This window comes from Agarivorans sp. 2_MG-2023 (assembly GCF_030548085.1).
Lineage (GTDB): Bacteria > Pseudomonadota > Gammaproteobacteria > Enterobacterales > Celerinatantimonadaceae > Agarivorans.
On sequence record NZ_JAUORQ010000004.1, the window covers coordinates 114208 to 171755 of the forward strand.

The 57548-nt window shown below is 42.8% G+C and carries 56 protein-coding genes (2 of these 56 only partly in view); 33 read left to right on the forward strand and 23 right to left on the reverse strand.

Annotation, left to right across the window (positions count from 1 at the left end):
• Window positions 1-376: the 5' end (the start) of a SulP family inorganic anion transporter gene (locus Q4549_RS07575; protein ID WP_303551294.1), read on the reverse strand. 1286 nt of this gene lie to the left of the window's left edge; 376 of the gene's 1662 nt are visible here — the first part of the coding sequence; its start codon is at window positions 374-376; its stop codon lies beyond the left edge, outside the window.
• 484 nt (window positions 377-860) lie between these two features.
• Between Q4549_RS07575 and Q4549_RS07580 the strand changes: the two genes are divergently transcribed.
• Complete coding sequence (locus Q4549_RS07580) at window positions 861-1202, forward strand: zinc ribbon domain-containing protein YjdM (RefSeq protein ID WP_137674616.1); 342 nt, start codon at window positions 861-863, stop codon at window positions 1200-1202.
• 104 nt (window positions 1203-1306) lie between these two features.
• Window positions 1307-1930 (forward strand): GDSL-type esterase/lipase family protein, encoded by a 624-nt coding sequence (locus Q4549_RS07585; protein ID WP_303550955.1) that lies wholly within the window; start codon window positions 1307-1309, stop codon window positions 1928-1930.
• A gap of 36 nt (window positions 1931-1966) precedes the next feature.
• On the opposite strand, the gene Q4549_RS07590 is transcribed toward Q4549_RS07585, so the two are convergent.
• Both Q4549_RS07590 and Q4549_RS07595 read right to left on the reverse strand, forming a co-directional pair.
• On the reverse strand, window positions 1967-3217 hold the full coding sequence (locus Q4549_RS07590; RefSeq protein ID WP_303550952.1) for a glycoside hydrolase family 88 protein: 1251 nt from the start codon (window positions 3215-3217) through the stop codon (window positions 1967-1969).
• Between the two features lie 113 nt (window positions 3218-3330).
• Window positions 3331-4191: a polysaccharide lyase family 7 protein gene (locus Q4549_RS07595; protein WP_303550948.1), complete on the reverse strand. Its 861-nt coding sequence runs from the start codon at window positions 4189-4191 to the stop codon at window positions 3331-3333.
• A 291-nt stretch (window positions 4192-4482) separates the two neighbouring features.
• Here Q4549_RS07595 and yfcE point away from each other — a divergent pair, with 291 nt between their 5' ends.
• From yfcE to Q4549_RS07610, 3 genes are all read left to right on the forward strand, one after another.
• The gene (gene yfcE, locus Q4549_RS07600) at window positions 4483-5028 is read left to right on the forward strand and encodes a phosphodiesterase (RefSeq protein ID WP_303550945.1); all 546 of its coding nucleotides are present in this window, start codon (window positions 4483-4485) and stop codon (window positions 5026-5028) included.
• 261 nt (window positions 5029-5289) lie between these two features.
• Window positions 5290-5631, forward strand: coding sequence for a PBPRA1643 family SWIM/SEC-C metal-binding motif protein (locus Q4549_RS07605; protein ID WP_303550942.1), 342 nt, complete (start codon window positions 5290-5292; stop codon window positions 5629-5631).
• Between the two features lie 674 nt (window positions 5632-6305).
• Complete coding sequence (locus tag Q4549_RS07610; RefSeq protein ID WP_303550939.1) at window positions 6306-7346, forward strand: polysaccharide lyase family 7 protein; 1041 nt, start codon at window positions 6306-6308, stop codon at window positions 7344-7346.
• Window positions 7347-7549: 203 nt separating this feature from the next.
• On the opposite strand, the gene Q4549_RS07615 is transcribed toward Q4549_RS07610, so the two are convergent.
• Window positions 7550-7984: a universal stress protein gene (locus Q4549_RS07615; protein WP_303550936.1), complete on the reverse strand. Its 435-nt coding sequence runs from the start codon at window positions 7982-7984 to the stop codon at window positions 7550-7552.
• A gap of 547 nt (window positions 7985-8531) precedes the next feature.
• Between Q4549_RS07615 and Q4549_RS07620 the strand changes: the two genes are divergently transcribed.
• Window positions 8532-9947, forward strand: a complete 1416-nt coding sequence (locus Q4549_RS07620; RefSeq protein WP_303550934.1) for a cellulase family glycosylhydrolase — start codon at window positions 8532-8534, stop codon at window positions 9945-9947.
• 130 nt (window positions 9948-10077) lie between these two features.
• The gene (locus Q4549_RS07625) at window positions 10078-10359 is read left to right on the forward strand and encodes a hypothetical protein (RefSeq protein WP_303551291.1); all 282 of its coding nucleotides are present in this window, start codon (window positions 10078-10080) and stop codon (window positions 10357-10359) included.
• Here the strand turns inward: Q4549_RS07625 and Q4549_RS07630 are convergent.
• A complete protein-coding gene (locus tag Q4549_RS07630; RefSeq protein ID WP_303550931.1) occupies window positions 10356-10907 on the reverse strand; it encodes an outer membrane beta-barrel protein in 552 nt (183 codons plus the stop codon). The genes Q4549_RS07625 and Q4549_RS07630 overlap by 4 nt on opposite strands.
• A 291-nt stretch (window positions 10908-11198) precedes the next feature.
• On the opposite strand from Q4549_RS07630, the gene Q4549_RS07635 reads away from it, so the two are divergent.
• The 3 genes from Q4549_RS07635 to Q4549_RS07645 all read left to right on the forward strand — a co-directional run bounded on the left by Q4549_RS07635 (window position 11199) and on the right by Q4549_RS07645 (window position 13356).
• Window positions 11199-12188 (forward strand): DUF2333 family protein, encoded by a 990-nt coding sequence (locus Q4549_RS07635; RefSeq protein WP_303550928.1) that lies wholly within the window; start codon window positions 11199-11201, stop codon window positions 12186-12188.
• Window positions 12189-12274: 86 nt separating this feature from the next.
• Window positions 12275-12571, forward strand: coding sequence for a DUF1244 domain-containing protein (locus tag Q4549_RS07640; RefSeq protein WP_303550925.1), 297 nt, complete (start codon window positions 12275-12277; stop codon window positions 12569-12571).
• A gap of 101 nt (window positions 12572-12672) precedes the next feature.
• Window positions 12673-13356, forward strand: coding sequence for a DUF2982 domain-containing protein (locus Q4549_RS07645; protein ID WP_303550923.1), 684 nt, complete (start codon window positions 12673-12675; stop codon window positions 13354-13356).
• Between the two features lie 15 nt (window positions 13357-13371).
• Here Q4549_RS07645 and lpxM read toward each other — a convergent pair whose 3' ends face one another.
• The 3 genes from lpxM to Q4549_RS07660 form a co-directional block, all read right to left on the reverse strand.
• Entirely contained in the window at window positions 13372-14319 is a 948-nt protein-coding gene (gene lpxM, locus Q4549_RS07650; protein WP_303550920.1) for a lauroyl-Kdo(2)-lipid IV(A) myristoyltransferase, read from the reverse strand.
• 87 nt (window positions 14320-14406) lie between these two features.
• Window positions 14407-14736: an antibiotic biosynthesis monooxygenase gene (locus tag Q4549_RS07655; protein ID WP_137674628.1), complete on the reverse strand. Its 330-nt coding sequence runs from the start codon at window positions 14734-14736 to the stop codon at window positions 14407-14409.
• Between the two features lie 64 nt (window positions 14737-14800).
• Window positions 14801-15820 carry an adenosine deaminase gene (locus tag Q4549_RS07660; protein ID WP_303550917.1) on the reverse strand — a complete coding sequence of 340 codons (1020 nt, stop codon included), beginning with the start codon at window positions 15818-15820 and terminating at the stop codon, window positions 14801-14803.
• Between the two features lie 135 nt (window positions 15821-15955).
• Between Q4549_RS07660 and Q4549_RS07665 the strand changes: the two genes are divergently transcribed.
• From Q4549_RS07665 to asnB, 3 genes are all read left to right on the forward strand, one after another.
• Window positions 15956-16705 carry an HAD-IIA family hydrolase gene (locus Q4549_RS07665; protein ID WP_137674630.1) on the forward strand — a complete coding sequence of 250 codons (750 nt, stop codon included), beginning with the start codon at window positions 15956-15958 and terminating at the stop codon, window positions 16703-16705.
• Window positions 16706-16725: 20 nt separating this feature from the next.
• Window positions 16726-18318: a cation:proton antiporter family protein gene (locus Q4549_RS07670; RefSeq protein ID WP_303550915.1), complete on the forward strand. Its 1593-nt coding sequence runs from the start codon at window positions 16726-16728 to the stop codon at window positions 18316-18318.
• 194 nt (window positions 18319-18512) lie between these two features.
• Complete coding sequence (asnB, locus tag Q4549_RS07675; RefSeq protein ID WP_137674632.1) at window positions 18513-20177, forward strand: asparagine synthase B; 1665 nt, start codon at window positions 18513-18515, stop codon at window positions 20175-20177.
• An 81-nt stretch (window positions 20178-20258) separates the two neighbouring features.
• On the opposite strand, the gene Q4549_RS07680 is transcribed toward asnB, so the two are convergent.
• The 4 genes from Q4549_RS07680 to apt all read right to left on the reverse strand — a co-directional run bounded on the left by Q4549_RS07680 (window position 20259) and on the right by apt (window position 24092).
• Window positions 20259-20684 (reverse strand): DUF3010 family protein, encoded by a 426-nt coding sequence (locus tag Q4549_RS07680; RefSeq protein WP_303550913.1) that lies wholly within the window; start codon window positions 20682-20684, stop codon window positions 20259-20261.
• 92 nt (window positions 20685-20776) lie between these two features.
• Window positions 20777-21103, reverse strand: a complete 327-nt coding sequence (locus Q4549_RS07685; protein ID WP_137674634.1) for a YbaB/EbfC family nucleoid-associated protein — start codon at window positions 21101-21103, stop codon at window positions 20777-20779.
• A gap of 71 nt (window positions 21104-21174) precedes the next feature.
• Window positions 21175-23532, reverse strand: a complete 2358-nt coding sequence (gene dnaX, locus Q4549_RS07690) for a DNA polymerase III subunit gamma/tau (protein WP_303550910.1) — start codon at window positions 23530-23532, stop codon at window positions 21175-21177.
• Between the two features lie 14 nt (window positions 23533-23546).
• Window positions 23547-24092 carry an adenine phosphoribosyltransferase gene (gene apt, locus Q4549_RS07695; protein WP_137674636.1) on the reverse strand — a complete coding sequence of 182 codons (546 nt, stop codon included), beginning with the start codon at window positions 24090-24092 and terminating at the stop codon, window positions 23547-23549.
• Between the two features lie 431 nt (window positions 24093-24523).
• Between apt and Q4549_RS07700 the strand changes: the two genes are divergently transcribed.
• Together Q4549_RS07700 and Q4549_RS07705 are read left to right on the forward strand one after the other, a co-directional pair.
• Window positions 24524-25462, forward strand: coding sequence for a tRNA-dihydrouridine synthase (locus Q4549_RS07700; RefSeq protein ID WP_303550906.1), 939 nt, complete (start codon window positions 24524-24526; stop codon window positions 25460-25462).
• Window positions 25463-25643: 181 nt separating this feature from the next.
• Window positions 25644-26018 carry a TraR/DksA C4-type zinc finger protein gene (locus Q4549_RS07705; protein WP_137674638.1) on the forward strand — a complete coding sequence of 125 codons (375 nt, stop codon included), beginning with the start codon at window positions 25644-25646 and terminating at the stop codon, window positions 26016-26018.
• Between the two features lie 70 nt (window positions 26019-26088).
• On the opposite strand, the gene Q4549_RS07710 is transcribed toward Q4549_RS07705, so the two are convergent.
• Window positions 26089-27123, reverse strand: a complete 1035-nt coding sequence (locus Q4549_RS07710; RefSeq protein ID WP_303550905.1) for a porin — start codon at window positions 27121-27123, stop codon at window positions 26089-26091.
• A 373-nt stretch (window positions 27124-27496) separates the two neighbouring features.
• Entirely contained in the window at window positions 27497-28546 is a 1050-nt protein-coding gene (locus Q4549_RS07715) for a porin (RefSeq protein WP_303550903.1), read from the reverse strand.
• 348 nt (window positions 28547-28894) lie between these two features.
• Here Q4549_RS07715 and dinG point away from each other — a divergent pair, with 348 nt between their 5' ends.
• From dinG to Q4549_RS07745, 6 genes are all read left to right on the forward strand, one after another.
• On the forward strand, window positions 28895-30919 hold the full coding sequence (gene dinG, locus Q4549_RS07720; protein ID WP_303550901.1) for an ATP-dependent DNA helicase DinG: 2025 nt from the start codon (window positions 28895-28897) through the stop codon (window positions 30917-30919).
• Complete coding sequence (locus tag Q4549_RS07725; RefSeq protein WP_137674642.1) at window positions 30919-31698, forward strand: TSUP family transporter; 780 nt, start codon at window positions 30919-30921, stop codon at window positions 31696-31698. The genes dinG and Q4549_RS07725 overlap by 1 nt, the downstream gene beginning before the upstream one ends.
• Window positions 31686-32294: a primosomal replication protein PriC gene (gene priC / locus Q4549_RS07730; protein ID WP_303551288.1), complete on the forward strand. Its 609-nt coding sequence runs from the start codon at window positions 31686-31688 to the stop codon at window positions 32292-32294. Before Q4549_RS07725 ends, priC begins: the two co-directional genes overlap by 13 nt.
• Before the next feature lie 3 nt (window positions 32295-32297).
• The gene (locus Q4549_RS07735) at window positions 32298-33065 is read left to right on the forward strand and encodes a DUF2057 domain-containing protein (protein ID WP_303550899.1); all 768 of its coding nucleotides are present in this window, start codon (window positions 32298-32300) and stop codon (window positions 33063-33065) included.
• A gap of 76 nt (window positions 33066-33141) precedes the next feature.
• Window positions 33142-33303 (forward strand): pleiotropic regulatory protein RsmS, encoded by a 162-nt coding sequence (gene rsmS, locus Q4549_RS07740; RefSeq protein ID WP_303550896.1) that lies wholly within the window; start codon window positions 33142-33144, stop codon window positions 33301-33303.
• A 292-nt stretch (window positions 33304-33595) separates the two neighbouring features.
• Window positions 33596-34432 (forward strand): outer membrane protein OmpK, encoded by an 837-nt coding sequence (locus Q4549_RS07745; protein ID WP_303512889.1) that lies wholly within the window; start codon window positions 33596-33598, stop codon window positions 34430-34432.
• Between the two features lie 67 nt (window positions 34433-34499).
• Here Q4549_RS07745 and Q4549_RS07750 read toward each other — a convergent pair whose 3' ends face one another.
• Both Q4549_RS07750 and Q4549_RS07755 read right to left on the reverse strand, forming a co-directional pair.
• A complete protein-coding gene (locus Q4549_RS07750; RefSeq protein ID WP_303550894.1) occupies window positions 34500-37562 on the reverse strand; it encodes an SMC family ATPase in 3063 nt (1020 codons plus the stop codon).
• Entirely contained in the window at window positions 37562-38695 is a 1134-nt protein-coding gene (locus Q4549_RS07755) for an exonuclease SbcCD subunit D (RefSeq protein ID WP_303550891.1), read from the reverse strand. Before Q4549_RS07755 ends, Q4549_RS07750 begins: the two co-directional genes overlap by 1 nt.
• 213 nt (window positions 38696-38908) lie before the next feature.
• Here Q4549_RS07755 and Q4549_RS07760 point away from each other — a divergent pair, with 213 nt between their 5' ends.
• The 6 genes from Q4549_RS07760 to Q4549_RS07785 all read left to right on the forward strand — a co-directional run bounded on the left by Q4549_RS07760 (window position 38909) and on the right by Q4549_RS07785 (window position 44879).
• Entirely contained in the window at window positions 38909-39139 is a 231-nt protein-coding gene (locus Q4549_RS07760; RefSeq protein WP_137674649.1) for a hypothetical protein, read from the forward strand.
• Window positions 39136-39768 (forward strand): DUF2959 domain-containing protein, encoded by a 633-nt coding sequence (locus Q4549_RS07765; RefSeq protein ID WP_303550888.1) that lies wholly within the window; start codon window positions 39136-39138, stop codon window positions 39766-39768. Before Q4549_RS07760 ends, Q4549_RS07765 begins: the two co-directional genes overlap by 4 nt.
• A 194-nt stretch (window positions 39769-39962) precedes the next feature.
• Window positions 39963-41546: an EAL domain-containing protein gene (locus Q4549_RS07770; protein ID WP_303550885.1), complete on the forward strand. Its 1584-nt coding sequence runs from the start codon at window positions 39963-39965 to the stop codon at window positions 41544-41546.
• Between the two features lie 109 nt (window positions 41547-41655).
• On the forward strand, window positions 41656-42093 hold the full coding sequence (locus Q4549_RS07775; protein WP_137674652.1) for a dCMP deaminase family protein: 438 nt from the start codon (window positions 41656-41658) through the stop codon (window positions 42091-42093).
• Between the two features lie 707 nt (window positions 42094-42800).
• Entirely contained in the window at window positions 42801-44051 is a 1251-nt protein-coding gene (locus Q4549_RS07780) for an alginate lyase family protein (RefSeq protein WP_303550882.1), read from the forward strand.
• Window positions 44052-44123: 72 nt separating this feature from the next.
• On the forward strand, window positions 44124-44879 hold the full coding sequence (locus tag Q4549_RS07785; RefSeq protein WP_303512872.1) for an oligogalacturonate-specific porin KdgM family protein: 756 nt from the start codon (window positions 44124-44126) through the stop codon (window positions 44877-44879).
• 59 nt (window positions 44880-44938) lie between these two features.
• Here the strand turns inward: Q4549_RS07785 and Q4549_RS07790 are convergent, their stop codons facing one another.
• Entirely contained in the window at window positions 44939-45373 is a 435-nt protein-coding gene (locus Q4549_RS07790; protein ID WP_303550880.1) for a DUF4174 domain-containing protein, read from the reverse strand.
• 357 nt (window positions 45374-45730) lie between these two features.
• Between Q4549_RS07790 and Q4549_RS07795 the strand changes: the two genes are divergently transcribed.
• Window positions 45731-46525, forward strand: coding sequence for a PEP-CTERM sorting domain-containing protein (locus Q4549_RS07795; protein ID WP_303550878.1), 795 nt, complete (start codon window positions 45731-45733; stop codon window positions 46523-46525).
• A gap of 64 nt (window positions 46526-46589) precedes the next feature.
• Here the strand turns inward: Q4549_RS07795 and Q4549_RS07800 are convergent, their stop codons facing one another.
• Entirely contained in the window at window positions 46590-48731 is a 2142-nt protein-coding gene (locus tag Q4549_RS07800; RefSeq protein WP_303550876.1) for an alpha-amylase, read from the reverse strand.
• A gap of 385 nt (window positions 48732-49116) precedes the next feature.
• Between Q4549_RS07800 and leuC the strand changes: the two genes are divergently transcribed.
• From leuC to Q4549_RS07815, 3 genes are all read left to right on the forward strand, one after another.
• Window positions 49117-50520, forward strand: a complete 1404-nt coding sequence (gene leuC / locus Q4549_RS07805; RefSeq protein ID WP_137674657.1) for a 3-isopropylmalate dehydratase large subunit — start codon at window positions 49117-49119, stop codon at window positions 50518-50520.
• Between the two features lie 49 nt (window positions 50521-50569).
• Window positions 50570-51187, forward strand: coding sequence for a 3-isopropylmalate dehydratase small subunit (gene leuD, locus Q4549_RS07810; RefSeq protein WP_303513049.1), 618 nt, complete (start codon window positions 50570-50572; stop codon window positions 51185-51187).
• 93 nt (window positions 51188-51280) lie between these two features.
• Window positions 51281-52789, forward strand: a complete 1509-nt coding sequence (locus Q4549_RS07815) for an alpha-isopropylmalate synthase regulatory domain-containing protein (RefSeq protein WP_303550873.1) — start codon at window positions 51281-51283, stop codon at window positions 52787-52789.
• A 74-nt stretch (window positions 52790-52863) separates the two neighbouring features.
• Here Q4549_RS07815 and Q4549_RS07820 read toward each other — a convergent pair whose 3' ends face one another.
• Window positions 52864-53109: a Rho-binding antiterminator gene (locus Q4549_RS07820; RefSeq protein ID WP_303550871.1), complete on the reverse strand. Its 246-nt coding sequence runs from the start codon at window positions 53107-53109 to the stop codon at window positions 52864-52866.
• Between the two features lie 154 nt (window positions 53110-53263).
• On the opposite strand from Q4549_RS07820, the gene Q4549_RS07825 reads away from it, so the two are divergent.
• Window positions 53264-54478 (forward strand): DEAD/DEAH box helicase, encoded by a 1215-nt coding sequence (locus tag Q4549_RS07825; RefSeq protein ID WP_303550868.1) that lies wholly within the window; start codon window positions 53264-53266, stop codon window positions 54476-54478.
• Window positions 54479-54561: 83 nt separating this feature from the next.
• On the opposite strand, the gene Q4549_RS07830 is transcribed toward Q4549_RS07825, so the two are convergent.
• Window positions 54562-54705 carry a hypothetical protein gene (locus Q4549_RS07830; RefSeq protein WP_303512853.1) on the reverse strand — a complete coding sequence of 48 codons (144 nt, stop codon included), beginning with the start codon at window positions 54703-54705 and terminating at the stop codon, window positions 54562-54564.
• Window positions 54706-54712: 7 nt separating this feature from the next.
• Complete coding sequence (locus tag Q4549_RS07835; RefSeq protein ID WP_303550865.1) at window positions 54713-56017, reverse strand: hypothetical protein; 1305 nt, start codon at window positions 56015-56017, stop codon at window positions 54713-54715.
• 195 nt (window positions 56018-56212) lie between these two features.
• Between Q4549_RS07835 and Q4549_RS07840 the strand changes: the two genes are divergently transcribed.
• On the forward strand, window positions 56213-56677 hold the full coding sequence (locus Q4549_RS07840; protein ID WP_303512851.1) for a hypothetical protein: 465 nt from the start codon (window positions 56213-56215) through the stop codon (window positions 56675-56677).
• 194 nt (window positions 56678-56871) lie between these two features.
• Here Q4549_RS07840 and Q4549_RS07845 read toward each other — a convergent pair whose 3' ends face one another.
• Both Q4549_RS07845 and Q4549_RS07850 read right to left on the reverse strand, forming a co-directional pair.
• Window positions 56872-57444 (reverse strand): DUF6151 family protein, encoded by a 573-nt coding sequence (locus tag Q4549_RS07845; protein ID WP_303550863.1) that lies wholly within the window; start codon window positions 57442-57444, stop codon window positions 56872-56874.
• 18 nt (window positions 57445-57462) lie between these two features.
• A protein-coding gene (locus Q4549_RS07850; RefSeq protein ID WP_303550860.1) for a GNAT family N-acetyltransferase crosses the window boundary here: on the reverse strand, window positions 57463-57548 show its 3' portion. It continues 1057 nt past the right edge of the window; the window shows 86 of its 1143 coding nt (coding positions 1058-1143); the start codon falls outside the window, past its right edge; its stop codon occupies window positions 57463-57465.

Consider the following 57548-nt stretch of genomic DNA (forward strand, 5'->3'; position numbering starts at 1 on the left):
CACCCACCCCAGACATAAAGCCTGAGATAACACTATAAGGCATCAAGGTGATGTATTTGCCTAGCTTGAGCGCGCCGAGGGCGATTTGAAATACTCCAGCCATCATCACCACGGTAAACGCCATGGCAGGCCCATTTTCTGGGTGTTTGGCTATCATGGTGGTCAGCACAGCCGCCATTACTACCGTCATCGGGCCGGTTGGCTCTGAAATTAAAGTGCGCGAACCACCAAATAAAGCGGCAAACAAACCTACTAAAATAGCGCCCCACAGACCCGCTTGAGGCCCCGCTCCCGATGCAACACCAAATGCCAAGGCCATTGGTAGTGAGACGATCGCTGTGGTAACACCACCAAACAAATCGCCCTTTATGTTCATTGCGTCAAACTTACCCTTAACCAAACCGCTACTCCTTTTGCTTGGACGCCTCAATTGTATTGAATTCTTTTAGAATTAAAACACTGAATGTAGTGCGGTTATTAGTTATTTTTAGTTAAGCATTCACACGAAAGCTAGCCAAATACAACTTCAAGCAGCTTAGGCAGCCATTTGAATGGCTAAATGCACTGCATAGTTAGGCTTAGCATACTCCATGTGCGTCATTCATTACTGGCTTAACTAGCCAACAATATTGGTGAAAGTACCTAAGTGATTTTGCCATTCACTTATTTTGACTTAATACTGAAAGTCGCTCATTTAGTCAGTTAAAACCAACATCAATCTTGGTTAAGCCCTAGCTGGCAGAGTTATTCTTCCTTATAATAGCGCTACAAAAAGTAGGTGTTATGCACCTAGTGTTACTTTGGCTCAATGAACACATTCGCTGAGCCACCATAAATTTAAAGATTAAAGAGAAATTACCATGAGCGATCTCCCTCCATGCCCTAACTGTGAATCAGCCTATGTTTATGAAGACGGTTCACTACTTATTTGCCCTGAATGCGCTCATGAGTGGAATCCAAACGAAGTGGTTGTAGACCCAGATGCAATTGTATTAAAAGACGCGGTTGGCAACTTATTAGCTGAAGATGACAAAGTCACCTTGATTAAAGATTTGAAAGTGAAAGGGTCTTCTTTAGTGCTAAAAGTAGGCACCAAAGCGGTGATTAAACGTTTTGTTGATTCTGACCACGACATTGACTGTAAAGTTGATGGCCACGGTCACATGATGCTTAAATCTAAGTTTGTTAGAAAACAAAGCTAATTGAACTAAGCACTATCGCTAAAATAGAAACCTGCACCTGCAGGTTTTTTTATCCCCTTTAACCATACAGCTAGCCACATAACATTAAGGAACACCCGATAGCGATGAGTAAAGTACTGTGTTTTGGTGACTCTAATACTTGGGGTTACTCTCCTACTACTGGACAACGTATGCCTGCCGACTCTCGTTGGCCACGGGTGATGGCGAGTTTGCTTGGAGAGGCTTACCAAATCATTGAAGCCGGACAACCAGGCAGAACCACCTATCCCAATTCACCAGACTTTGGTTTAAGCAGAGGTATAGAAGCTTTATTACAGGAGGCCAGTAAACACCAGCCAGAGTGGTTGCTGTTGATGTTAGGCACCAATGATTTATACCCGGCTTTTCACCTATCTGCAGAGCAAATAAGTAACAACCTTGAGCAAATGATTGTTGAGCTAGGCCAACACTGTGTAAGCCAAGGAATAACAAGCCCACAAGTATTGTTACTTGCCCCACCAGCTATAGACGAAACAGGCCATTTCGGTCAGCACTTTACGGGCTCACAAGCTAAGTCTCAGCAACTAGCTGGCTTACTCGAAGCCAAAGTAAATAAACTTAGCTGTGCGTTTTTTGATGTAAACAGCATTATTAACCTTAATCAGCAAGACGGCGTTCATTTAAGCCCTGAGCAACATAAACAACTTGCTGAAACTCTTGCGCTAAAACTGGCGTTTATTTGCCAGTAAACTTAGTTAAAAGCCTCATGCAGAGGCTTTTAGTCATTACAAACCAAAATGCTTCGGCAGCTTGTGTGGTGCCCATTGTTGCCAACGATACAAAGCCTCTATAAAAAAGTAATCGCCAAAAATAGTACCTACCTCTGGCTCGCCCCATTTTTCCGAACCTTTCAACAAAATACTTTGATAGTTATTGTCCATCGCTAAGTATTTCGGAGTAGAAAGTGACGCTAGCATTTGCTGCGCGTCGATTAAGTACTTTTCTTGTTGGGTAATCTTATAAAGCTCTATTAGTGCTGAGGCCACAATCGCGGTAGCCGAACTATCTCGAGGGTTATCATCATCTATTGGTGCGTCAAAGTCTGAATACGGCACCCAGTCTTGAGTTTGCTGTTTGGTGCTTTCAATATAATATTCATAAGACTTGATTGAGCGCTCTAGCATCCTTTCTAAACCGGTGTAACGATAATACATAGCATAAGCATAAACCGACCAAGCTTGGCCTCTTGACCAAGTTGATTCCGTTTTCCAGCCTTGATGGGTTCGTTTCTTAACTACTTCTCCACTGGGGCTATAACTCACTACATGGTAAGTGCTGCCATTTCCTCTTACGCCGTGCTCCCAGGTTTTATCTGCATGAGAGATCGCCATATTGGTGAACTCGGGCTTGTTGGCATGTTTGCCTACCCAAAGCACCAATTCCATATTCATCAACTGATCAATATTGACTTCAAAAGGCAGCCGAGTGGGATTACTGATCCCTTGCCGCCAAGACCGAAATGCGCCGATATCTTTGTTGTAGCGCTGTTTCACTAAGGTAGAGGCACCATCTATCAATACTTGCTTGTAATCTTCGCTAGGCTTTTCACCAATGGTGTAGCCTAAACCAAAACTGTTAAAAATTTGAAAGCCAGTGTCATTATCAGTGGCATAAGCGCGTGACCTTACCCCTTCTGTCCAATGTTCAGCATACTGCTGCCATTGGCCATTATCACTTAGTGCATTTAGATACCAAAAGATGCCCGGTATAAATCCGCTACACCAGTTTTTAGAATACTCATGCTGCCATTTTCCCGCTTCATTGGTATAGGCTGTAAACCAATGTTGGTTACTGTTTAATGCCTCGGAGGCAAGCAGTTCAGATTTGCTTTCTATAAGCGCCATAACGCTTTGCGGGGGCGCTTGGCTGGTTACCGCCTGTGCGTTTACAGACAACATGCTCACTGCTAAGCCAGCGACAACCGTTTTTTTAAGATTGGTCAGTTCAAAATAAGATTCAGAATAAGAAAGGCGCATTGTAACCTCATGGTTTTGGAGCGATGGTGAAGCGAAGATACTCAAGCAAAATGCTGGTAGCAGGCTTAGGGCTCTCACGTATTAGCAACGCGAGAGTTAACGAGGTGCCGGCTTTATTTTGGCTCAGTCGCTGAATACTCAAGCTTGTAAAAATGCGCTTCACTCATGCCATGTGTAAATTGGTTGTATACACCGGCCTTAAAGTAACTTAACAGGTGACGCCAGTAGTCAATGTCATGCTTAACAAGGTTGGTGCCATCTACGTCAAGCGATAGGGTTTTATTGCCCACGGTAATATCAAAAGCAGTAGTTTTGCCTGTCGGCGCTTTACCTAAGTCAATGTGGCTATAGGCCACGTCTGGCTTACACATATTTTTGTCTTTGTTTTTCTTGCCAAAGCTGCCCTTACAAATTACTGCATTATTTTTGATGATTGCCCAAAAATGACCTTTCACACCATCGGCATCACGCTTCCATACCACCCTCAATAAGGGGTGTGGCACATTGTGTGTGCCTTCATCATCTAGGCCTTTGTTATGCACTTGTAGGAAGGTAATCTCATCTTGCTTTGAATCTGAGTTTTTCATTGACGCTTCGGGGTCGATCATCTCTACATCTGCGCGTAATGTGTAAAAGTGATCGGGTAAATCAGTACGGAAGTTTTTATGTACGCGAACTTCATTTCGTAAGTGGTCGTTCTTCATTTTGAAGACCAGCGCTTCGCTAGTTTTATCTACATAAAAGTAAGGATTTACGATGCCACTAAAATCTCCGTCTAGCGCAAAGTACTCCTTATTGCCTTTCTTACCTTCCGCATCTGAAATTTGCAGCTCAGATTCGCTTAATACATGTTGAAACTGAGGGTAATTAATCGGTTCGCCCAAGCTACCGTTGTTATCAGAAAACTGAACATTGGCTGAGGCCAATGTGGAAACAGCAAGTAAAGCCGATAAAGCAAGTAGATGGTTTTTCATAATTCCTCAAATTTGTATTATAATAACTCTAATAATTTTTAGCACATTCGAAGAACAATAAAAGCCACTTAACACGATAGTGTGCACCAAGGCTCAAAAGTGATTCGGTAGATGTAATTCGATGAGTAATTAGCAAGATAAAGGCTTAATTGGTATTGAAGAGAACTTTAGGTTTGGTGCTGAACATTCTCGATATTATTTTCATGTGTTTAGTTTTTGACATTAAACGTTAGAATAAACTCTTAAGCGGCAAGCCACCCTTTTCTCTCAGCCTCTCCGATAGGACAACTTATGCTGTTTGTATGCTCCGATATTCATGGCGATTTTAACGCTTTGCAACTCACCCTTTCAGCTTTTAAGCGCAGCGGTGCCTCGCACTTTATTTGCTTAGGCGATGTGCTTAATCATGGGCCTCGTAATCCAGTACCTAAACACTATGCACCTTTAAAAGTGGCTGAAGCGCTAAATACGATAGCTGAAAGAACTATTGCCGTAAGGGGAAATTGCGACAGCGAGGTTGACCAAGCCTTATGTAAGTTTCCAATAATGGCTGAATACAATCAGTTGCTGCTCGATTCGCGGAAAGTGTTCTTATGCCACGGCCATACCTTTGGGCCAAGTCATCTTCCGCCATTGGCTGCAGGTGACATATTGGTGAGCGGCCATAGCCACATTCCTCAGGCACATTTAGAAAGCCAGCATTATCTGCTTAACCCCGGCTCAGTGGCTATTCCTCGCCAAGATTGGCCTGCCAGCTACGCACTAATTACCGAACAGCAATTACAAGTACTTAAATTAGACGATCACTCCCCGTTAGTGAGCTGCAGCTTAGAATAACCAAGACTTAGCCTATGTTCTGTTGTGCCATCGCCATTGTTCACTCGTAACAACGCTGTGTATTTTCAGATTTGTAATTCACCCGTGTTTATTTTGCTAAGTTTACGATAATGGTAATTGGGGGGGGCGATAGTTACTTTAGCTTGCGTCTGTTTTTGCTTGTTAAAGGTTTAACCAGTAAAGCATGCTAAACTCGCGCATCTTTTGCTGTCGCCATGCATTCTGGTTTACAGCTTATCTCTACAGTATTTGGATTAAGTCATGTCTGATAAGTTCTTTTTTAAAGGTCGCCAAGACGCCCGCCAAAGCCACATAAAATATGGTTACGAAACTAAAGCCCGACCAATAGCTGGCAGCAAAAAACACCCATTAACCTTAGTGGTTACCAGTGAAGCACGTAAGCAAGAAGTCGCACTATTGGTGGCAGACGCTGAACTATTTGCCAACATTACTGTTGATACTAGCGAAGGAGCCGTAGAGTCGATTACTGAGCTAAACGCAATCATGAGCAAAACAGCCCCAGTAACCATTGAAAAAGTGCCTGCGCGTAACGAACCTTGCCCCTGTGGCAGCACTAAAAAATACAAAAAGTGTTGTGGATAGCTACAGCTTATCAACGTGGATATTTCGGTGCTGAGCTTAAGCTCATAGCACCGTGTTCACCAAGCTCTGCCACTCATGTCACGAACATTACCCCACTAAACACCTGACGTTCTCATTAAACTTCCGGTTTATAAACCATTCTTTGGCTGTATTTTCTACCTGCACACCACTGTGTCTCAGCGAACGCTTTAGCCTAAACACCAACAAAAGTCATACAATTAATGTATTGCTTAAACCTATAAAGCCAGATTCGAAGGCCAAGCTCGCCCCAGACACTTCGAATAAATGGCGCTGCAATAGTTACCCGTTATTAACGGTTTCGCTTAGTTAGGTGCTTAATTAAAACTTTTGTTAAAAACTAACATTCGCATTTAGATAGAGAAATTAACTCGCGCTTAATGCCTGTTGATTAATCCTAGTACTCCATAGGTTCTTTCTGCTGAACTTCCTAATCCATCAATTACCTTTATCAGCTAAGTGTCATGGCATGTCTTAAGCAGTCACACCTTAAAGTGTGAAATACAGCAAGGATTAAAAATGAAATAGTAAAAATCAGCCTGGTAATGTTAATAATTGCCAACACCGTCAATAAAAATAATACAATAATATATTAACTTCCTACCTGTTCACGAAAACTCCGCCTAAGAGTTACATTTAACTAACAGGGAACTATCATGAAAAAAATTTACATCGCTGGTGCTATTGCCACCTTATTTGCAGGTACCGCCAGCGCAGCAGTTGCGCCTACAGACTATCAATTAGAATTAATGTCTAAATTGGATGCTTCTAAAGCGCCCGCGCAAAACTTTGAAATGAGAAAGTGGAAAATTAACCTACCTTACCCAGACACTAAGCCTGAGCGTGAAGGTAAAACCATGGAAGTGTATGCAGCTCAATTAGCTGATGCGGAAAACCCGTTTTCACATCCTGAATGGTTCTATACCAATGCCGACACTGGCGCAATGGTATTTAAAGTGCCTAACGAAGCAGTCACCACACCAAATAGTAAAAATGCGCGTAGCGAATTACGGGCTATGTTAAATGTTAACCTACCTACCGGTTACAAAGACCCAAGCACCAACTTTGTAGTGGCCGCTCACGATAATGCTGCTGCATATGGTTCTATTGGTGGGCGCATGAGCGCAGCCTTAAGCGTTGACCATGTAAGTTTAAGTGGTAACGACGCCAAAATGGGTGCTCACTCGGTGGTAATTGGTCAAATTCACGGCTCTAAAAACGAGCCTTTGAAAATCTTCTTTCGCAAAATGCCAAATCACGAACATGGTTCGTTATTTTGGAACTACGAAATTAACCCGAAAGATAAAAAAGACCGTTTCGATATCCCTCACAACATCTTCGGTCAATACAATTTAACCAAAGCTGATAAAGACCCAGTTGGCGGCATTAAGCTTGGTGAATTGTTTGCTTACAATGTCGACATTGTGGATAACATAATGAACCTTACTTTCACCAAAAATCCAGGTGAACTCAATGAGCAAGTAGTGACGTACAAAGTAAACCTTGCACAACCAAATTCAGCCTCGGAACTTGATACTAGCTACGCACAAGATTGGATGTACTTTAAAGCGGGTGCTTACAACCAATGTAATGTTAAACCTAAAACCAATACTTGGAGCTCGGGCTGCAGTAACAATGGCTTAGATGCGGGTGATTACACACAAGTAAGCTTCTACAAACTTAACCTTATTCAATAGGACTAAGTAACAAGATTATTCAATAGATAAACTGAAGCCCTTAGCATGAAAGTGCCAAGGGCTTTTTTGATCACAAATAAAAACTACAACACTTAAACCTTCATCAATAATCGATCCACAAAAAAACTTAGTTTAGATGTCCCTTTAACAAAGTAATACTAATCGGACTCTCGCTACGCCCGATTAGTATTATGCTTAGCAGCTCACTGATCGATGGGAATAACCAGCAGATCTATCGATACGTTGTTTACCAGCTCATGATGTTTTGAGGCTAAGCGATGCCAGAACCCATTATCATGACCACAAACGATTAAGTCTGCCCCTACCTCTGCCACTGTTTCATCTAAACTAGCACTTAAATCACCTTGCATAACAAACTGATTCTCGATGGGATAATTGGTATCCACCACCAAGGCGTTAAGCTTGTTCGCAAACTCTTTTAGGCTAGGATGCATCGGTTCAATAGCGGCTAGATCAAGATCGATTAGCCCACTGAATGCTGAATCGTTGGCGCTTTCATCAACAAAAATCAGTGACACTTTAGCATCGAGTGGTTTTGCTAGGAGGGTAACTTTGTCGATTATTCGTCTGCTGTTTCCAGAGAGGTCGACGGCGACTAAAATGTGACGATAGCTCATGACGTGCTCCTCGTAATTTATTTAATCACTTTAAGTTTAGCAGCAGAAATACGCCCTAGACGGACTTGGCGCACATGCCAAGGGATTATTTAAAGCTAACTTGCGCTTGGTCATTATTTCGGCTTAATAGTCTTCTTATCCGCATATATTTGACCGACTACGAGTAACCTTTTCACGACTAACCGTTCATGTCGTTAAATTTTTTAGCCTCCATCAAAAAACAAAAAAGCCAGCGTAATGCTGGCTTTGGCTTATGTCGTTATGGAACATTTAGAGCGCTAAATACAAGTTCAAAAATAGTGGCAACCTAAAAAAGTGTCGGTTCTAGCGAATCAAAAATCACAATGGCCATCCCTTTTTCGGGCGCTAGCTTTGCCCCTAAACTGTGAGATAGCTTTAAATATCTTGATGAAAAGTCGATAGTTTCAAAGTTATTTCAGGGCTTTTCTTGAAGGTGCTTACTTACATAAAATCTGGCTTGCTGTAGCATTTTAACTTTACCAGTTACTCCTCGTTTCATTGATGAATTACCAAGAGAGCTATATTAATGACCAAGCCAAGGACGTCTAGATTACTCGTTGCCCAACTGTTACTGGTGGCTGTTGCCACGCCTTATGCGCAAGCGTCTAACTGTGAGTACACAGTGATAAAAGAATGGAATAATGGCTTTCAAGCTGAGGTTACAATAAGCAATACCAGCCAATCTGCTATAAATGGTTGGGTGGTGAACTGGCAATATGAGAGCTCTACGGTTACTTCTAGCTGGAACACCAATTTAAGCGGCGCAAAACCTTACACAGCTTCTAGCCTTTCTTGGAATGGCGATATTGCACCAGGGCAGTCGGTAACTTTTGGCCTTCAAGGCAGCACTAGCGGAAACAAAGCGGAACAAGCTCTCATTAGCGGTGAGGTATGTAATGCTCAAGCTGGCGTCGGCACCGAACCAGCCATTACAGCAATAGATGCCGCTGCGGCCATGGGGACCGGTTTTAATCTTGGCCAAATGTTTGATAACCAGCAACACCCCGCGACTTTCGCTGAAGCTTCGAGAAAAATTGATGCCTACTATCAGCAAGGTTTTAGAAACGTCCGCATTCCGATTAGCTGGACTATAGACATTAATGGTTCAAGCATCGCAGATAACAATGGCAACATCGACCTCAACAACAGTCGCCTTAAAGAGATCGTTAAAACCGTAGACCACGCGTTGTCATACGGTGATATGTACGTGGTGATTAATGCTCACCATGAAGCAATAATTAAAGACAATAACAACTATCAAATGCTTGAAACGCTGTGGCAAGACATTAGTCAGCTGTTTCAAAACCGCAGCAACCGCCTGGTGTTTCAAGTTCTTAACGAACCACATTTCACCAATGGAAACCCCATGCTGCCCTCTAACCTTCGCCATATGACGGGGCTAGCTTACAATAAGATTCGCCAAGTAAATCCGAATCGCATTGTAGTGATAGGCGGTAACCAATGGTTCGCGGCCAATGAAATGGCTCGCACATGGCCAAACCTAGACCAAGTAGGCGGTGGTAACGATCCATACGTAATGGCAGCTTTCCACCATTACAACCCCTGGTCATTTCATGGCGAAGGTAACTTAAAAACCAACTGGTCAGAAAGCGATATTAAAGCGCCGATTGATACGATGAAAAGCTGGGCAAATGGCGTTGGGCAAGGTATGCCGATTTACATTAGCGAATGGGGTACCAATTGGAACAAGTTTAAAAACCAAATGGATTGCAACAATATCCGTGCTTGGTATGAGGCCCTTGATTACAAGTACGCTCGCGCTGAAGGCATTCCTACATCGGTGTGGGATGATGGCGGTTGGTTTAAAATTTATGATCACCATACCAACAGCTACAACAATAACCTTTATCAATGCATCATCAATGGCTCTTGCGAGTACAGTCTGCAAGACAGTAGTCGCTTTAACTCGGCCTGCCAATAAGCCATTAGCCCCAACACAAGCTTGTTTTGGGGCTAAAACCTTGCCTTATAAATCATACAAATTACCTCTTTAGCTCAATTCACAAACTACTTTGGCAAAGTACAATAAGCGTTTTGCAATGGCCAGTTTGATGCACGCAAAACCAGATCGTATTACCGCGATGAAGAATATTATTGTTCAGGTAAAAAGAGAGTTTCCTCTCTATGAAGAAGACACTTTTATATGTGCCACGGCCAATAACTGCATTGGTTGCCCTAAAAAGCTCTTAGAGCTGGTTGACTCTGAACTCAGTTATTGGGAGCACGCCATGAAGCGTGGTGTTCAGCCAAAATTTGATGAAATCCGGCGCTTCGGCAAACTATGTAAAAATGTAAAACGAGGCTTGGTACGTAACCAAATTATATCGGCTTAACCGCGATAGCCTATACTGAATACCCCACCTTCAGTGGTAGAGTTATAACCTACGCCCAGCACAAAGTGGCGAGTTAAGGCATAACGAAAGCCCACTTCTCCGCCCCAGTTTTTATCGGTATCGGTATGCCATTCAGGCTCGCAATCGGTGCAATATTGAGTGATACCATCGGTGTATTCAGTGGTATTTTCTAGCAGTACCCCACCACCATATAAACTCAAATCATTGGTGAGGCTATAGCTAACACCCAAACGCAGCATGGTGAGTTCGCGGTTCCCCTCAGCGGGAGCAGCTAAACCAAGATCATCTTCTTTAGACTTAGCAACACCGAGGTAGTATCCCCAGCGAGGATATTGTTTATCGTAGTGATTTACCGCCACAGTAAGGCCAATCATTGGCTGAACAGCGTCTTGATAATCTAAAAAAGCGGCAGCCCAAGGGTAATTAGCTGGGTTTTCTTGGTTATTCTCTACTGCAATCGCTGCACTAGTGGAGCAAGCCGATACTAGAGCAACAAGCTTGAGGGTTAAAGCTCTGGAGATAAGCACTACAATCATTACCTTTTAAAATCATTACCTCCATGTAAGCGTTATATTTCAGCATATACTCTCAGGATAGCCACCATATTGGAACTGCTAAATCTATCAACTAGCCATTCTTTAGATTATCTTGCTAGCAAGTTCACCTTTTAATGAGCTAATCCAGTGATAAGCGTTTAAACATCAAGCAGAAAACTAAAAATTTTGAACGATTTTTTGTTAATTAGTTTTAGCATAAGCTATTGATTAAATTGCTTACTTGACTATGCTGAGAACATAAATCTTCTCGAGGGCGTGTTTATGTTCCAGCTTACTGGCCGCAAGGTTATTATTTTCTTTTTAGTCTTCTTTGTTATCAATTACATCATCGCGGTTATTTGGAGCAGCGAGCCTGAGCGAGTAAATGTAAAAGAATATGTGCAGGAGCAGGCCTTAGCGAATGGTGAGGAAGTAGTAACAGGTTACGCCACCACCACCGCACTAATGTTTGTAGCTGAAACCCTACTCAATAAACCTGGTGGTTATTTAAGTAACGACAAAATGCTACCCAGTGTATTAATGGATAACATGCCAAGTTGGGAATTAGGTGCGTTAAACCAAGTACGAGATCTATCGCTAATTATGCGTAAAGACTTCAGCCGCTCTCAAGCGCAATCAGTTGAACACGCACAGCTTAAAATAGCCCAACCCAAATTTAATATTGACCATACTAGCTGGCAATTACCCAGTGCCGAGCGGGAATACCAAGATGCAATAGACGCCCTATTGATTTATCGCACGCAGTTGGCCGACCCCACTGACCCTAATGCCCAGTTTTACGCCCGTGCCGACAACTTAGTGACGTGGTTAGGCGAAGTGCAATCTCGCCTTGGTAGTATGTCGCAAAAGCTTTCTGCGTCGGTTGGCCGAGAGCGAATCAATACTAGCCTAGTGGGCTCTGAAGGCGCTGCTCAGTCTACCTTTACACCAACAGAATCGATGGTGAAAACATCGTGGTGGAAAATAGATGATGTGTTTTATGAAGCACGCGGCGAAGCATGGGCGTTATTACATTTTTTCCAAGCCGTGGAAGTAGACTTTAAAGGCGTATTAGAAAAGAAAAATGCCACGGTTGCGGTTCGCCAAATCGTTCGCGAATTGGAAGCCACTCAAGAAACCGTATGGAGCCCAATGATTCTAAACGGTACCGGTTTTGGCTTAATGGCTAATCACTCTTTGGTTATGGCAAATTATGTGTCTCGTGCCAACGCAGCGATTATTAACCTGAACAATCTACTCACCAAAGGTTAAGCCCTCCTCAATACCCACATAAAAGCAGCGTTGATTCGCTGCTTTTGTCCATTTACACTAAATTCACTTTGAATAAGGAATGTAACATGGACAAGCAACAAGCAATCGAAGCAGCAACCTTTAAGCGTTTACTCGAACACTTAGACCAACACAAAGAAGTTCAAAACATTGAACTGATGAATTTGGCTGATTTTTGCCGAAACTGCCTGGCAAAATGGATGGTAAGCGCTGCCGAAGAACACGGTGAAAACTTAAACTACGAGCAAGCACGCGAAAAAGTATACGGCATGCCTTACTCTGAATGGAAAGAGCATCACCAACTGCCAGCCACCGAAGAGCAAATGGCAGTATTTAAAGCCAAAGAGGCTGCCAAGGCTAAATAGCGCTAAGGTTACAGTTAAACAAAATCGCGACAGCTGTAATGAACGTTTACTGCGTCCGGTCCGTATTACTAAGCACAGCGATAATTGATTGAGGTAACATCATGCCAAAGTCAGTATGGATTAAAAGCAGCGCCGGCAATAACGCCAAAACCTTAATACTTGCCGGCTCTTTACTCACCTTAGTAGGCATTAGTACCTTGTATGTACCTGCTGTACTGGTATCTATTGTGGCTTCGGTGCTATTTTTCCTCGCCTATCTAGGCATAAGGGTTGGAGTAGAAAAATGGATGCAGCCCGTTTACTCGGTGGTGCTTTGTTACGACCACCTGCAATTTCACCATCGCTACGGAGGCTGGTGCTTGCCGTGGGACAAATTGCAACGCATCGACATTCCTCGCCTGCATGACGGACTAAACTGGCAAGACATGAATTACATCGGTTTACGTTTGTCTGAACCCGATTACTTGCTTGATAGCTTATCCCCTCGATTGTCTGCCCATTTGCTTACAGAACAACGAGCAGCCTTACTCGCATCGCTGCGAAAAAGCTGTCAGCATTGTCAAGACAGCCAAGTAAGTGACCATCTTATTGAAGATGACTATTTTAAATCGAGTAGTGGGAAAATTTATACCGGACTAACCGGTATGTTTGCCAATCGCATGAAGAAGCTACGAGAACTAACCGGTTACGATTTATTGATCGACCAAGATATTCTTGATCGAGAGCCTGAGGATTTTGTGGCCTTAGTGCGCAACTACAAAAGTCGCGCAATTACCAATAGTTAATAGACAAGTCGCGGCTTAGTAGCGCGGCTGGTCACTTCCTTCAACGGTACGAAACAGCTTTAAGGTCCACATATACTGCTCAGGAGAGCGAGAAATCAACTTCTCTACTTCTTGATTCATACGCAAAGTGTCATGCTCAACGTCGTTACTGGGAAAGCCTTCCATCGCAGGGTGAACATAGAGTATTACTTTATGCAGCTCACTATCGTAACCAGCATAAATGGGTAGCACTTTCGCCCCGCTTAACTTGGTCATTTTCCCTAACACTGGCAGCGTAGCCTTGGTCGTTTCGAACAGCGGAGTCATTAAACTGGCTTCTGGACCAAAGTCTTCATCGGGCAAATAAATACAACCATAACCAGCACGAGTAGCTTTAATCAGTGTTTTAATACCGGCATTACGCTCAAATATCACCCCACCAAAACGGGTCCGCTGTTTGGCCATCGCCCAATCAACGATAGGGTCGCCTGTTTTTTTGAACATGGTGCACATGTCGTGACCACGGGTACAAAAGTATGTGCCTAAGAAATCCACTGGGTAGGTGTGCGGCAACAAGATAATGAAGTTTTCATTGTTATCAAGAATGGCCTTAATGTGCTCTTCACCGTCAACCACAATGCGGTTTTGTAAATAACGTTTAGAACGAACAGACATTTCACCCGCGCCTAAAATGAGCTGGGCAAATATTTGCATATTTTTGCGCATCAATTGCTCGCGCTCAGTGGCGCTCATGTCAGGGAAACACAACTTAAGATTAGTATCGGCGATAGCGCGGCGTTTTTTTAAGGCTTTTAGATTAAAAATTCGGTTGGCAATCACTACTGCCAATCGGTCACGTAAAGTAACAGGAACAAAAGCCAGTAGAACAATTAGGCCACCCACAAGCCAGGTGCCCCAGTGTTTAGGGGCCAACCAAGCTTTAGAAAAAGAAATAGAAAATGCTTGAGATTCAAACTTAGACATAGCCTAACAACACAGCCTTTTATGGTTGAAACAGCGCGTCAGTTTACTCGCCAACAGCGCTAAAGCAAGTTTACTAAGTGGCAGAGCCTACAAAATAGATTTAGTCGCATCTAAACTGCTGGATACAAAATGATCTAACTGCGGTGACATCAACAGCGGTTCATCTTGCCAAACAATGGCTTTGCGCATTTTATTTCGCGCTTCCACAACCATGGTTTCAGATTCTTTAGAGCGTAACCAATGCTGTTTACTTGGCCATTGTGAATAGGAAATCCATGTCCCGTCAGAGGCTTTATGCAAACGCGAGCCTAAAGCAGCACACTTATCTACGTTAAAATGGATAATCTCCGACCACCCTTCTTTGAATGACTGAATATGCTCTTCATTTAACTTCCAACGAAATAACACAACAAACATCGATAATCTCCTTATTGGTCAGCTGAATACTAACTATGGCGCGAGCACCCAACAAAATACAAGCTCACTGACTAAACTCTGCTAAACAGTTGTCAATTAGTTGACTTAACTCACTTTTTCTTACTTCACTGGCGTAACTAGCAGTAACAGCGGCGTAACTTAATGCAGCTATTTGTACCCTATCCCAGTTAAAGGTTTCGCTACACGCTTGCAAGTTATCTAGCAGATAGCCGCCAAAATATGCCGGGTCGTCGGAGTTAATCGTCACTGCTAAACCTTTTGCAATCATACTAGGTAATGGGTGGTCGCTAAGGTGTTCCACCACATTTAGTTTTACGTTACTAAAAGGACAAACGGTTAAAGGCATTTGAACTCTAGCTAACTGTTTAACTAACGCTGCATCTTCTAAACAACGAACGCCGTGATCTATTCGGCTCACATCTAACAATTCCCAAGCGCTTGCTACGTTAGACGCTGGTCCCTCTTCTCCAGCGTGTGCGACACGCCTAAGCCCCAGTTGTTTGGCCATGGAAAAAACTCTTTGAAACTTCTCGGGTGGATGCCCTTGTTCACTCGAATCTAAGCCAACGCCGATGATTTGCGCCAAAAATGGTTTTGCCGCTTCTAAGGTTTGAATCGCAGACGCTTCAGACAAATGACGCAAAAAACACAAGATGTATTCGCAACTAATACCGTATTGTTTTTCAGCTTGCTGTTTAGCACGGGTTAAGCCATTAATGACCGTAGCCATCGCAATGCCACGCTCAGTATGCGTTTGAGGGTCAAAAAACACTTCTGTATGAAGCACGTTATCGCGATGACAGATTTCAAAATAGGCCCAAGCAAGGTCATAAAAATCTTGCTCAGTTTGCAACACTTCCGCACCTTGGTAGTAAAGGTCGAGAAATTCTTGCAGATTGTTAAATTGATAAGCTTCTTTGAGCGCTTCTACCGAAGCGTAAGGCAGCTCAATCTTGTTTCGAGCAGCTAGCTTAAACATGAGTTCAGGTTCTAGGCTGCCCTCTATGTGAAGGTGCAACTCAACCTTTGGTATTTTTTTAATAAACTCTTGCTGATTAATCATCAATGCTTCCCCTTCAACTACTTGGATAGTAAAGAATATAAGCTATTTGTTGCCCTAAGGTTATTTTTCTCTAACGCTTTTTAGCCACACTACGGTACCCTGAACTACTGATAATACTGGTTCTAAGGAAAAAGAATGAGCAAAGCAGTTATTTGTGACATTGACGGTGTATTACTACACGACAACCAACTGATAGACGGAGCCAAGGCATTTATCGAGCGTTTACTGGCCAATAACACTAAGTTGGTGATTTTAACTAATTATCCCGCTCAAACACCGCAAGATTTACAAAATCGTTTTCAAACTGCTGGCGTAGATATCCCAGAGAGTTGTTTTTATACTTCTGCCATGGCCACTGCCGATTTCTTAAAGCGTCAAGAAGGTAATAAAGCCTATGTGATTGGCGAAGGTGCGCTCATTCATGAATTATACAGTGCAGGGTTTACCATTACCGATATTAACCCAGACTTTGTTGTTGTTGGCGAAACCAAGAACTACAACTGGAACATGATTCAACATGCCGCGAAGTTTGTTGCACAAGGCGCCCAATTTATTGCCACTAACCCAGATACACATGGCCCCAATATGAGCCCCGCTTGTGGCTCGTTGTGCGCGCCCATTGAGCGCATTACAGGTCGCCAACCTTTTGTTGTAGGTAAACCAAGTGCATGGATAGTAAGAGCAGCCTTAAATAAAATTGGCGCACATGCTGAAGAAACCTTAATTATCGGCGACAATTTACGCACCGATATTCTGGCGGGCTTTCAAGCAGGCTTGGAAACGATATTGGTGTTATCTGGTGTGAGCAGTGAAGCAGACATTGAAATGGTACCCTTTAGACCTAACTATGTTTTCCCCAACGTAGCCGCTATAGACATAATATAACAATAAAGATTTAACGATAAATGGATATTTCTATACTTATAACAGTGACGTTTTTGGCGGGCTTTCTCGCTCATTTGGCTCACTTACCCCCATTAATTGGTTTTTTAGCTGCAGGCTTTATTCTGCGAGAAATTGGTTTCGAGCAAAACGAGCTAATTTCTACTGCAGCCGATTTAGGGGTCACCCTGCTGTTGTTTACAGTGGGTTTAAAACTTGATGTAAGAACCCTCTTCAAGCGCGAAGTATGGGGCACAGCTACCGCACATATGGCAACCAATATGCTGCTGTTTGTAGGTGCCTTATCTGCGGTTAAATGGTTTGGTATTAGTAGCATTGGCGAGCTATCAAGCACAGGCATTGTGGTTTTGTCTTTCGCTCTATGCTTTTCCAGTACCGTGTTTGCGGTAAAAGTATTAGAAGATAAGAGTGAGATGAATGCACTTTATGGTCGTGTGGCCATTGGTATATTGATCATGCAAGATATCTTCGCAGTAGTATTTTTAGCCGCCACCACCGGCAAACTACCAACCATGTATGCGCCTTTCTTATTGCTACTGTTGCCGCTTCGCCCAGTGCTGTATCGTTTACTTAATCGAGTGGGGCACGGTGAGTTACAGCTAGTACTCGGCTTTTTCCTCACCTTTGTATTAGGCGCTCAATTATTTGACTTAGTGGGTTTAAAGGCTGATTTAGGCGCTCTTATTATTGGTATGTTACTGGCTGGCCACCCTGCTGCTAGTGGTATGGCAAAAGCGCTGTTTAGCTTCAAAGAACTATTCCTCGTAGCCTTCTTCTTATCAATTGGCCTTTCCAGCGAATTGAGTGTGGAATCAATATATATCGCATTATTCTTTGTGGGTATTTTGGTGATTAAATCTGGGTTCTACTTACTCTATTTAATGCGGTTTAGATTGCGCTCTCGCACTGCATTTTTAGGGGCAATGAGTTTAGCCAACTACAGTGAATTTGGTTTGATTGTCACCGCGGTGGCGGTTCAACTGCAATGGGTTGATGCCTCTTGGATGGCCACACTAGCGATGGCGGTTAGTATTAGCTTTTTGGTATCCGCACCTATTCACAAAAATGCCGATATTATCTATCAGTTTATTCGCCCTTCTCTTAAGCGTTTACAACGCTCTAAATTACATCTGGAAGACCAACCGATAGAGCTTGGCCAAATGCAGGTAGTTATACTGGGCATGGGGCGTATTGGTGAAGGTGCTTATGACATGTTGCAGCAGTACTACCCTGACCTAGTGATTGGTATTGATACTGATTTAGAAAAGATTCAGCACCAAATAGAAAGTGGTCGCGCCGTCATTCAAGGCGATGCAACGGACTCTGATTTTTGGGAAAAACTGGCCCCCTCTAAAGATTTAAAATTAGTGCTTTTAGCCATGCCCCATCACCATGGTAATCAGTACGCACTAAAACAACTTCAAAAAGGCTCGTTTAACGCAAAAATTGCAGCCATTGCACAATTTGCCGACGACGCAGAGAAGTTAAAGCGCCTAGGGGCTGACGAAGTATTTAACTTATATAATGAAGCCGGTGCAGGTTTTGCTGACCATGTTCATAATCAGCTCATTGAAAACAATAAACCACAGAAATAAAGCTGAATATTTGCGAAAAGACTTATAAAAATAGCCAGTTTGTTAAATTTTATTAGTTTTCTGGCTTTTTTTAGCAAAAAATCTCAATCAGGGCTTGCAATAATTTCTGATCTTGGCAAATTGAAAGCAATATTTGGACAAATGGCGAAGTACCATTTGTTCACGAGTAAACACAAAGTAGTTAAGGGAAGAGTATGTGTTCCATATTTGGAGTTCTAGACATTAAATCTGACCTCAGTGTGCTGCGTAAGCAAGCACTTGAGATGTCAAAGCGTTTACGCCACCGTGGCCCGGATTGGTCAGGTATTTACACTTCAAAAAATGCCATCTTAGTGCATGAGCGTTTATCTATCGTAGACGTAAATACCGGCGCACAACCTCTTTATAATCCCGAGAAAACTCACGCTCTTGCTGTAAATGGCGAGATCTACAACCACAAAGATCTTAAAGCTGAGCTTAATGTTGATTTTGAATTCCAGACTGAATCAGACTGTGAAATCATTTTGGCTTTGTACAAAGAAAAAGGCATTGAATTTTTAGATGACCTAAACGGAATCTTTGGCTTTTGTTTGTACGATTCAGAAGAAGATGCTTACTTAATTGGCCGTGACCACATTGGTATTATCCCGCTGTACACCGGTTACGACGAGCACGGTAACTTTTATGTTGCCTCTGAGATGAAAGCACTAACGCCAATTTGTAAAACCGTTAGTGAATTCCCTCCAGGTCATTACTTGTGGAGTAAAGCTGGCGAGCCAGTTAAATACTACAAGCGCGATTGGATGGATTACAGCGCGGTTGAAAACAACGATGCTAGCGTAGAAGATTTAAAATTAGCCTTAGAAGCCGCTGTTAAGCGTCAACTAATGTGTGATGTACCATACGGCGTATTACTATCTGGCGGTTTAGATTCTTCAGTTATTTCTGCGATTACTAAAATGTACGCAGACAAGCGAATTGAAGATAACGACAATTCTGAAGCTTGGTGGCCGCAACTGCACTCATTTGCCGTTGGCCTAGTGGGCTCACCAGACCTAATTGCTGCGCAAAAAGTTGCTAAGCACTTAGGCACAGTTCACCACGAAATTCACTTCACGGTTCAAGAAGGTATTGATGCGATTAAAGACGTTATCTATTACCTAGAAACCTACGATGTAACAACTATTCGTGCTTCTACCCCAATGTACTTAATGGCGCGTAAAATTAAGGCTATGGGCATTAAAATGGTATTGTCAGGCGAAGGCGCCGATGAAATCTTTGGCGGCTACTTGTACTTCCACAAAGCGCCTAATGCTAAAGAGTTCCATGAAGAAACACTGCGTAAGCTAGAAAAGCTACACATGTTCGATTGTAATCGTGCTAACAAATCACTTGCCGCTTGGGGTATTGAAGGCCGTGTTCCATTCCTAGACAAAGAGTTTATGGATGTAGCAATGCGAATTAACCCAGAAGCTAAAATGTGTGCTGGCGACAAGATTGAAAAACACATCCTTCGTGAAGCTTTTGAAGGTTACTTACCAGCAGAAGTAGCATGGCGCCAAAAAGAGCAATTCTCTGATGGTGTAGGTTACTCGTGGATTGACAGCCTTAAAGAACTTGTAGAGCTTGAAGTATCTGATCAAGAATTGGCAAATGCGGCATTCCGTTTCCCAATTAATACCCCAGATACTAAAGAAGCTTACTACTACCGTAGCATGTTCGAAGAACACTTCCCGCAGGACTCTGCGGCAGAATGTGTGCCACACGGTAAGTCTGTAGCTTGTTCTACACCTGAAGCAATTGCTTGGGATGCGAGCTTCGCTAACAACGCTGATCCTTCAGGCCGTGCAGTACTATCAGTGCACAACGAAGCGTACTAATCACTTTTAGGCTTGGTTAACTGAGTTTAAAAGCAAAAAACCGATGCCATGGCATCGGTTTTTTTATATTTCAGTAAAATACTACTCAGACATACAAGCTACATAAGCGGCGGTAAAAGACACCTCTTGAAAAGCTTTAAGACCAGTAGCTGAGAATTCTACAGGCATAGGGTTGTCTTTAAGTACTTGCTTAGAATAAGGCGCTGAGATCAACTGAACATTAAGATCGGCGATCACTTCAATGGCAGCTTCAAGTTTGAAGCCCACAGCCCCACCCGCAAACTTACCTTTCATTGGGCGTTGTTTAATCGCCACTTTTTCAACTTTGTAGTCACTCATTAACTTAGCAAAAGCAAATTGAAAATCGCGTAAATGCTGAGTGCTATTAATATCGCTAAGGGTTAAACGACGCACGCGGCAATCGGGTATTTGAAACAAGCCATCTTCTAAACTCAATAAGCTTATTATTACTTCATTACTTTTTATTTCTACGCCACATACTTTCATATTAATACCCGTTACAAAATAAACCGTGCAATATCAGTGTTGCACAAAAAAGGCCGCAACGCGGCCTAATCAATCAGCTAGTTGAAGCCAATTTAGAAAGGCATTTTCATACCTGGAGGCATTTGCATACCGCCGGTTACGTCACCCATCTTCTCTTTACTGGCTTCTTCTACACGACGCACCGCATCGTTAACAGCAGCGGCAAGTAAATCTTCAATCATGTCTTTGTCATCTTCCATTAAGCTTTCATCTAGCTCAACGCGACGTACATTGTGGTTACCTAGCATAACAACTTTAACCAGGCCTGCACCTGACTCACCAGTAACTTCCATTTTGGCGATTTCTTCTTGAGCGCGCTGCATTTTATCCTGCATCTGCTGCGCTTGCTTCATTAGGTTACCCATTCCGCCTTTAAACATAACTATTCTCTTCTCTTCTATTAGTTATAACAGCGACATTACATCGATATTAATGTCGAAAATCAAGTTGTTCAGTGGTATTTCACACTGTCGTGATCTAATTCTGCACCAAAGCGTTGTTGCAACGCTTGAATATTGGGGTCTTCCAATAAGCGCTCACGTGCTGCTTCGGTATTTTTTTGATGAAGTAACTGAGCAAGCTCTAGCGGCGTATTACTGTTTGAATCTTCACCAACCGTAATATCTAATTCCGCACTAAACTGTAGGCAATGACTAAGCTGTTGCTTCAATTCTTCTACAGAACTGGGTTTAGGCAAGTGAGACAAATCAGGCTTAAGTAACAATTTTACGGTGCTACCGGCAAGTTGATACAAGGAGTTAATAGCAATTTGCCGAGCAATTGGGCCTAAGTCCATATGCTTAACCATTTCAGCCCATCTCTCATCATGATCGGTCACTGATGACTGAAATGGCGCTGGTGCTGCCGGCGCTAAAACCTCTGCAAGCGGAGGTGTAAGCGCCTTATTGTTCGAGCTAACCTGCTGCCCAACATGATTGGTCGTTTTTGCCGCTGGAGCTAAAGTGCTGTTTTTGCTGTTTGAGGCGCTAGCCTCTTCAGACTTTTTTTCGCTTTTTCCTCGCGCTCTTAATTGGCTTCGTAACTGCAATAATGAGGCTGTATCCTCTTTGGCCGGAGCACTACTGACCTCAGGGCTAAGACTAGAAATTGAAGGTGATGCTGACGATGCGGGAACAGCAGAATGCATATCTTGCGTTTGATAATCCGCCGCGTAATTAGGTTCTTCATCATAGCCTCCGCCCATCTCTGCTAAATGCGCATAATAGCTATCATCTACCGAGGCACTCGTTTCGTTGGTCGGCGCGGCAGGAGTCGGTGGCGTAGTTTGATCAAACCTTTGCTCATTCGGCTCCACTGGATGTGAAGCAGCAGCTTCGGATGCTGGTAAACGTTGTTCAATGGCAACCGCAGGTTCGCTTGGCTGTTGAACTAACTCAGCAATAGGAGCAACAGCTTGTGATTTAGCCACTGGAACCTGCTTATCTTGATCATGAACCGATACGGCGGGTTTTACATCGTCTGCTGGCTCATTGCCCCGCAGTTGGTTTTTTAGCTTTGCAATGCTTTGCTCACGCTGCACGACTCGCTCATCTTTTGTTTGCGATGGCGGTGTTGATGCAGGTGCAGCTGTTTTTACAGGCGCGGCATCAACTTGATAACCTTGTTGCTGCGCTTGCTCAATTATCTCTTGCTGTTCTTTTACCAAGCTGTTGTCAGCTAATTCAGCATTAGACGGAGTGGCAGTTGTTTGCGGCTCTGGCGAGAGTTGCTCTACCTGCTCTGCAGGTTGAAACGCCAACATGCGTAACACTGTCATTTCAAAGCCGCCACGTGGGCTAGGCGCATAAGCAAAATCACGTTTACCGGTAATGACAATCTGATAAAGCAACTGCAGTAGTTGCGCATCTAATTGCTCGGCTAACATCTGTATGGTTTCGTCATTTTGACTAGCAGGCAACACTTGCGCCATGCACACTTTATGAATAATTTCAGCCAGTTGCTGATGCAGTTGCTCGTAGTCTGGTGCCATAGTGGCTAACTCAGATATTTTGCTAAAAACTGATTCAGTTTGACCTGCTGCGACATGACACAACAATTGGCGTAATTGATGGGGATCAAGCACGCCTAACATATCTAATACTTGTTGGTAATCAACTTGCTGATTAGATAAGGCTAAAGCTTGGTCAGTTAAACTCAAAGCGTCTCGCATACTGCCGTCTGCAGCATGGGCAAGTGCGTTAAGCCCAGCGGGTTGATACTGACGTTGCTCTGCATCGAGGATATGCGCTAGCTGATGAGCAATTTGCTCTTCACTTAAGGCTTTGAGCTGAAACTGTAAACAGCGAGATAACACAGTAACCGGAAGCTTTTGAGGATCGGTAGTGGCCAACAAAAACTTCACGTGTTCTGGCGGTTCTTCCAGAGTTTTAAGCAAGGCATTAAAACTGTGGCGAGACAGCATGTGCACTTCATCAATTAGGTAGACTTTATAACGCCCCTTGGCAGGGCTATATTGCACATTGTCGAGTAACTCGCGGGTATCTTCTACTTTAGTGCGAGACGCAGCATCTATTTCCAATAAATCAACAAAGTTACCTTGATCTACTTCAATACAATTACTGCACTTTCCGCAGGGCTGAGACGATACCCCAACTTCGCAGTTTAAGCTCTTAGCAAATAAACGTGCGATGGTTGTTTTGCCAACACCGCGCGTACCGCTAAACAAATAAGCGTGGTGCAGTCGTTGTTGATCAAGAGAATTAATCAAGCCTGCCAACACGTGTTGCTGGGCAACTACCTGTTGGAATGTTCTTGGTCGCCATTTTCTTGCTAGGGCTTGATAACTCATTAAATATGCTTGTCCTATTCGCCTTCAAACTCAACTAAATAGCTAGATTCAACGCCCAATGTGGTTAGCTTTTGTGCGCCTGGTAAGTCTACTAAGTTTATCACAAAGGCCGCATAATTTATCTGCCCACCAAGTTTACGAATCAGCTTAACCGAGGCTTCTGCGGTACCGCCAGTGGCAATGAGATCATCAACCAACAACACTTTATCACCGGGCTCAATCGCATCGGTATGGATCTCAAGTGTGTCCATGCCGTATTCAAGCTCATAGCTTTCGCCAATCACTTCACGAGGTAATTTGCCAGGTTTACGCACCGGAACAAAACCCACACCCAAAGCTAGGGCTAAAGGCGCTCCGAATATAAATCCGCGCGCTTCGGTACCAACAATTTTGGTAATACCTAAGTCTTCAAAACGCTGCTGCCATTCATGAATAACTAAAGCAAAAGCCTTTGGGTCTTCAATTAAGCTGGTAACATCTCTAAACAAAATGCCTTCTTTAGGATAGTTAGGGATAGTTTTGATTGCGCTTTTAATATATTCGAGGTTTGAGCTGCTCATACCGGCTTCCATTGTCCAAAAAAAACGCCCATAAAGGTGGGCGCTATTTACAATCTTTAATTATCTCAGTTTGCAGCCATAAAGCAACGTAGAGCTTCCTGCAAAACAATACAAAATTTAAGCTAAAATTTTAAGTAAAGACAAACTCAATGGTAAGGTTGGGATCAGTAGAGCCACTATAAAACCTAGGAAATATAATACGTTATAACTTTCTTTAAACTCGTGGTCCATTTCAAAAATACCCTAAAACTAATTCCAATCAACATTGATCTAAATCAATTATACGCGACTCCGTTTGCTACAAATACCCATGAAAAGAAAGGATAAAGCTATTCGAACTAAAGCGCGGGTTGCTTAGTGAGATGGTTAATTTCACTGGCTTGCTATATGCCAAACCGTTAGAATAACGCCCTTTTTTAGGTAGGTAAGTTATGCGCGTAGTTTTAGCCCCAATGGAAGGTGTTGCCGATGCTTCAATGCGACAGCTCTTGTCCAGTTGTGGCGGATACGATTGGTGCGTAACCGAGTTTATTCGTGTGACTAACGTTGCCCTACCAGATAAAGTTTTTTATAAGTACTGTCCTGAGTTATATGAAGGCGGCTTCATTGATAACACCACTCCTGTGCGGGTGCAGCTACTTGGCCAACACCCTAGCCCAATGGCAGCAAATGCGGTTCGCGCTATCGAATTAGGCTCGCATGGCCTAGATTTAAACTTTGGCTGCCCAAGTAATACGGTTACCGGCAGCTGCGGTGGTGCATCTATGCTCAAAGCCCCTCAATCCATCTTTGAGGTAATAAGCGCGGTTCGCCAAGCAGTACCAAAACAACATACTGTTTCTGCCAAAATCCGTTTAGGCTGGGAAAACAAAGAAGATTGCTTTGATATTGTTCAAGCTGTTCAAGAAGCTGGAGCAGATGAACTTACCATTCATGCCCGAACCAAGTTAGATGGCTACAAAGCCCCTGCCCATTGGCATTACATTAAAAAAGTAAAAGAGCAATTTTCGATACCCATTATTGCTAATGGTGAAGTGTGGAACCGAGAAAACTACTTACAATGTCAAGAAACGAGTGGTTGTGATGACGTAATGATTGGCCGTGGCGCGCTTACCATTCCTAACTTAGCCAAAGTGGTTCGCGGAGAAGAAGACCCATTATCTTGGGAAGCGGTGATTGAGCTGCTTATTCGTTATTCGCAACATGAAATAAATAGCGAAAAATCAAAATACTATCAAAGCCGAGTAAAACAATGGCTTAGGTACCTCTCTGGCTACTATTCTGAAGCTGATGAATTATTTCGCTCTATCCGTATATACAAAGACACCCCGACAATTATTAATACCATTCGCTTACAACAAGCGAATTAGCGTAAGCCAAATATCCATTTTATGTTTTGTCACAAAATTTAATCATTTTCTGCATCAGATCAACAAAACCCTAATAAATGTAGACATATAGCGCTATAGGGAGAGGCTTTTGATTCACATCATATCTCAAGGCTTATTCTGCTGTTTATACTGCATATTCACTTTTTAATTGGGCTTGAATGTGGAATTTACAGATTATCAGTTGCGACTTACGCAGCAATTAGAGCAGTTAAAGTCTGAAATCATCTCATTTTTAACTGCCTCTGAAAAAGCCAGCTTAAAGTTAACCGCCGGTAAGCTGCAATCACTGAGTAATGAGCAACTCATTGATCAAGCGTTAAAGCTACAGTATTCAGAATTAAATGCTCAACTTAAACAGCTTAAGCGAGTTGATGCCGCGCTTTGCCAAATCGACCTAGGTTTATACGGGCTATGCAGTGACTGTGAAGAAGTTATTGAGTTAGACAGATTGGCAAGTGATCCTAGTACACAGCGTTGCCAGCGCTGTAGTGATAAACATCGCTTATCAAAACGTCGTGAAAGTTTTGCTCTTTAGCAATAAATAGCTACATACAAAAAGGCCACCTTGCAGTGGCCTTTTTACTTCTATCGACTTTTAAGCCAGATTAGAAGTTGTAACGAACACCAAGCGCTAGGCGGTTGTCGTCAGTTTTGTTACCAGAAGTAGACTTAACAGTCTCGTCTTGGTACTCAGTGTACAAAAGAACGTTGTTCCAATCGTACATTGCGCCTACTAAAGCAGTTTTTAGATCTGCTTCTGAGTTCTTGTCTTCTTGGTAGTTCCAACCAGTGTAAAGTTGTAGACCCATGTCTAAGGTGTAAGCGAATACACCTTCATGGCCCATAGCTTTACCTGAAACGCCGGTAGCGCCGTCAAACTCTACGTGGTTTTTAAACTCACCGTAAGAAACAGCAGCGTAGATAGGACCTTGGTTGTAGCTAGCTGCTAATGCAGTTAGTTTAATGTCGCCATCGTTAGATACATCAGCTTTTTTGGCATCAGTACGGTTCATTTGGTGGTAAGTAGCACCAACATTTAGACCGAAGTCGAAATCGTAAGATACTGCACCAGAGTAGCTGTCTTTACGGCCTTCGTTTTCATCAGCAAATTGGTATTGACCGCTTAAGTTAACACCACCGAAGCTGCCGTTGTATTGTAGGGCATCGTTTGCACGACCAGCGCCAGTTTCACCTTGGCCACCGTCGTAAATACCCATAGCAGTTCCGCCGTAAACCCAAAATACATCGGTTACGCCAGTAACAGTGTAGTAAGTAGACCACTGCTTACCGTAAGAGATTGAACCGTAGTCAGCGTGGTCAAACGCTACAAAACCTAAACGGTTAAAGAAAGGAGCATCGCTGTCGCCATTTGGGTTATCGATACCATATTCCATGGTAGCGCGAGCAGTAACGTTTTCGCTCATTTTGCGAGAAAAGTTTAAGTTAATGCGTGAAGAGTTGTTTTCTGAACGAGCTTCGCGGCCTTCGCCTTCTACGCCGTTGTCTGCTGACTCAACCATAAGGTTAAGGCGACCACCGATAGAGAATGAATTTTCGCCGTCATTGTAAATTTCTTGAGCGTTAGTTGCGCCAGCTGTGAATAATGCTGGAATTGCGATTGCTAAAATTGTCTTTTTCAATGTTCCACTGCCTATTTTGAGATTAATAACTTATCTCTTCCTTGACCCATTCGTTACATCCTTTGAATGGTTTCCCTGTGCAGTGAAGTCCTTCTCACGGCCGACATATTTGCTGAAATCGAGAGGGAATTCAACATTTTTTTGAAGTTTTTATGAACTTTTATAGTTTATTGAAAATGCAATAGTGAGTTTGACAAAATGTTTATCTATTCAAGAACTAGCAGATATACACAAAATGAATAATAGAGCTCTGAGTGAGGAAATACAGACAAAATCTAGGTGTAAAAAGAGGAAAACAAAAAAACAAAAAAGCTCGCCGTAGCGAGCTTTTATATGGTGTAGCGCTTAACAAGCGCTTATCACAACAATCAACTTAGAAGTTGTATTGTACTGCGATAGTCCATTGGTCATCAGCACCTTCAAGACCATCATTCAAGTACTCAGCCCATGCTTTCATGTTGCTGTTGAACTTGTAAGCAGCACCCAGTTTGAATGCTTTAGCTGTATCGCCTTGGTCGCTAATTGAACCTTCAGCTTTCTGAGCTGCATAACCAGTGTATAGAGAAACAGCATTGATATCGTAAGATGCTACTAGGTCATAACCTTTAAGTTCGGCATCACCAAGTTCAGTAGTAACGTAAGCACCAGCTAAGTAAAGATCTTCCCAAGAGTATGAAGCTGAAAGCGCCATGTTCTTTTTGTCTTCACCAGCATCAAACTTCTCTACGTGGTAACCAGCATACGCAGCTAAGCCAAAATCAAAAGCGTAGCCAAGGGTACCAGCATAACCAGAATCAAGTTTAGCGTTAGTAGTTACGCTAGTACCATTGTTTGGGTTACCCAAATCAACAGTGAAGTTTTCATCACGGAACTGGTAAGAAGCCCCAACATAAAACCCACCGAACTCACCGTTATATACGATTTGACCTTCTTGACGGCCGTCTTCGATTAGATCATAAGCTTCGTAACCGTAAGTATTGAAGATATCGGTTGCAGCTACAGCTTGGTAGAATGCTGTATCAGTTTGACCAAATACTACAGTGCCGCCTTCATCAAACTCAAAGCCTGCGTATAGGTGACGAGCGGCAAATGGGTCGCTGCTGCTAACTTTACAAGTGCTTGTGTCGCTTACGTCTTCACATTCAAAGTTTGAGCCTTTAGCGCTATTTTCAGCTTGAATTTGCCATTCACCGCGAGCTAAGGCTTTAATGCCAGGTGCGATTTCAGATTTAGCTTTAAAGCCCATGCGAGCAGAACCAACACCGTCAATGTCTGACTTACCTTTTTCGCCTGGATCAGTAATATCGAATTGCATACGACCATAAACTTCAGCAGTTACGCCGTCGGCGTCATATACAGTTGCAGCTTGTGCAGATGCTGCGAATAGAGCTGGTATTGCTACCGCTAGAATTGTTTTTTTCATTTTTCCTGTGCCTTCTTAGCAATTAAACACTTGTTCCTTAAATTCCCTGTGCGACAGTGATTTCTCACTGTCTGGTCAATACATTATCAAGCTGAAATTTTTTTGCAATAAAAAATTGAACTTTTATAAAATCACGTAAAACCCTGTATACACGTGCTTTTACAGCGGTCAATCTGTAATCAAGCATGATAAAAGAATGTAATAGACACAAAAACGTGATCTACATCTAACAGTATTTAAACCAATTATTTTATTTATTTGCAGTGTTTTATGCCGCGGCTCTAATCTATAATGTTCAGCTAAAGAACATAAAGGTAGTTATAAGTTGTTAACAACATTGAGGAATTCATGTTAACAGAAAAAAACAAGAAACGAATTCGCCATTGGTATAAGACCCTGCAGGAACAAAATCCAGAATTTGTTACTAGATCTGCACAAACTGCTTTAATCGCTCAAATTGCCAAAACAATTGCGGGAGATATAAATCGCAAACAACGGGTACTTTTAGCTGAAGCTGGTACAGGAACAGGAAAATCTCTTGCTTATTTATTGGCCGCTATCCCTTTAGCAAGAGCCTTAAATAAGAAAGTCGTGATCTCTACCGCTACTGTCGCGTTGCAACAACAGTTAATAGACAGTGACATTCCCTTGGTGCATTTAGCCGCGCATGGCGAGTTTCAGTTTTGTTTAGCGAAGGGACGTCAGCGCTATTGTTGCGCCCATAAACTGGTTGCAGCCATTTCTCCTGAGGAGGGTTTAATGCCTAAACACGCCGATTTAGCGAAGCGCATGGCAGTAGCGCTGCAACAAGGCAAATGGGACGGAGACCGAGATACTTGGCCAGCCCAAATCCCTTGGCAAATATGGCAACACGTTGTGGTAGACGGCTTAAGTTGTTCAGTTCAGTCAGCTAGGCACCGCAGTTGCCCTTTTCATAAAGCGCGTAAAGGCTTGAAAAAGGCTGATGTCATTGTTGCCAACCACAGTTTGCTGCTGGCTGACTTACACGCAGGTAGTGGCCATATATTGCCGCCAGCCGAAGATTGCATCTATATATTAGACGAAGCGCATCAATTCCCAGATATTGCCCGCGAAGCCAGTGCCAATCAACTAGGCTTACGTTATGCATTAAAAGAACTAGAAAACATCAAGGAGTTAGACAAGCATTTAGCAACGGTACTTAACCCTTCAAGCATTGCTGGTACAAGTATCAAGCTAAAAGAAGCCTGCGTTGAACTTAGCCGATGCTTTAATAAGCTCAAAGATATCGCAATTGATAATAAAGCTAGTTTTGAACAAAGTGGGCATTGGCGTTTTCCTTTAGCCAAAACACCAACTGCCATTACCAATTTAGCAAGTAACTACTTTAAAGAAGCCAATAAGCTTGGTAGTTGCCTGCAACACTTTGCTGGTGTGATTCAAGAAAGTGTGGCTGACAACCAATTAAAGTCATCACAAGCAGAAGCGTTACTTAGCCAATTAAGCCCTATGCAACACCTTAGTGAGTCGTGGGTCGACACTTTATTTAGTTACGCAAATGAAAATAATCAAAAAAACACTGCATTTTGGTTTAGCCAAAAAGAAAAAGAACTATTGTTATGCAGCTCTCCCATCGAGATTGGTGGTGTACTTCAGCAGTTGCTTTGGCAAGATGCATTCTCGGTCATTGCGGTGTCGGCTACCTTAAGTGCCTTAGGCAATTTCTCCTATTACTTAAATCAAGTAGGTTTACCTAAGTTGCCTTCTGAACAATTAGTAAAACTGCCCTCTCCTTTTAATTATCAGCAAGTAGAATTGCAAGTACCTAGCAGGTTGCCTGAGCCAGACCATCCAGATTTTGCTCGCAGTGTTGCTGATTACGTTTTAGCAGCACAGCAAAATAAAGGGGGGGTATTAGTGCTGTGTAACTCATACCGTTTAGTTGATTTAGTTGCAGAGCACTTAGAAAAACACAACATCAGCAACCTTTGGGTACAGGGTAAACTCACCAACCAGCAACTATTAGCTAAACACCGTGATTGCAGAAAGCAGCATCAAACCAGCACTATTTTGGCAACTATCGGCTTTAGTGAGGGTATCGATTTGCCGGGTGAGCTATTAACGGATCTCCTAATTGCTCGCTTACCGTTTGCGGTTCCTACAGAACCGGTTATGGCTAGCCACGCGGAGTTGTTAGAAAGTAGAAATCAAAATCCTTTTATGTTGCTAACATTGCCAAGCGCGAGTAGAAAACTCATCCAGAGCTGTGGAAGGTTAATGAGAAAAGAAAGTGATTCAGGTAGAATCGTGCTGCTTGATAGTCGGCTAAGTTCGCGCCGCTACGGTAGCCAATTATTGGCTGCATTACCCCCATATAAAAGAAGTGATAGTTAATGTTGGAATTGGGACTCGACTCCTCTGTTTTGCTGCTTATTATCGGCATAGGGCTAACCGCAGGCTTTATTGATGCTATTGCAGGTGGCGGCGGGCTACTCACTATTCCCGCCTTATTAAGTATTGGTCTACCGCCACATATAGCCTTAGGCACTAATAAGCTAGCCGCTAGCTTTGGCTCTAGCACCGCCGCTTGGACTTTTTATAGAAAACAATTGTTTAATCCCGTGTTTTGGATTTGGAGCTTTGTTGCTACGGCAATTGGGGCGTTTTTTGGCACCTTTATCGTCGACTTTATAAGTACTCAATGGTTAGAAAAACTGCTGCCCTTAGTGATTATGGCCACAGCGGTTTATACCGTAGTAAATAGAAAACAAGCAGATGGCCAAGCAGTCCTACCTAAAACCAGTAAAAAACTTACTAAGCAAATGGTGGGGCAAGGCTTAAGCCTCGGATTTTATGATGGTGTGGCCGGCCCAGGTACTGGTGCATTTTGGACAGTATCATCTATGGCACTCTACAAAATGAACATATTGTTATCGTCTGGTTTAGCCAAGGCGATGAACTTTACCAGTAACTTTGTTTCTTTTATTACCTTCGTCTATTTAGGTCACGTTAATTGGGCAATTGGTTTAACCATGGGCGTAAGCATTATGCTTGGCGCAGTGGTAGGCGCCCATTCAGCCATCCATTTTGGCGCAAAATTTATTCGCCCGGTGTTCATTACTGTTGTCATGGTAATTGCCGGAAAACTGGCGTGGCAAGCATGGTTCAGCTAGAGCTTCAAACGCTAAGCCAAAAACTGCTACATTTAAAGCAGCAAGCCGAACATCGTGATATTCAAGGCGAGCGCAGCGCTTACGCCAAAACCGCAGTATTAGATGAGCGCTTTAGTTGTCGTAGTGATTTGTTTAGCGATTACGTAGCAGAACTAGAGCAAGACTTAAATCGAATCCACCTGCTGAGTGAAAAAACCCAAGACCTTGAATTACTCCAACTGTATTGCGATAGGTTTGTGGGTAAATTTGCTATGCTGCAAAGCAAAATATCTAAAGCAAATCGCCAAGCAAAACAGCAAGCTATTCCTCAACAAAAACGCATTCAGAACTGGCAAAAGCGCTTAGATAAAGTAATGAGTTCGGGCAACCGTTCTGAGCTACACGAGAAGCTTTCTCAACAGAAACAGTTTGAGCAACAACTTGAGCAAAAAATTGCCGAAAAAAACCAAGTACTTAATCGTAGTAATCTCAAGACAGATACTGCTAGACTAAGCGCAGAGATCCTCAATCTAAAGAGTCGCTTAGGTGAGTGTCAGAAAACCACTTGGAAACTAGAACAGAAAATTAATCAGATAGAATCACGCTTTAAGGAGTAATTCATGCGATTCTTAGGGAAGACTGTAACATTAACATTTGCTTGTATCGCCAGCTTCAATGCATTAGCCGCAAGCTTTTCTACACCGACTCATTTCGAGATTATGTATGTAGATAAACAGTCAACTGGTACTTTTAGTTTAAGCAAAACAGACGCCGACCTCACCACTGGTCCACATCAAATTGTCGTGCGTTACAGTGACAATGTTGGCTCTAATAGCAATTCTGAAATCATTAAATCTCAACCGATTGTTATCAATCTAAATGTTAAAGAAAACCAAGACATCGTTTTATCCGCTAAACAACCACGTAGCATTAGTAAGGCCAAGAAGTTCGCAGACAAGCCTACGTTTAGTTTAAAAAGCAAAAATGGTGGCTCGGTTGACTCTACGCACTACGTTTTACCGTTAAAGTCAGGTATGCAATTCTCTCGTGATTACCTAGAAGAAATCGCCGCCATTGAAGCAACACAAGCAAACACAACGGCTGCAGCAGTTGCCACTACCAGCACAGTGGTTGCGGCTAGCAATACCGCTAAGGCGAAGCCAACAACTACAGCATCAACATCCACTACTAATAGTGCCGTTGCGGCTACAGCAGTGGTAGCAACAACAGTTGCCGTTGCTAGTAACGAGCCCGCTGCTGCTCCAGAAGCTGATGTAGTAATGCCTAGTGGTGATAACACTGAATTACAAATGCTACAGTTTTGGTATCAGCGTTCAGACGCTGCAACCCGTAAAGCATTTCAAATTTGGGTAATCCAACAGCAATAATAGTAAGGCTTGAGTTAAATCGTTAACTCAAGCCTTAATTTATCCTCTCCCCTCAATAGTCTTCCGCAGGTCACTGATGTCTCTTTCCTCCGCACCCAAACATGTTCAGCTGGCCGTTGATCTCATTCAATTACTCGAAGAAAACCAAATCGAACCAGAGGTGGTATTAAAAGCTTTAGAGATTATTGGTAACGACTATCAACACAAGCTCGAAAAATCTAAAAACACCAAAGAATAAAAATCTATATAACCCGCCACTATTTCATATTTCTTTGGACAAGCCGTCTCTTTTTAGCGCTAAACCCCATAACTAAAACAATGTTGATTTTTATATAAAATTTTAGTTATTTTTTTATCTAACGCCAAAAACCATACACATATAGGGTTAATATAATTTAATTGAGCAATTACTGCGCAGTTTTTTGTGATCTATCTCTGAACTTTAGTTCCCTTCATCTATAGAATTCCCGCCGTACTCAAAACAAAACACACTCGGTAATTCACCTAAATGTGAACAAGGAACTACCCTAATGAAAAAACTTGGACTGATTAGCGCTGCACTATTTGCCGTGTCATCTTTTTCAGCAAACGCTGTTGAACCAAAAGAAGACGTACATGCTGGCGATTACAAATGGATGCAATTCAACCTTATGCATACCATCGATCAAAAGCCGCACAATGTTAATGAAGGCTACAAAGATACCTACCTAGAAATGGAGTTTGGTGGTCGTTCTGGCTACTTCGATTTCTACGGTTACGTTGATGTTTTCGACATCACCAATAGCAGCAGTAGCACTAAACATGAAACGGGTGGCATGTTCATGAAATTTGCCCCTCGTCTTTCGTTAGATGCAGTGACAGGTAAAGACTTGTCATTTGGTCCAGTTCAAGAAGTTTACATCGCCAACTTAAACAACTTTGGTCAAGAACAACAAGAGCATTTTATTGGTCTTGGTTCTGACGTAAATGTGCCATGGTTGGGCAAAATGGGTATGAACCTGTACGCTCGTTACAGTGCAAAAAACTTCGGTAACGATGACGAAAGCTCATGGAATGGTTACCAGTTTTCTACCAACTGGTTCAAACCAATTTACTTCTTCGAAAATGATAGCTTTATTTCATACCAGGGTTACTGGGATCATATGTTTGGTGCTGACGGATATTCAGACCAAGCAAACCGCACCACCTCAGGTGGTCAAACTTACCACGGTATCTACTGGCATTCAGACCGCTTTTCAGCAGGTTACGGCCTTAAATACTTTTACGATACATATGGCATGAAAGATGGTGCTGAGTTGTACCCTACTGGTCCACTTCAAGAAACCACTGGATTCGGTCACTACTTTGCAATCATCTACAAAATATAATTACCGTGTAGCTTGAGTCAGTAGCAATGTAAAAGGGTAGCGTAAGCTACCCTTTTTTATGACTTTGTTAAGGCACAACAATGTGAGTTGTGCTACCGCCACTCTGTTTTAATACATCTATTCGGCTGGTTATTTGTTCTTTCATTTCAGCCACATGAGAAATAACGCCCACCATTCGCCCTGAGCTTTGTAAATCAATTAAGGTGCGAATAGCTAGATCTAACGACTCCTGATCTAAGCTGCCAAAGCCTTCGTCGATAAACAAGGTGTCTAACTTAATACCACCGGCATAAGCTTGAACAACGTCTGACAAACCTAATGCCATGGCTAGCGCAGCCATAAAGCTTTCGCCGCCACTTAAGGTGGCTACCGAGCGAACTTTAGAGGTGTAACTGTCTTCGACTTCTAGCTCTAAACCAGAGGCTTTATTGCCTTTTGCCCGTTGTTCTTTACGAATAAGCTGGTAACGCCCTTTACTCATTAACTGTAAACGTTGACTTGCTTGCAGCAATACATCGTCTAATAACACGCTTAATACAAAGCGCTGCAAACTGATTTTATTGCCGGTTTTACCGTCTGCAACATCAGCCAGGGTGCCGACAACGTTATACTTTGCCTGCAAACTCTTTGCATTTTTATCCGCACCAAGCAGCTTTTGTTGAATATCTTGTAAAGTCTGCTGCCTACTGTTTAGTTTATTCCATTGAACATCGTGTTGATTACGCAGCGCTAAATGCCCTACCAGTGCTTGCTCTAGGGCTTCTACATTTTGTTGTTTTTTACCTTTGAGCTTAGCTTTGACCTGTTCAAAAAGAACCGTGGTTTTAGTCAGGTTTTGATTAAATGACAGCAACAGTGCTTCTAACTCAGAGAACTCTTCATCACTTAAGCTGTTAAGGGCTATGTTAAACGCCCCCTCATTATCAAAACACGAACCGGCTAACTGCTCACTAAAAGTAGTTTTAGCTTCACCTAAGGTTTGTTGAGCGAGCTTAAGGCTCTGCTTGGCAGCCGCAGCGCCCGATTGCTTTGCACTTAACGCTTCTCTTGCCGCATTATAAGCCTGATTAACAGTGCTTATGTTTTGTTTCAAACTTTCAGTTTTAGCACTTTGCTGCTCAATTGCCTGTTCCAGCAATTGAGGCTCTCGGTATTGCTCAGGTAGATTCTGCTCAGCTCGCTCATGCTGCGCTTGGTAAACACCCATTTGCTCTTTAATGTTTCGGTAAGCGTCTTTAGCAAGTTCAACTTTATTTTGCAGTGCTTGCTCAGCTTGGATAGTTTGTTCAATCTGCTGTTGCAGTTCGTCCACTTTTTTATGCGCTTGCTGGGCAGTAGCTAAGGCTTGTTGCGCCTGTTCCAACTCAGCAGTAAGCGCTGGTAGCGACAAACTAGCCTTGCTGGCCATTTGCTGGTGTAAACTTTGTTGCTGAACTTCCCACTCAGATAATTGCGCTTTTAACACCGAGTATTGCTGGCGTGCTTCTACTAATTTGTCTTTAGCTTGTTGCTCACTTTCTCTCGCGTATTTTACGTCACCCTCGCTCGGCAGTTCATCATCACTTACTGCCAAATGCGGATGCTCTTGGCTACCACAAACAGGACACGCATCCCCCTGGTTTAAACGTTTTGCCATAATGGCCGCTTGGCCTTGGTGCCAATTAAACTCTGTTTGGTTTGCAAATTGTTCCGCAAGTTGGTGTTGCTCTCGTAAGCGTTTGCCCTGCCCAGCTGACTGTTCTATGGCCTGTTGGCTTTCGGCCAGTTGCTTATTTAATGCAGCTAATTGCTTACCTTGCTCTACGCTTTGCTCTGCAACGCCCAAAATCTTTTGCTTTGCGGCCTGAGTATCAGCTTGCTGGCGTAATTCACTTTGCTGTTGAAGCAGCTTGGCTTTTTGCTCAGTGGTATTACTAAACTGCTGCTTTAGCGCTTTACCTTGTTCAGCTTGCAGATCAAGCTTCTGCTGCTCAGCCTTATGTAAGCCATTAAATTTATTTAGCTCTTCCAATAAAGGCTTAAAGCTTTGAAATGATCGAAGCTGATCCTGAGCAACATTTAGCTGCGCTTCTTTCTCAGGAACTTGCTTAAACAACTGCTCAGCATCGTCCAAGCTTTGCTTGGCTTGGCTTAATTCGGTTTCGCTTTGGGTTTGCGCTAGGCTTGCTTGCTTAGCTTCGTTAAAACGAACGCGATAATCTGTGTCAAATTGCTCTATTGCTCGAGCAGCCTTCGCTTGGTCATAGTTTAGTTGTTGCTTGTCTATACTAGGCTTTTGTTTAGTCAGTAAAGCCAAAGATGCTTTTAAGCTAGCCTGCTGCTCAAAGTCTGCGCTAAGTAACTTGGCTACTTCAAACTGCTTACTCGCTTCATCGTACGCTTTGTCTGACTGCGCTTTATCATTGCTTGCAGTGTTAAGCGCTTCATCCAACGTTGCAAGTTCTTCCTGTAAATCCTGTTCTTCGCTTAAATCAGCACTATGCAATATACCTTCGCGAATATTTTTCTGCTCAGCAGCGGCGGTTCGAATACTGGCAGCTTGGCTTTTTAAGCTGTCTTCAATTTTTCTGTAGATGTGCGTTTGAAAAAGCTGACTAAAGATCTTCTCTCGCTCTTTAGAGTCAGCCATTAGCAATTGCCTAAATTTGCCTTGAGGCAATACCATCACCTGGCGAAACTGGTCTGCGTCTAAACCCGTTAGCGCTTCTATTTCGCTATTTGCTTCAGATACTTTAGCCGGTACCAATAAGGTTTCGCTGCCGTCGTCTGCTATTTTGGACAACTGCGCTTCTGGTTTTTGCTTGGTAACTCCGTCTCCAGACTTTTTAAGCCGTTCTTGATCAGGCACGCGGCGAATACGATAACGCTGTTGGCCAAGTTCAAATTCAAAAACCACCTCGGTAAGCAGTGATTCATCGGCTAAATCACAGCGCATTTGTGCTGCTTCTCGTTCATCTCCGGTGCTTTTACCGTACAAGGCAAAACACATCGCATCTAAAATGGTGGTTTTACCGGCGCCAGTGGGGCCGTTAAGCAAAAACAGCGGGTTGCGTCCTAGCTGAGAGAAGTCAATAAACTCGGTGCCAGCAAACGGACCAAAAGCGCTCATGCGCAAGCTAATGGGGCGCATTATTGGTCTCCAGTGTGGAGTGATTCAATGGTGGCTTTTAGCAAGCTTTGTTGCTCGTCACTCAAGTTTTCTCCCGATACCTGAGAAAAGAAATCGCTAAACATGTCGTACTCACCTTTTTGTACATGCTCACGATGCAAAGCCAACTGCTGATTCTCTGCCATTAAACCGGTACGTTCTAAATGTAATACATTGGGGTATACGTCTCTTAATTTGCCCATTGCATCTAATATGGCGGACTTATCAAGTAGCCTTACCATTAAATAATCGCTGTTATTAATGTCTGTTGCGCCTGCATTAATAACGTCGTCTAACATTCCTTCAATAATGCGTACATCACGTAAGGGTTTTAAGGGCAATAATTCAAATTGATAATCATCGCCATTCAGTTCAACCAAGGTTATTGATTTGTTTTGGTGCTGTTCGCTAAACGAATATTTAAGTGGCGAACCAGAATAACGCACATGCGATTCACCTTTGTATTGAGGCCCATGTAAATGGCCAAGTGCAGCATAAGAAAAAGGAGTAAATAAGTTCGGTGATATTTTGTCTGCACCGCCAATACTGAGCGGCCGCTCAGATTCAGATTCATCCCCACCATCTAAAAAACAGTGAGCGATAACAACCTTATTCGCTGTTTGGCTATCGTGCTCGCTGACTTGTTCAAGCAGCACTTGCATGGCTTGCTGGTGACTTGACACCTCACAATCAAATACCTCTCTTACCGTTGCAGGCTCTGCATAAGGTAAACCATAAAACGCTGTGTTTTCACCAGCCTTAGACTTAATCATGATAGGTTTTATCTGATTCTTTAAGGGGCCTACGATATGTAAATTTTGCATATGCCGCGAAGCAAAAGCTAAGCGTTGAGCGCCATCGTGATTACCCGCAATCATAATCACGCTTATCGCCAACTCATTAACTAATTGGTGTAATACTTCATCTAATAGTGCTACTGCTTGGCTAGGAGGAACAGAGCGGTCGAAGATATCTCCAGCAACAATTAATGCATCAACATCGTGCTGCTTGGCCAAGCTCACAATCTGTTCCAATACAAAGGCTTGATCCTCAAGCAAAGATTGATTGTGCAACTGTCGGCCTAAATGCCAATCTGATGTATGGAGAAATTTCATTCAATATCCGTGGTCTAAGTAAATGAGAAAAAAGATTTTTCCCAAAAAAGCTGATGCTTATTATCAGTGATGACAATCAATAAGCCAACGACAAAACTAAGCCTATTCGCCTCACTGGACAGCATTACAGCAAAAATGGCTAACTAAACTCGCGCCCGATTAAATACTCTGGCAACATAAGTTAGATTATTTATCTCGTTTCAAGGAAGAGCTGTGACTGAACAAGGTTCTACCGGCAATGTACTCGCCGCCATATGTAGTTTTTTTATCCCGGGTCTTGGCCAATTGGTGCAAGGGCGTATACTGCCAGCAATACTATTCTTTATTTTTACCGCTGCAGGTTACGCACTGTGGCTGGTAGTATTTCCGGTGATTATTGCCGTTATCGTTCATATTTGGGCCATTATTGATGCTGCGCGCTTTTCTCCAGGAGGTTCTCGATGAAACTGCTCTCGCCCTTTTTGTTGCTCATTTTCCTTGTTGGCTGTGAATCTACTTACTACTCGGCCATGGAAAAAGTGGGTTATCACAAACGTGAGATTTTGGTCGACCGAGTTGAAGACGCTCAAGAAAGCCAACAAGATGCGCAGCAACAATTTACTTCTGCGTTAGAACACCTTAAAACGCTGACCAATTTTGATGGCGGTGATTTAGAAGTTATTTACGACCAAGTAAATGATCAATATAAAGATTCCAAAGCAGCTGCTGAACTAGTGAGTGAGCGCATTGATGAAGTTGATAGCGTGGCCGAAGCCTTGTTTGATGAATGGCAAGGCGAGCTGGAACAATATCAATCAACCAGCTTAAGAGCGGAAAGCGAAACTCAACTCGCCGACACTAAAAAGCGCTATGCAGCAATGCTAAAAGCAATGCGCCGAGCCGAATCACAAATGGCGCCGGTGTTAAGTCGTTTAAACGACAATCAGCTTTATTTAAAACACAATCTAAATGCGCGAGCTATTGGCTCTGTAGGCAAAGAATTCGTACGCTTAGAGCAAGAGGTTGCTGACGTGATTCAGCAAATGAGCAAAGCGATAGCTGAGTCAGATAAGTTTATTGCTACCATGAAGTAAACCCTAGAGGCTACAAAACCATCAATTGTAGCCTTTTATTTACGCACTCGTTTCTCAATCTTCTGCTTAGCCCTCTCTGTAACAATTCCTTCATAAAAATGCAGTAAATTTGCCACTCAAAATTATTGTCTGTTTCCAAGCGCGAGAGCATTTTCGTGCGTAATGGCAATACTCTGCATTCAAGGTGGCAACAAATGCTCAGCATAATCAGAAGGTTTCATTTTAAACCTGCACTTTTGGCACTACTGTGTAGCCTGCTACCTATTGCGATAGCTTATGTTTGGATAATTGAAAACAACAAGCAGCAACGCCGCGAAGCCTTTATTCACGATTACCAAACCAATTTCAATAACATTAGCCATAACTTAAATGCGATTGCTCAGCAATTTTCACTTCTAGACAGCGCTAATACTCACTGCTCTGAAGAAACCTTAGTCGCCTTACGCAAAACTCATTTTCGAATTTCTTACATTGCTGAAATGGGCATAGTCAGCCCATTTGGTAAACTCACTTGCAGCAGCTGGGGCCCGGTTAGCCCTCCTTTAGATGTACTTAAACCAGTTAGCGATAGCACCCTTCGATACTTTGGCCCTGCCGTACTAGACTACACCGAAGAACTAGCAATGATAGTGGCCCAAACCCGCCATGATGGAAGCGAAATAAACGCCGCAATCCCTCTAGATGTTTTTCGTGCATTTTTAATGGATTCAAATCATCACAGTGACTCCATAGCCTTAAGCGATAGTAAAACCGGATCGCCGCTATTCAAAATAGGAGACTACAGCCTGCCGTTGCATAACTCTACCCAGTTATTCCCTCTCCAACAAAGTAAAACCTCTGGCGCTAGGCTATTTGACGATGGGGTACAGCGTTTCTATATCGTCCAGGTGTTCCCAGCTCTACCGGGTTTATCGCTTATCTCAAGCCGACCCATTCACGAGCTCTACAAAAGTATTTATTGCTTAAGTCTGCTGCAAGTGAGCTTATTTGCTTGTTTACTGTGTAGCATGACTTTTTTGGCATATCGGCACCGTAGCCGCCGTTTGAGTCAAAAATCACGCTTAAAAGTAGCCTTGAAGAATCGAGAGTTCGTAAATTTTTATCAAGCCATTTTTGATACTCGAAATAATCAATTAGTCGCTGTAGAAGCGCTTGTTCGCTGGATGCACCCAGTAGACGGCCTCCGCAGCCCTGATTCCTTCTTGCCAGATGTAGATCGTTATCAACTACAGGTGGCGCTAACAGAACAAGTTATCGAAAATCTAAAACGTGATTTACACACCTTGTTGGCAAAATACCCAAAGATTAAAGTAAACATTAATATCACTGGGCAACATTTAAAAAGCCCTAAATTTATTAGCCAAGTGTTAGCCGCACATGCTGATTTCCCTAACCTTTGCTTAGAAATCACTGAAACAGAATTGGTCGAAATAGATTCACCGCAGGTTCAACTGTCACTGCAAAAGCTTAAACAGCAAGGTGTAAGACTGGCGATTGATGACTTTGGAACGGGTTACGCGGGTCTGCAATACTTGCAACAACTACCATTAGATACCTTAAAAATTGATCGTAGTTTTGTTGTCGCCATTGGCACTGAATCTCCGCAAGCAAAAGTATTAAATGGAGTCATAGATTTAGCACTAAATTTACAATTACAGTTGGTCGCCGAAGGCGTAGAAACAAAGGCCCAAGCAGAATACTTAATTTCGAAGGGCGTAAGTTTTCACCAAGGGTGGCTATACGGTAAACCTCAGGCCATTAGTAACTTTACGGCATAGAGACCTTAAAACTACACCTTGATTAGTTGAGAAATCATTACCTTATGATAACTTGCAAGCACATTGGAACTTGCGCACAATAGCCCCGTTAACAAAGGAGTTAAGCAATATGGTTTCTAAATGGGCACAACGCTTTTTTCAAATGGCTGAACTGGTAGGTTCTTGGAGTAAAGACCCTTCTACCCAGGTAGGTGCAGTAATCACCGAAAATAACCGAATAGTCTCTCTCGGATTTAATGGCTATCCCCACGGTATCTCAGACAGTGCAGAAACCGACAATAGAGAAATGAAACTGCTTAAAACCTTGCATGCCGAAGAGAACGCCATTCTGTTTGCAAAGCGCGATTTGTCTGGTTGCGAAATTTGGGTCACTCATTTCCCCTGCCCTAATTGCGCGGCCAAGATCATTCAAACCGGCATTAGTACTGTGCATTGCCCAGAACAAAGTGAAGATTTTTTATCTCGCTGGGGCGACAAAATCAAAGTCAGCGAAGACATGTTTAGCCAGGCCGGTGTACAAGTAGATTGGCTACCTTTAAGCCAATAGAAACACTTAGTTCTACCATTACGCTCTCCTAAGCCTTGTTCTCATACAAGGCTTTATATTTATTCTATTTCGTTTTCAGAATTCAGAGTGCTGGTGAAGCTTTAATCTAGCGAACACTCAGCTAAATGAAGTTATGTCGTACAATTAAGATTAAAATGAGCCCAAAATCAACCATGAGTAAAAGAGTAAAGCTTCCACTTCCCTAACACTAATCCCTCTCACTTTGTTTAACCGCTAAATGACCTTGCTGTATCACTTATCGCTTAGTTAACATTGTTGACGGCACTAAGTTTAACTTACGTTAAATAGCTAAGAACTTACGCAAATCAGTTATTTACTTAAGTCGCTATACTTTTCATCGCCTCACATTTTATGCTAACTCGTCTGGATTCAAGGGTTTGATCGTGATAGACACTGAAAATGAAAACGACAATCAACGCCAAATAACATTTTACTCAATAATGTAAAGCACAAAGCTTAAGGGCTTCACATAGCTGCTCAAATAAACACCGCCAATTGAGTAATTACTGCGAAAAGCTCACAGTTTTTTACAATTTTCTCTATCAAGTCCACACTTTTTGACCTTTCTACTATTAATCATACAAGAATATTTAATAACCTGATCAGGTTCACAGATAACTATCGCAAATCGCAATAGCATATTTGTATTACATTAATACAGTAATCGAAGTCACCCATAAGGATTGATGATGACGAATTATAAGCCTCTGGCACTTGCAGTTTGTTTTGCTTTTAGCTCTTCAGCTTTAGCAGCTGAATTTGTATTTGTGAACGAAAGTGTTCTTAAAGAGAACCGTGCTTTACTTCATTCTGATGCGGCACCTGCGTCTATGAAGCTGAGTTATGAGCGCTTATTAGAAGAAGCGGGTTACGCGACAAAAGCAGGCCCCTTTTCTGTAACCGATAAAGGCATGACACCGCCAAGTGGTGACAAAAACGATTACTTAAGTATTAGTCCATATTGGTGGCCTGATAAAAATAAAGCCGATGGACTACCGTGGATCCGCCACGATGGCAAAGTTAACCCTGCGTCTAAGACCAGCGAAACCGATTCAAAACGCCTAGGTAAATTTACCCGTTCAGTTCGCGCCTTGGCAATTGCTTATTACTTTAGCCAAGACGAGAAATATGCTGAAACCGCTATCGACTATATTCGAACTTGGTTCTTAAATCCTGAAACACGTATGAACCCGAATATGAACTTCGCACAAGGTGTTCCTGGCCGTGCTGACGGTCGCCGTAGTGGTTTAATCGATTCACGTTCATTTGCTGACCGAATGTTAGATGCCGTTGCAATGGTATCTACCTCACCTAATTGGACAGAAGCCGATGAAAAAGGCATCAACCAATGGTATAGCGAGTACTTAAACTGGTTGCTCACCAGCGAATTAGGTGGCGGCCCTAAAGGCGAAGCTTACGCTGAAAACAACCATGGTTCTTGGTACGACTTGCAGGTAGCTGGCATCTCGTACTTTCTAGGAAAAGAATCCGTTGCAATGAACATAGTGGAAAAAGGCAAAATGAGAATTGATACTCAGTTTATGCCTGACGGCACTCAGCCTCACGAATTAGGCCGAACCCGTTCTTACCACTACAGCTACTTTAATTTAGATGCATTAGCCGGTGTTGCTCAAGTAGGTGAAAAAATAGGTATAGACCTATGGAGCTATCAATCAACTACTGGCGCTTCGCTGAAGAAAGGTATTGATTTAGTTGCACAATATCATGACAACGCCGAGGGATGGCCTTATCAACACAAAAAGACGCCTCGCACTATGCGTATGATACCTATTTACCGTAAAGCTGGTTTAGGAATGAGTGATGAAAGCTTGCTTGCTCTGTCTAAATCAGGAGATTTCTCGAAATACACCGTAAAGAAAAACCTCGCAGAAATTTGGGCTGAACGCGACATAGAGTTGCTCTACCCAAGAAAATAATTTTAACCCTACTCCTTAAATATAAAACCGAGGCTTAACAATAAGCCCCCAAATATAGAAATGGAATTTATTATGAATAAAATGAAAGCGTTACCAATTGCCATTGCCGCTGTATTCCTTAGCGGTACTGCGTTCGCTGGACAGCTTGATATCCGTACTGAGTACAAACATGAATCAGAAGACCACGCTGGCCGTATTAAGATTGGTGACTCAACCAAAGTTAGTGACCAAGGCAAAGTGTACTACAGCGTAGAAATGAAATTCTTCAGCGGTGACAAAGTAGATGGCACTCCTGGTGGCTTCTTAGAAAACCTACAACGTGGCGACTCTGAATTTGATTTTGGCTACCGTCATAAACTAAACAAAAAGTGGTACATCCAACCTGGTATGCCAATCACTTTTGGTTCTGAGCGTATCACCTACAAACCACAATTTCGTGTAGGTTACACCTCTGACTTTGGTTTAAAAACCGCGCTTCGTTACCGTTACGAAATCCGTCAATATGCTGATGGTAAAGAGAATGGTGAAACGTGGAACAAATCTAAAATCACTTTAACCGGTGGCTACAAAGTTAAAAGCATGCCTAACCTTAAGTTAGATTATGAAGCAAACTACTGGAAGAGCCACGAGTACGAGTGGGATGCAGAAGCTGGTAAAGCTAAAGATGCACAATTTAACAACGGTGATGACAACTGGGATGCGGGTATCTTCATTGGTTACCAAATTGAAAAATGGCGTCCATACGTAGAATTTTGGAATTCAAGCGTAAGCTCTAAAACTGATCAACGCCAACTTAAAACCCGTATTGGTGTTAAATACAAGTTCTAGTTTCATAAAACCTTAGCATTCCTTTTTTGGCCAAGTAGCTCCGCTACTTGGCCCTTTTTTTAGGCTGAACACACGCTAGGAGCATCCCGCATTTCTCGCTGACGCATCGGCATCGCATCGATAATCGAAAAGATCTTTTGCCAATCAGTTTCTGCCCCCCAGCGATATTTTTCTCGGCCATCTTTACCCACTAACACCGCAGTATATTGTTTCAGACTGGCTTGGTATTTATTACGTAGATATTCGAACCCATCATCATCTAAATGGCCGCTAGATATGGCTTTAGCATCTTCGGTCACCACCAACACCACCATGTCTCGTTCTTTGATTTGGCACCGATAGCGTAGTTCTTCCGCTTCAAATTTTTCCACATACTGGTCTTGTTGCGGAGCGAAAAATAAAACACTGCGATGTGACCAATAATTATGTTCTAAAGGGTAAGCTTGCGAATAAGCGCTAAAACAAATCATGAGTAAAGCTAGTAAGTTCTTCATAAACGTTATCCTCGCTTTTAACCATTATTAGAACGTTTAAGCCTTAGCTTTAGTTCAATTTATCTACAGTTATTTCATTGGAGGTAGTCAGATTTCTTTACAGCATAATGACCCTTTATATTAAGCCTTTAATTTTCTTATAGAAAAACTTTAGGCCGTGCAAATACCCATCTATTGAGTTAAATGTTATTTAATATCATGAATAAGCAAAGAAACCTTAGTAACAAAAGTGTCACTTTAATTTACACTCACACAAAAAGATCTGAGGAAGTCTTTGCGACCCATTGATAAATATGAATTTATTGCTTCTGGCTTAATTATTGATATTGCTGGTGTTCACTTTAAAAGGAATGCCAAATGCTTAAAACCAACACTGTTCTACCTGCTTACTTGTTGTTACTAAGTAGCCCCAGCTTCGCCTCAGTAATTGCCTACGATATGCTTAATAGCAACAGCCAAGGTCTTATTGAGCACAGCAACCCTTACGAGCAGCAGTTTAATAGTGAGCAAGACGGATTTAAGAAGTACCGTGTTGGAGTAAGCGCCACTATCCCAAATAGTTTGTTAGACACTAGTTTAACCACTGCCAATGATAGCTTGGGCATTGTTGATACTCAAAATGACGCCGATACGTTTTTTGGTGTTACTGATGTTGCTAACCCAAACAATCCAAGCGGCAGCGCTCAAGCAGTTTGGCATTTCAACATTGCGGGTTTTACCCTCAACTCGATTTCTATTGCTATGGCAGCAATGGGTGACTTTGAATCTTCAGACATATTCAGCTTTGCCTACTCGATTGATGCAGCACCAGTAAGCACATTGTTTTCGAGTGTTGTAGATGAGCAATCCGATCAAAGCTACCGTTTAGCCAATGGCAATCAGCAGGTATTAAACGACCCTTTGCTTATTAACAACCAGCGTTTAAATAACCAGTTCCAAACACTAGAACAATCACTTAATGGCAGTGGCTCGGTATTTAGCCTGTATTTTAACGCAGCGCAGAATAGTGGTGCCGAAGCTTTTGCTTTTCGCGATATCGTCATTAGTGGCGACGAAAATCTACCAGCCCAAGTACCTGAACCAACTTCAATTTGGCTAATACTGCTGGGCTTAAGCGCATTAATCGTTAGAAAAGCAGTAGGCAAACCCTAAACGAAAAAGCGACAGTATGGCTAACCATACTGTCGCTTTGCTATTACCGTTTATTTTTTATTTGTTATTGCTTGATGCCCGCAAATACAACAACGACTTTGTCGTCGCCTTTAGTGCGGCTAAAGGCATAGGGCTGGTCACTGATCTTGTTGTGTTCACCAGCTCCAACCGCTACGTGACGGTCTCGGAACTGACCCACTGTTTGCCAGTGTTTAACCAAAGCTTGGCGATCCGCTTCTTTATCAATTTGTTCCCAATTCATAAATGAACGAGTCGGCGAATCAAATGCATCCGATTGCGGACCACGTGGTCGCCCACTCTCATCACCATAATACAGTTGCACGCCACCAGGCATCATCAACAATGCTGTACCCGCTCCTGCTTGTAGCGGAATATCTTCATAGTTTGAATAGAACAACTTGGTATCGTGCGAACTAATGTAAGTAAGCAAGTTAAACGTAGGATCGCTGTTTATGTCTTTGGCATAAGTCGCGTACATTTTCTCATTTTGCGCTAAACACTGAGAGCCTTTAAGTGCAGCACTTTCACCTGCATATTCAAAGTTAATTAAGCTATCCATGCCGTTATCGAAGTAGAAATCACGGTAAGCCCCGTGGTGCCATACTTCACCCACCATCCAAAACGGTTTGTCATCTATTGCTTTCTCAGGGTTTTCTTTTTTCCACTCAGCTAACGCTTCTGTCGCAGAGTCTTTTAGCTTGCCCCATACTTCGGCTTCTACGTGTTTAACGGTATCTGCTCTAAAGCCATCAATACCGTAGTCACGTACCCAGTTGGTGTGCCACTCCACCAAATAATCCAATACCGTATAACCTTCACGCTCAACAGCTTTGGTATCTTTCTTATTTTTTAGAATAGGTGGCAAGCCTACATGCTTAGTGCTTTCGGTGATTAGATCTGGCAAGCCAGCTAAATTCATAGTGATATCATCGCCGCCAGGAGCAGTATATCCAGCCATGCCACTACGAACCCAATCTGGTCCCCACCATTTGTCAGCCCAGTCGCTAGAACTCCAGCGAATAAAGTTGTTGTAGCGATGCCAGTTGTGGCCTTTTTCGAAATCAGGTTGCCAATCAGTCCACTGCTTAGGCACTGGGGCGCCAGGTGCCATAGCGTTGATACCAAAGGTTTGCATATCATCCATTGTAGGATAACCAACATGGTTCACTACAACGTCTACCAATACTCGAATACCACGCTTATGCGCTTCATCTACAAAGCGGCCAAAGTCTTCTTCACTGCCTAGGTTTGGATCAATCTTGGTAAAATCTAAAGCCCAATAACCATGGTAACCATAGAATGGGAAACTACCCTTTTCACCACCGCCAATGAAGCCATGAATTTGTTCAACAATTGGGGTAACCCAAATGGCGTTCATGCCTAAATCTTTAATGTAATCTAACTTGGCCGTAATACCGCTAAAGTCGCCACCTTGAAAGGTGCCAATTTCTTGTTTACCGTCGGCTTTACGATTTAGCGGGTAATCATTGCTAGTATCACCGTTATTGAAACGGTCTGTCATGATGAAATAAACGCTGGCGTTATCCCACGAGAACTCACTGGCTTCAGCATCCGCCGCTTCTAGCAACAATACTCCGCCGCTTGCGGGGTCTGGTTGCATGGTAACAGTGCCGTTAGTAACTTTTTGTGTTTGACCAGAATAGAAGTCTTTTACCGTTTCGCCGTTACTAAAGGTAGAGCTAACGTCAACGGTAACCGGTTGACCATCCCAAGCAATACAATCCACGGCTGGAGGTTTACGTTTGAAGGTAGACGCTTTGGCTTTACGCGATACTTGTAAAGTAGGTTTATCGGCATCGGAGTTATCTAAAATCAGCTCATAATTGCCAGCAAAACGAATGTTTAGCTCGAAGAACTTGTCTTCGGCGCAGTCGTTCAAGCCTTGAGGTTTGGAAAAGCGCATTTTCGCTTCATCGGCGGGGCCGTAACGTAGGCCACATTGTTGACCTTCATCAGACACCTGGAAGTTATAAATGCCTTTTTCTAGAGGTACCGTAATCTTGTAGCGACTCTTTCCTGCAAACTTTAAGCGTTGCTCAACATTTACGCCGCTATCGGCATAATTCATGTACAAAGGGGTTTTGATCATTGCCGCCGACAAATTTGCCGAACCGCCCGCCATAACTAACGCGGCACTTAATAAACCAAGTTTAAAACCTTTCATTCAACCTCCATGGTATTTGTACATCGCACCCTGCGAGCAAACACCTCGTTCAACCATTTGGAATGATGAAAACAAAAGCTACTTAAGTTTTCACTAACAAAGCATGATTATTTGTGATTTTTATGACTGACAGCGCTTTCATTTGGCAAAACATCAACTTGGCCGCCAGATCAACAATGAATCCCTCGTGCCCCTTGCTGCACCTGTGATGTTGTTTTATGATGTCGGGTCTTAATTGTGGTTATTTAAGCGCTATTTTTAGCTTAAAAATCGTAATTGGCAGACAGAGAAAATAAACAGTTTAAGTTAGTCGTATTCGCTTAACGCTTGACAGAGATATAAAAACAACGCGAGTGAGAGCAACAGACAGGGTGTAAAGGAAGCCATGAAAAAAACAATGTACGAAAAGATCTGGGACGCGCATGTAGTCCACGAACCAAAAGGTAGCGCATCTATCCTTTTTGTTGATCGTCACCTCATGCACGAAGTAACTAGCCCGCAAGCCTTCGAAGGTTTACGCATTGCTAATCGCCCGGTTCGTAACCCACACAGCATTCTGGCTACAATGGACCACTGTGTTCCAACTAAAGCAGCCGACCGCGTAAGCTTGCCAGACCCAATTGGCAAAAAACAAATCGAAGTGATGGCGCAAAACTGTGCCGACAACAGCATTAACCTTTACGACATGAACAACGCCAACAATGGTGTTATTCATATTGTTGTACCTGAGCATGGCTTTGTACATCCAGGTATGGTGGTATGTTGTGGTGATAGCCATACCGCTACTCATGGTGCCTTTGGCGCCCTAGCCTTTGGTATTGGTACTTCTGAAGTAGAGCACATCATGGCTACTCAGACCATCCAACAGCAAAAATCAAAAACCATGCTGGTGAAAGTAGATGGCGAACTTTCTGAATTCGCTACTGCTAAAGACATTGTTCTAGCCATTATTGGTAAAATTGGTACCGCAGGCGGTACTGGTTATGTTATCGAATTTGCCGGTAGCGCTATTGAAGCCCTTAGCATGGAAGGTCGTATGACCGTATGTAACATGGCTATTGAAGGCGGTGCACGTGCTGGCCTTATCGCTCCTGATCAAAAAACCTATGATTTCTTGAAAGGCAAAGAATTTGCCCCTCAAGGTGAGTACTGGGAGCAAGCCGTTGCTTACTGGGAATCACTAACCACTGATGAAGGCGCAGAGTACGACGCAGTAGTAGAATTAGCTGCCGCTGACATCGCTCCGCAAATCACTTGGGGCACTTCGCCTGAGCAAGTACTTCCAGTGGATCAAGCTATTCCAGATCCAGCTCAAATCGAAGACTCAATTAAGTCACTCGCTGCTAAAAGCGCCCTTAACTACATGGGCCTAGAAGCTGGCAAGAAAATGACAGATTTCCCAGTTGATGTGGTATTCGTAGGCTCTTGTACTAATGGTCGCATCGAAGACTTCCGTGCAGCCGCTGAAATGACCAAAGGCAAAAAAGTTGCCCAAGGCGTACAAGCTATTGCTGTACCAGGGTCTTACCCAGTAAAAGAACAAGCCGAGAAAGAAGGTTTAGATAAAATCTTCATTGACGCGGGTTGGGAATGGCGTGAGCCAGGTTGTTCAATGTGTTTAGCCATGAATGGTGATTACCTTCAACCTGAGCAACGTTGTGCTTCAACTTCAAACCGAAACTTCGAAGGACGTCAAGGTAAAGGGGGTCGTACCCACCTTGTATCACCAGCAATGGCCGCAGCCGCAGCCGTTGAAGGTAAGTTCGTCGATTTACGTAATTGGAAATAATGTAAACACATTGAGTTAATCGATGTGAGTTAAATTTTTGGAGTTAATGATGCAACCATATGAAAAACACAACTCTGTTGCTGCGGTAATGAACCGCAGTAACGTTGATACAGACCAAATCATTGCAAAGCAATTCTTGAAGAAAGTTGAGCGCACCGGTTTTGGTATCCACTTATTCCACGATTGGCGTTACCTAGAAGACGGTTCTGACAATCCAGAGTTTGAGTTAAACCGCCCTGAGTTTAAAGGCGCAAAAATCCTAATCGCTGGTGATAACTTTGGTTGTGGTAGTTCACGTGAACACGCACCATGGTCAATTGCCGATTACGGTTTTAATACTATTATTTCAACCAGTTACGCTGACATTTTCTTTAGCAACTGCTTTAAAAATGGCATATTGCCAATTAAAGTAGATGCAGAAACACTGCAAGCATTAATGGATGAAGTAGAAGCTGCACCAGGCATTTCAATTACTATCGATTTAGAGAATCAAGTAATTAACACCCCAGCGGGTAACAAAATTGCGTTTGATGTTGACCCATTCCGCAAAGAGACTTTATCTAAAGGTCTTGATGACATCGGTTGGACCTTGAAATTTGAAGATAAAATCGACGAATTTGAAGTGAAACACAAACAACAACTACCTTGGTTGTGGCCAAGCGCTTAGTTGTAGCTAGGCGCAGCTAAGGCTGCGCCTGCTTTTAGCAATTTTCTTAACTGCGAGACATGGTTTATGGAGCAAAACCGCTCAATACAACTCATGGACACTACCCTTCGCGATGGCGAACAAACCCAAGGTGTGTCTTATTTCCCTCAGGAAAAAGTCAGCATAGGCAAAGCCCTACTCCAATCTCTAAAAGTTGATCGCATTGAAGTGGCATCCGCTCGTGTATCAGACGGCGAGAAATCAGCTGTACAGCAGCTTACCGATTGGGCAAAAGGCGCTGGCCATTTACAACAAATTGAAATTTTAGGTTTTGTTGATCACACCAAAAGCGTGGATTGGATTGTTGAATCCGGCGCGAAGATCATCAACCTACTAACCAAAGGCAGCCTTAATCACTGCACTAACCAACTGGGTAAAACGCTAGAACAACACATTGCCGACATTAAACAAACGGTAAGCTACGCACAACGCCAAGGTTTGAGTGTAAATGTGTATTTAGAAGATTGGTCAAACGGCTATGCTAACAGCCCTGACTACGTTTACGCCTTGGTTGAAGCCCTGAAAGACTTAGGCATTGAGCATTTTATGCTACCCGATACACTGGGCGTTATGGCACCAAAAGAAGTATCAAGTAGCCTAAGCGATATGATTAGCCGCTTCCCAAACATAAAGTTTAATTTCCACCCGCATAACGATTATGGTTTAGCCACCGCAAATGCTATGGCAGCGGCAGAAGCCGGTGTGGCGGCATTGCATTGCACCATGAACTGTTTAGGTGAACGTGCGGGCAATGCCTCGCTAGCTGAAGTATCGGTTGTGCTCAAAGATAAACTTGGCTTTAAGCTTAATATTGATGAAAAAGAAATTCACAATATTGCCAAGCTAGTAGAGAGCTTTTCGGGCAAACGTTTAGCGGCCAATACGCCTATTGTAGGCGCCGATGTGTTTACCCAAACGGCTGGTATTCATGCCGACGGTGACCAAAAAGGCGGTTTATATATTACCGAGCTTAGCCCAGAGCGCTTTGGCCGCGAACGCAGTTATGCCTTAGGAAAAATGGCCGGTAAAGCTTCAATCATTAAAAACCTTGAAGCGATGGAGATAGAAATATCGCCAGAGAACCAGAAAAAGCTGTTGGATAAAATTGTTAAATTAGGCGACCAAAAAGCCACTATTACCCCTAACGATTTGCCGTTTATTATTGCCGACATTATGGAAAGCAATGATTTCGCCCATATTGAGTTACTTAACTGCTCGATCACCAGCGGCTTAGATTTAGAATCCTCTGCCAATATTCGTCTGCGGATTGGTGATGAAGTCTACAAAAGCTCTGGCCACGGCAACGGTGGGTTTGATGCCTTTATGAAGGCGCTAGCCTACCCGCTTTCTGAAGCTGATCTAACCATGCCTGAACTTCTTGATTACGAAGTACGTATTCCTCCAGGTGGTCAAGCAAATGCCTTAACAGAATGTGTGATTCAATGGGCCGATGACGCCAAGCAGTTCCATACTCGTGGGGTTAACTCAAACCAAGTATTTGCCGGTATTCAAGCGACCCTGCGCATGTTAAACGTAAGGTTACATCAACGCCAGCCTGCGTAACATAAGGTTTCGGTTAACTAAAAAGGCGAGCGTGCTCGTCTTTTTTACGTCAAAACAATAGTGACATAGCCAAATCAATTGAACTCAACGGCATGAAAGTGTGGGTTATCCATGAGTACTGTTAAACGTTTAATCGAGCTTAAGTTTATTAAGCGCTCATCTTCGCCTACCAATACTTTTATACATTCCTCTTGTTCTGTATTTCTTTGTGTATCCAAGGCTTTACCTTGAATCGTCTCGCCGATTACAAGCTCGATCCTTATAGGAAAATGATACATGCATACTATTTCGATATAGTCATAATCTTGGCAAGAAATCATTTAGGCCTCTTCATTTAGTGCTGTTAACAGTACAACAGACCGCCAATCACTAGACTAGCTTACACAGGCTTACGTGTTACACTGCGCGCCTTATTAATTTGTGTTGCTAGCCACTATAATAGCAACAGCCTTCTTTGTTGACCTGAGAACTATCATGCCATTTTCCAAACTCGGATTAAGCACGCCAATTTTGCACGCTTTAGCAGAGCTAAAATACCAAACTCCAAGCCCTATTCAACAGCAAGCAATCCCCTTGGTATTAGCCGGTAAGAATGTAATGGGCGCTGCGCAAACAGGTACCGGTAAAACGGCCAGCTTTGTGTTACCTATCTTGGAAAAAATCAGCCAACAAGGTGAAGATTTACGCGGTAAACGAGTACGAGCATTAATACTCACTCCCACTCGTGAATTAGCACAGCAAGTAGAAAAAAATATTGTAGACTACGCCAAATATCTAGAAATAAGCTCGTTGGCGATGGTGGGTGGCGTTGATTCAGAACCTCAGAAACAAGCGCTAATTTACGGGGTAGACATACTCGTGGCCACCCCAGGAAGGTTGCTAGATATGATGTACCAAAGAGCGGTACATTTTGATCAACTAGAAACTCTGGTGCTAGATGAAGCCGACCGCATGCTAGACATGGGCTTTATCGACGATATCACTAAAATTGTTGACCGCTTACCAGACAATCGCCAAAGCCTGCTATTCTCGGCGACCCTGTCAAAGCAAGTTAAAGCCTTAGCGAAAACCACCATTAACGATGCGGTAGAAATTTCGGTAAGCAACCATGTCGATAACGCACCCAAAATCGACCAGTGCTTGATTACCGTAGATAAAGATAAAAAATCTGCGCTGCTCAGCCATATGATTAAGGAAAATGACTGGCAACAAGCGCTCATTTTCATTCAAACCAAACACGGTTCTGCTAAGTTAGTGAGTCAGTTAGAAAAACGAGGCATTGCCGCTGAGGCTTTTCATAGCGGCAGAAGCCAAGCGTCAAGAAACAAGCTACTAGAAAATTTTAAGGCTGGCGAAGTAAAGTTTGTAGTGGCCACAGGGATCGCATCTCGTGGTATTGATATTGATGAACTGAGCCGCGTAGTAAACTACGATTTGCCAGACCAAGCCGATGACTACGTTCACCGCATTGGCAGAACTGGCCGAGCTGGAGCCCAAGGCGAAGCGATATCATTTGTCTCTAGAGATGACTTTAGAAACCTTTGTGCCATAGAAAGCCGTATTGGTCACTTAATCGAACGAAAAGAAGTAGAAGGCTTTGTACCGACTAAAGAGGTTCCGGTTTCTATTCTTAACTACAAACCTAAATCTAAAAAAGGCAACGGCCACTATAAAAATAGAAAAAGCTAATTCAGCCAAAAATACTCTACGCAAAAAACCAGAAGCTATATTGCCCCTGGTTTTTTAATTGGTCTAAAAGCTAATGAGTAATGTTAGCTAGTAATTTTTTCTTCTTGGGTATTAGCACTCAGCGCGACTGGTAACACAACCAAACCTTGAACAACTTTGCGTATCATCAGATACATCGCAACAATTACCATCAACAGTACTACAAGGCCGTTTAAAATCGGTAGCATAACTATATTACTCCTCCGAGCTCAAGCTAAAATCGTAAGTACGAATAGTAATAGGGGTACCTGAATTTGCGTCTTCATCATTTAAGCGAACCCAAAAATTGCCTCTGCCATTGTTGTCCAACTGGTTGGTTACGTTTAGGTGTAAAACTTCAGATAAATCAAATGTTTTACTTGGTACATCAGAGCTTTCAAATCTCACGGTGACAGTCTCTCGGCCGTTACCATAGTAAGTTACCGACTTCACTTGCTCTAAAGTAATCGTCTCATCGTCATGCGTTACTTCAAGAGTCCCATCCACGTAGATGTTCACATACGGCTGAATATTACCCGTATGAGTAAGTAAATCGTAAGTAAAATCTAGATTTCTATCGCCAATGGTTCCAAGATTTTCATTGCCAACTACCGTTTTAACAGTGGCCTCAAAATCTTTAGGTTTCCCACCTCGTGGTTTAGACACCAACGTAACTGCGCCAGTAATGCTAGTTTCGGTGATTTCAGCAAACATCACTTGAGACTTAGTGATGATTGGCTCTACAGGTGAAATTTCAATCGGCTCGCCAAATTTAGGAGGAACAATAATAATCCCACCATCTTCAGTTTTAGTAATGTTAAAAGGGTAATGCTCTGGTTTTTTGGGGTCATAGGCCAATGCATCTACTGTTGTTGAACCATAAGTTGTGGTTATTTCAATTACTGACTCTTTCTGAATATAAACCGTGTGGTATGCGTCAGTACCGTCCTCGTTTAAAGCAGCAGCCAAGTTTTCATCATTTACATAGGTGTTGGCACGGTCGACGTCTTCTGAAGCTCGAACAGTAACGTAGCTAAACGAAGGATCATATTCAGCATAAAGCAACACCTCGTTGGTTTCACGAGTTACAGTTTCTTCAGCTACTGCAGTATACGAGTAAGCTACGTCACCATCAAAATAGGTAATAGGGGCGATTAGCTTAATGTGAGCTTCACCGGTAACCTCAATGTCAAAGCTGTCAGCTTTGCTGATATCTTCGATATCGATAAGAACTTCTCTAGCGCCTACTCCATCGATAAAGTCGTTTACCAGTACTTGGTAACCATCGACCCGGAGAAAGTGGGGGTAACCGTTGTTGTCATAAACCTTAATTACCTTCTCGTGTAAATCATTGCCTTCGCGCTCACCCTCTTTAAGACCAATTGAGGCTGGTGACTGCAATTTTACACTAACCGTGCGCGCCTGCAGTTCAGAGTCATCAGAAGTGCTAGAGTTATCTAAACAACCCGTTAAGGCCAGTGGGCTAATCGCAATGAGAGTTGCTAAAACAGTTCTTTTCATTTTTCTACCTTTAAAGTTGGGCTCAACACCATCTAATTTCGAATAGCCCGCTACAAATAAACCAAATATCTCCTTGTTTCGTTGTTCAATTCCTTATGACGAGACGCATATTACGTCCCCAGGACCCATTAAGTCAACATTTTATTTATCCAAAGGACGAATAAAATGTTATATTGCTCGAAATCGGAGGAGCATATGGCAAGAATTACTGTAGAAAAACGGCAAGAGAACAAAGAAAAATACGATGCAATCGTACTTAATTGTTTCTTTGAACGAGGCTGGGATTACATTACGTTAAACAATATGGCGAAAGAGTTTGGTATTGGCAAAAGTAGTGTTCAGGCCTACTACCCCACTAAAACAGATTTTGGTGAAGCCTTACGCGGAAAAGTGTTTCCAGTATTGATGACTCAACTGGACTTTACTAACCCAGACACGTTTAAGGCATCTTGGCATAACTGTTTAAACGAAAAAGTATTTAAAACTGTGGTTCACCTGTTGGTAAGTAACGCTACGCGTGAAGATACCAGTTCAATGACAGTAACGGGTATTCAACGTTTACAGAGTTTGCTCACAGAAAAGTGGGGTGACAAACAGCAGGCCATTGATGCCATTTATTGGGTATTAGGTGTATCTGTAGTAGAGCTTGCGAACGGATAACAAACCTGAGAAAATGCTCAAAAATTGAGCTTTCTTATTATTTACTCATCTATTAATCGACCACACGGATCTGGGACATTAGGATATACCACCGGAGACGAGATATGTTTTGGTTAAGTTTTAAGCTTTTTCAAATTGTGATTTTTTATTACTTACAACGCAAAGTAAAAGCAGCAAACCAAGAAGCAATGTAATTATTCTTTAAGAATAATGGGTTTCACTTTTGATCTGCCTGAGTCTTCAAAAAATGGACTTGGCCTGCCCTTCCCCGTAAGTTTCCACAACAACAATTTAAGTACTGTTTTTACAACAATTTTACGCTGAGACTGACCTTGTAAGTGTTCAGGTAAGGGTTTTAAGGCTTGGTCAGAATGAACTGCACCTAAAGATTTTCCTAAGTTAAGGTCTGGTTGTTGCCCTTCGGCTACAAAGTCATGGAAAACACTAACAAACGGTAGCTTTAAACTCACGGTATTAGCAATTGGCGTATTACAACAAGCACTATACCAACGGTAAATACCTTTTCTTTTTAACCGTAAACACGCTAGATGTTCAGCACCTTGGGTGATGCGTAAACTATTTGGAGCCACTTGGTATAGCTCTGTTCCACCGTACTCATTTAGAGTGTTTGAATCTACTGACAAGTGATTGGCAAATCGGCGACAGTCTTTACAATAACACGCCATTCGGTTGCAGCTATTAGCGCTGACTTGCTTAACTACACCTTCGATTTTGCCGCAATGACAGCGTAACGCTAAATCAATCATTAGAATTCCGTATTCCTTTTAGTCACAGCTTTGCTTGTATGGAAGCAGCTGTAAACATTGTTGTTTATATTGCGCCATCTGCATTCTTTCGTGCAGACAAAAAT

Excerpts from the sequence above, each read along its gene's own strand:
- priC (WP_303551288.1), top strand. The coding sequence starts at position 31,686 with ATGGTTCAGCTAGAGCTTCAAACGCTAAGCCAAAAACTGCTACATTTA.
- Q4549_RS07715 (WP_303550903.1), bottom strand. The coding sequence starts at position 28,546 with ATGAAAAAAACAATTCTAGCGGTAGCAATACCAGCTCTATTCGCAGCA.
- Q4549_RS07845 (WP_303550863.1), bottom strand. The coding sequence starts at position 57,444 with ATGATTGATTTAGCGTTACGCTGTCATTGCGGCAAAATCGAAGGTGTA.
- Q4549_RS07785 (WP_303512872.1), top strand. The coding sequence starts at position 44,124 with ATGAATAAAATGAAAGCGTTACCAATTGCCATTGCCGCTGTATTCCTT.
- Q4549_RS07820 (WP_303550871.1), bottom strand. The coding sequence starts at position 53,109 with ATGATTTCTTGCCAAGATTATGACTATATCGAAATAGTATGCATGTAT.
- Q4549_RS07610 (WP_303550939.1), top strand. The coding sequence starts at position 6,306 with ATGAAAAAAATTTACATCGCTGGTGCTATTGCCACCTTATTTGCAGGT.
- Q4549_RS07685 (WP_137674634.1), bottom strand. The coding sequence starts at position 21,103 with ATGTTTAAAGGCGGAATGGGTAACCTAATGAAGCAAGCGCAGCAGATG.
- Q4549_RS07725 (WP_137674642.1), top strand. The coding sequence starts at position 30,919 with ATGTTGGAATTGGGACTCGACTCCTCTGTTTTGCTGCTTATTATCGGC.
- Q4549_RS07640 (WP_303550925.1), top strand. The coding sequence starts at position 12,275 with ATGGACAAGCAACAAGCAATCGAAGCAGCAACCTTTAAGCGTTTACTC.
- Q4549_RS07800 (WP_303550876.1), bottom strand. The coding sequence starts at position 48,731 with ATGAAAGGTTTTAAACTTGGTTTATTAAGTGCCGCGTTAGTTATGGCG.
- Q4549_RS07770 (WP_303550885.1), top strand. The coding sequence starts at position 39,963 with ATGCTCAGCATAATCAGAAGGTTTCATTTTAAACCTGCACTTTTGGCA.
- Q4549_RS07735 (WP_303550899.1), top strand. The coding sequence starts at position 32,298 with ATGCGATTCTTAGGGAAGACTGTAACATTAACATTTGCTTGTATCGCC.
- Q4549_RS07700 (WP_303550906.1), top strand. The coding sequence starts at position 24,524 with ATGCGCGTAGTTTTAGCCCCAATGGAAGGTGTTGCCGATGCTTCAATG.
- Q4549_RS07585 (WP_303550955.1), top strand. The coding sequence starts at position 1,307 with ATGAGTAAAGTACTGTGTTTTGGTGACTCTAATACTTGGGGTTACTCT.
- Q4549_RS07615 (WP_303550936.1), bottom strand. The coding sequence starts at position 7,984 with ATGAGCTATCGTCACATTTTAGTCGCCGTCGACCTCTCTGGAAACAGC.
- Q4549_RS07645 (WP_303550923.1), top strand. The coding sequence starts at position 12,673 with ATGCCAAAGTCAGTATGGATTAAAAGCAGCGCCGGCAATAACGCCAAA.
- lpxM (WP_303550920.1), bottom strand. The coding sequence starts at position 14,319 with ATGTCTAAGTTTGAATCTCAAGCATTTTCTATTTCTTTTTCTAAAGCT.
- Q4549_RS07665 (WP_137674630.1), top strand. The coding sequence starts at position 15,956 with ATGAGCAAAGCAGTTATTTGTGACATTGACGGTGTATTACTACACGAC.
- apt (WP_137674636.1), bottom strand. The coding sequence starts at position 24,092 with ATGAGCAGCTCAAACCTCGAATATATTAAAAGCGCAATCAAAACTATC.
- dnaX (WP_303550910.1), bottom strand. The coding sequence starts at position 23,532 with ATGAGTTATCAAGCCCTAGCAAGAAAATGGCGACCAAGAACATTCCAA.
- Q4549_RS07625 (WP_303551291.1), top strand. The coding sequence starts at position 10,078 with ATGCACGCAAAACCAGATCGTATTACCGCGATGAAGAATATTATTGTT.
- Q4549_RS07815 (WP_303550873.1), top strand. The coding sequence starts at position 51,281 with ATGGACACTACCCTTCGCGATGGCGAACAAACCCAAGGTGTGTCTTAT.
- Q4549_RS07620 (WP_303550934.1), top strand. The coding sequence starts at position 8,532 with ATGACCAAGCCAAGGACGTCTAGATTACTCGTTGCCCAACTGTTACTG.
- Q4549_RS07605 (WP_303550942.1), top strand. The coding sequence starts at position 5,290 with ATGTCTGATAAGTTCTTTTTTAAAGGTCGCCAAGACGCCCGCCAAAGC.
- Q4549_RS07655 (WP_137674628.1), bottom strand. The coding sequence starts at position 14,736 with ATGTTTGTTGTGTTATTTCGTTGGAAGTTAAATGAAGAGCATATTCAG.
- Q4549_RS07745 (WP_303512889.1), top strand. The coding sequence starts at position 33,596 with ATGAAAAAACTTGGACTGATTAGCGCTGCACTATTTGCCGTGTCATCT.
- dinG (WP_303550901.1), top strand. The coding sequence starts at position 28,895 with ATGTTAACAGAAAAAAACAAGAAACGAATTCGCCATTGGTATAAGACC.
- Q4549_RS07590 (WP_303550952.1), bottom strand. The coding sequence starts at position 3,217 with ATGCGCCTTTCTTATTCTGAATCTTATTTTGAACTGACCAATCTTAAA.
- Q4549_RS07835 (WP_303550865.1), bottom strand. The coding sequence starts at position 56,017 with ATGAAAAGAACTGTTTTAGCAACTCTCATTGCGATTAGCCCACTGGCC.
- Q4549_RS07680 (WP_303550913.1), bottom strand. The coding sequence starts at position 20,684 with ATGAAAGTATGTGGCGTAGAAATAAAAAGTAATGAAGTAATAATAAGC.
- Q4549_RS07755 (WP_303550891.1), bottom strand. The coding sequence starts at position 38,695 with ATGAAATTTCTCCATACATCAGATTGGCATTTAGGCCGACAGTTGCAC.
- Q4549_RS07825 (WP_303550868.1), top strand. The coding sequence starts at position 53,264 with ATGCCATTTTCCAAACTCGGATTAAGCACGCCAATTTTGCACGCTTTA.
- Q4549_RS07765 (WP_303550888.1), top strand. The coding sequence starts at position 39,136 with ATGAAACTGCTCTCGCCCTTTTTGTTGCTCATTTTCCTTGTTGGCTGT.
- Q4549_RS07580 (WP_137674616.1), top strand. The coding sequence starts at position 861 with ATGAGCGATCTCCCTCCATGCCCTAACTGTGAATCAGCCTATGTTTAT.
- Q4549_RS07795 (WP_303550878.1), top strand. The coding sequence starts at position 45,731 with ATGCTTAAAACCAACACTGTTCTACCTGCTTACTTGTTGTTACTAAGT.
- Q4549_RS07840 (WP_303512851.1), top strand. The coding sequence starts at position 56,213 with ATGGCAAGAATTACTGTAGAAAAACGGCAAGAGAACAAAGAAAAATAC.
- leuC (WP_137674657.1), top strand. The coding sequence starts at position 49,117 with ATGAAAAAAACAATGTACGAAAAGATCTGGGACGCGCATGTAGTCCAC.
- Q4549_RS07595 (WP_303550948.1), bottom strand. The coding sequence starts at position 4,191 with ATGAAAAACCATCTACTTGCTTTATCGGCTTTACTTGCTGTTTCCACA.
- Q4549_RS07635 (WP_303550928.1), top strand. The coding sequence starts at position 11,199 with ATGTTCCAGCTTACTGGCCGCAAGGTTATTATTTTCTTTTTAGTCTTC.
- leuD (WP_303513049.1), top strand. The coding sequence starts at position 50,570 with ATGCAACCATATGAAAAACACAACTCTGTTGCTGCGGTAATGAACCGC.
- Q4549_RS07750 (WP_303550894.1), bottom strand. The coding sequence starts at position 37,562 with ATGCGCCCCATTAGCTTGCGCATGAGCGCTTTTGGTCCGTTTGCTGGC.
- Q4549_RS07830 (WP_303512853.1), bottom strand. The coding sequence starts at position 54,705 with ATGCTACCGATTTTAAACGGCCTTGTAGTACTGTTGATGGTAATTGTT.
- Q4549_RS07780 (WP_303550882.1), top strand. The coding sequence starts at position 42,801 with ATGATGACGAATTATAAGCCTCTGGCACTTGCAGTTTGTTTTGCTTTT.
- asnB (WP_137674632.1), top strand. The coding sequence starts at position 18,513 with ATGTGTTCCATATTTGGAGTTCTAGACATTAAATCTGACCTCAGTGTG.
- Q4549_RS07670 (WP_303550915.1), top strand. The coding sequence starts at position 16,726 with ATGGATATTTCTATACTTATAACAGTGACGTTTTTGGCGGGCTTTCTC.
- rsmS (WP_303550896.1), top strand. The coding sequence starts at position 33,142 with ATGTCTCTTTCCTCCGCACCCAAACATGTTCAGCTGGCCGTTGATCTC.
- yfcE (WP_303550945.1), top strand. The coding sequence starts at position 4,483 with ATGCTGTTTGTATGCTCCGATATTCATGGCGATTTTAACGCTTTGCAA.
- Q4549_RS07790 (WP_303550880.1), bottom strand. The coding sequence starts at position 45,373 with ATGAAGAACTTACTAGCTTTACTCATGATTTGTTTTAGCGCTTATTCG.
- Q4549_RS07775 (WP_137674652.1), top strand. The coding sequence starts at position 41,656 with ATGGTTTCTAAATGGGCACAACGCTTTTTTCAAATGGCTGAACTGGTA.
- Q4549_RS07660 (WP_303550917.1), bottom strand. The coding sequence starts at position 15,820 with ATGATTAATCAGCAAGAGTTTATTAAAAAAATACCAAAGGTTGAGTTG.